Genomic DNA, 57671 nt, shown 5'->3' with positions numbered 1-57671 from the left:
GGGTCCACCTCCCGGGCCGGGGCGGTGTCCGGATCGATGACACGCTCGTCGTACGCCAGGAGGCGGACGGCGGACCCGAGCTACTCACCATCACGACCAAGGAGCTGCTCGCGCTGTAGGGCGCGTACGCCTCCCCGGTCCCACGTCAGTCCAGGAGATTCCGCAACCGTGGCTTCCACGAACGACCTCAAGAACGGCATGGTGCTCAAGCTCGAAGGCGGCCAGCTCTGGTCCGTCGTCGAGTTCCAGCACGTCAAGCCCGGCAAGGGCCCGGCCTTCGTGCGCACCAAGCTCAAGAACGTGCTGTCCGGCAAGGTCGTCGACAAGACCTTCAACGCCGGTGTGAAGGTCGAGACGGCCACCATCGACCGCCGCGACATGCAGTTCTCCTACATGGACGGCGACTACTTCGTCTTCATGGACATGGAGACCTACGACCAGCTGATGGTCGAGCGCAAGGCCGTCGGCGACGCCGCCAACTTCCTGATCGAGGGCTTCACCGCCTCCGTCGCGCAGCACGAGGGCTCGGTGCTCTACGTCGAGCTCCCCGCCGCCGTCGTGCTGACGATCGAGCACACCGACCCGGGCGTCCAGGGCGACCGCTCCACCGGCGGCACCAAGCCCGCCAAGCTGGAGACCGGTCACGAGATCCAGGTCCCGCTCTTCATCACCACCGGTGAGAAGGTCAAGGTCGACACGCGGACCAGCGACTACCTCGGCCGGGTGAACGACTAACCGTGGCCGCTCGGAGCAAGGCCCGCAAGCGCGCCTTCCAGATCCTCTTCGAGGCCGACCAGCGTGATGCCTCCGTCCAGGAGGTCCTCGCGGACCAGGTCCGGCACGCGCGGTCGGACGACCGTCAGCCGCCGGTGAGCGACTTCACCATGCAGCTGGTCGAGGGGTACGCGGCCCACGTGGCGCGGATCGACGAGCTCATCGCGACCTACGCGGTGGACTGGGACCTCGACCGGATGCCCGTCGCCGACCGGAACATCGTGCGCCTCGGCGCGTACGAGCTGATCTGGGAGGACGGGACGCCGGACGCCGTCGCGATCGACGAGGCGGTGCAGCTCGCCAAGGAGTTCTCCACGGACGAGTCCCCGACCTTCGTCAACGGTCTGCTGGCGCGCTTCAAGGACTTGAAGCCGCGTCTGCGCCGGGACGCCGACGTCTGAGTCCGTAGACGTCGGACGTCACCGGCGGCCGAAGGGGCCCGCAGCACTCGTGCTGCGGGCCCCTTCGGCTTCCTCGGCGTGACGGGTGCCGGGCTCCGGGTGGTGCCGCGAAAAGCGCCGGGCCCCTGGACGTCGGATGACGTCCAGGGGCCCGGCGGTACGTTTCTGCTGTGCCCCCGTAAGGGGTCAGTTCTCCTCGTGGGCGACCGCGCGGCGCGCGTCCGCGTCGAGGACGCCCCAGCTGATCAGCTGCTCGGTGAGGACCGAGGGGGACTGGTCGTAGATGACGGCGAGGGTGCGCAGGTCGTCCTGACGGATCGACAGCACCTTGCCGTTGTAGTCGCCGCGCTGCGACTGGATCGTCGCCGCGTAGCGCTGGAGCGGGCCCGCCTTCTCCTGCGGGACGTGCGCGAGCCGCTCCAGGTCCAGGACCAGCTTCGGCGGCGGCTCGGCGGCCCCGCCCGGGGTCGTGCCCGGCAGGAGCTCCTGCACCGGCACCCCGTAGAAGTCGGCCAGCTCGGCAAGACGCTGCACGGTCACCGCGCGGTCACCGCGCTCGTACGAGCCGACCACGACGGCCTTCCAGCGCCCCTGGGACTTCTCCTCCACCCCGTGGAGGGAGAGACCCTGCTGGGTGCGGATGGCGCGGAGTTTGGCCCCGAGCTGCTTTGCGTATTCGCTGGACATAACGCTCCCGGACGCTGTGACGACATGCGGCTGCGCCGCGCGGCTGGTAACTCACTGTGAGGTTACGCAGCGTTACACCTACCCGTCAAGCCGAAAGGTCCGTACCGCCCCCTCCCGGGGGACGGCGCGCGGAGTGGCGACCGGGGTGCGGGCGAGGCGCCCGTACGTCCCTGGTATCGTTGACGGCGCAAATCCGACGTCCTTTAAGAGCCGTCCCGTGAGGCGGAGAAGGAGGTCCGTTTCTTCATGGACACCCAGCAGCAGTACGGCGATGACGCGCGGCCCGTTCTCGAGGCCCCCGACATCGCGCGGGTCCTCACCCGCATCGCACACGAGATCGTCGAGCGCGCCAAGGGCGCCGACGACGTGGTCCTCCTCGGCATTCCCACCCGCGGTGTCTACCTCGCCCGCCGGCTCGCCGAGAAGCTCGAATCGATCACCGGCACCAAGATCCCGGTCGGGTCCCTCGACATCACCATGTACCGGGACGACCTGCGGATGAAGCCGGCGCGCGCCATCGGCCGCACCGACATCCCCGGTGACGGCATCGACGGCCGCCTGGTCGTCCTCGTCGACGACGTGCTCTTCTCCGGCCGCACCATCCGCGCCGCCCTCGACGCCCTCGGCGACATCGGCCGTCCGCGCGCCGTCCAGCTCGCCGTCCTCGTCGACCGGGGCCACCGCGAGCTTCCGATCCGAGCCGACTACGTCGGCAAGAACCTCCCCACGTCGCTGCGGGAGACGGTCAAGGTCCAGCTCGCCGAGGAGGACGGTCGCGACACCGTCCTGCTCGGTTCCAGGCCCTCCGCCTGACCGGACCGGCTTCCCCCGCGGGGCCCGGGCACCTTCCTGCGCCCCCGCACGCCCTCACACTCCCCACCACGGAGAGACACCCCGATGATGCGTCACCTCATCTCGGCCGCCGACCTCACCCGCGACGACGCCGTCCAGATCCTCGACACCGCCGAGGAGATGGCCCGGGTGGCCGACCGGCCCATCAAGAAGCTGCCGACCCTGCGCGGCCGGACCATCTGCAACCTCTTCTTCGAGGACTCCACCCGGACCCGGATCTCCTTCGAGGCCGCCGAGAAGCGCCTCTCCGCCGACGTGATCAACTTCGCGGCCAAGGGCTCCAGCGTCTCCAAGGGCGAATCCCTCAAGGACACCGCGCAGACCCTGGAGGCCATGGGCGTCGACGCGGTCGTCATCCGGCACAGCGCCTCCGGCGCCCCGTACCGCCTCGCCACCTCCGGCTGGATCGACGCCCCCGTCGTCAACGCCGGCGACGGCACCCACCAGCACCCCACCCAGGCCCTCCTGGACGCCTTCACCATGCGCCGCCGCCTGGTCGGCCGGGACACCGGACTCGGCCAGGACCTGGCGGGCAAGCGGATCACGCTCGTCGGCGACGTCCTGCACAGCCGGGTCGCCCGCTCCAACGTCGACCTGCTGCACACCCTCGGCGCCGAGGTCACCCTGGTGGCCCCGCCCACCCTGGTCCCCGTCGGCGTCGAGACCTGGCCCTGCGACGTCTCGTACGACCTCGACCGCGTGCTGCCGAAGTCCGACGCGGTCATGATGCTGCGTGTGCAGCGAGAGCGGATGAACGCCGCCTTCTTCCCGACCGAGCGCGAGTACTCGCGGCGGTACGGGCTCGACGGCGAGCGGATGGCGAAGATGCCCGAGCACGCCATCGTCATGCACCCCGGCCCCATGGTCCGCGGCATGGAGATCACCGCCGAGGTCGCCGACTCCGACCGCTGCACGGTCGTCGAGCAGGTCGCCAACGGCGTCTCCATCCGGATGGCGGTCCTCTACCTGCTTCTGGGCGGCAACGACTCCGCCGTCACCCACACCCGCACCGAGGAGAACAAGTAACCATGAGCAAGATCCTTATCCGTGGTGCGCAGGTGCTGGGCGGCGCCGTCCAGGACGTCCTGATCGACGGCGAGACCATCGCCGAGGTCGGTACGGACCTGTCCGCCGAGGGCGCCACCGTGATCGAGGCCGACGGCCAGATCCTGCTGCCCGGCCTCGTCGACCTCCACACCCACCTGCGCGAGCCGGGCCGCGAGGACTCCGAGACCGTCCTCACCGGCACCCGCGCCGCCGCCTCCGGCGGCTTCACCGCCGTCTTCGCCATGGCCAACACCCACCCGGTCGCCGACACCGCCGGAGTCGTCGAGCAGGTCTACCGGCTCGGCCAGGAGCACGGCTACTGCGACGTACAGCCCATCGGCGCCGTCACCGTCGGCCTCGAAGGCAAGAAGCTCGCCGAGCTCGGCGCCATGCACGACTCCGCCGCCGGCGTCACCGTCTTCTCCGACGACGGCAAGTGCGTCGACGACGCCGTCATCATGCGCCGCGCCCTGGAGTACGTGAAGGCCTTCGGCGGCGTCGTCGCCCAGCACGCCCAGGAGCCCCGCCTCACCGAGGGCGCCCAGATGAACGAGGGCATCGTCTCCGCGGAGCTCGGCCTCGGCGGTTGGCCGGCCGTCGCCGAGGAGTCGATCATCGCCCGCGACGTCCTCCTCGCCGAGCACGTCGGCTCCCGCGTCCACATCTGCCACCTCTCGACCGCCGGCTCCGTCGAGATCGTCCGCTGGGCCAAGTCCCGCGGCATCGACGTCACCGCCGAGGTCACCCCGCACCACCTCCTCCTCACGGACGAGCTGGTCCGCTCGTACAACCCGGTCTACAAGGTCAACCCGCCGCTGCGCACCGAGAAGGACGTCCTCGCGCTCCGCGAGGCGCTCGCCGACGGCACGATCGACATCGTCGCCACCGACCACGCCCCGCACCCGCACGAGGACAAGGACTGCGAGTGGGCCGCGGCCGCCATGGGCATGGTCGGCCTGGAGACCGCGCTCTCCGTCGTGCAGCAGACGATGGTCGAGACCGGACTCCTCGACTGGGCCGGCGTCGCCGACCGCATGTCCTTCGCGCCCGCCCGCATCGGACGGGCCAAGGGCCACGGACGACCCGTCTCGGCAGGTGAGCCCGCGAACCTGACGCTGGTCGATCCGGCTTACCGTGGAGTCGTGGACCCCGCGGACTTCGCCTCCCGCAGCCGTAACACCCCCTACGAGGGCCGTGAGCTGCCGGGACGCGTCACCCACACCATCCTGCGGGGCCGGGCAACGGTCGTGGACGGGAAGCTGGCGTGACACCACTCATCGCAATCGCCGCAGGCGCCGAACAGAAGTCGGCGGAGGTGACCGACTGGGCCGGACGGCTCGGCTGGGTCGCCGGACTGCTGCTCTTCATCGCCTTCGTGTACTGGCTGATGCGCCAGGGCTGGAAGTGGCGCGGCAGCCTCCAGTCGGACCTGCCCGAGCTTCCCACCGCGCCCCGGCCGGCCGGTCCGGCGAAACTGACTCTCAGCGGGCGCTACCACGGGTCCACCACCGCCGGGCAGTGGCTCGACCGGATCGTCGCCCACGGCCTCGGCACCCGCAGCCGCGTCGAGCTCACGCTCACCGACGCCGGACTCGCGGTCGTACGCCCCGGGGCGAACGACTTCTTCGTCCCGGCCGAGGCCCTGCGCGAGGCCCGCCTCGACAAGGGCATCGCCGGCAAGGTCCTCGCCGAGGGCGGTCTGCTGATCGTCACCTGGACGCACGGCGACAAGCTGCTCGACTCCGGCTTCCGGTCCGACCGGGCGGCCGAGCACACCGCCTGGGTCGAGACCATCAACTCCATGATCAACACGACGGAAGGCATCGCACGATGACGACCTCCACCAGGGGAGCCGTGAAGGTTCCCGCCGTACTCGTCCTGGAGGACGGCCGCACCTTCAGCGGCCGCGCCTACGGGGCCGTGGGGGAGACCTTCGGCGAGGCCGTGTTCTCCACCGGCATGTCCGGCTACCAGGAGACCCTCACCGACCCGTCGTACCACCGCCAGGTCGTGGTCATGACCGCCCCGCACGTCGGCAACACCGGCGTCAACGACGACGACCCCGAGTCCGGCCGCATCTGGGTCTCCGGCTACGTCGTCCGCGACCCCGCCCGCGTCTCCTCCAACTGGCGCGCCACCCGCACCCTCGACGAGGAGCTGGAGCGCCAGGGCGTCGTCGGCATCTCCGGCATCGACACCCGCGCCCTCACCCGCCACCTGCGCGAGCGCGGCGCCATGCGCGTCGGCATCTTCTCCGGCGACGCCTGGACGGGCGTCCGCGAGGAGGCCCTGCTCGCCAAGGTCAAGGCCCAGCCCCAGATGAAGGGCGCGAACCTCGCCGCCGAGGTCGCCACCAAGGAGCCGTACGTCGTCCCCGCGATCGGTGAGAAGAAGTTCACCGTCGCCGCCGTCGACCTCGGCATCAAGGGCATGACCCCGCGCCGGATGGCCGAGCGCGGCATCGAGGTGCACGTGCTCCCCGCCACCGCCACCGTCGAGGACATCTACGCCGTCCAGCCCGACGGAGTGTTCTTCTCCAACGGCCCCGGCGACCCCGCCACCGCCGACGGCCCCGTCGCCGTCATGCGGGCCGTCCTGGAGCGCAGGACGCCGCTCTTCGGCATCTGCTTCGGCAACCAGATCCTCGGCCGCGCCCTCGGCTTCGGCACCTACAAGCTGAAGTACGGCCACCGGGGCATCAACCAGCCCGTCCAGGACCGCACCACGGGCAAGGTCGAGGTCACCGCGCACAACCACGGCTTCGCCGTCGACGCGCCCCTCGACAAGGTCTCCGACACGCCCTACGGGCGCGCCGAGGTCTCCCACGTCTGCCTGAACGACAACGTCGTGGAAGGCCTCCAGCTGCTCGACCAGCCGGCCTTCTCCGTCCAGTACCACCCCGAGGCGGCCGCGGGCCCGCACGACGCCGCGTACCTCTTCGACCGCTTCGTAACGCTGATGGAGGCCGAGCGTGCCTAAGCGCACCGATATCCAGTCCGTCCTGGTCATCGGCTCCGGCCCGATCGTCATCGGTCAGGCCGCCGAGTTCGACTACTCCGGTACCCAGGCCTGCCGCGTCCTCAAGGCCGAGGGCCTGCGGGTGATCCTGGTCAACTCCAACCCGGCCACGATCATGACCGACCCGGAGATCGCCGACGCCACCTACGTCGAGCCGATCACCCCCGAGTTCGTCGAGAAGATCATCGCCAAGGAGCGCCCCGACGCCCTCCTGCCCACCCTCGGCGGCCAGACCGCGCTCAACACCGCGATCTCCATGCACGAGCAGGGCGTCCTGGAGAAGTACGGCGTCGAGCTCATCGGCGCCAACGTCGAGGCCATCAACAAGGGCGAGGACCGCGACCTCTTCAAGGGTGTCGTCGAGGCCGTCAAGGCCAAGATCGGGTACGGCGAGTCCGCCCGCTCGGTCATCTGCCACACGATGGACGACGTCATCAAGGGCGTCGACACCCTCGGCGGCTACCCCGTCGTCGTCCGCCCCTCCTTCACCATGGGCGGCGCCGGCTCCGGCTTCGCCCACGACGAGGACGAGCTGCGCCGCATCGCCGGCCAGGGCCTCACGCTCTCCCCGACCACCGAGGTGCTCCTGGAGGAGTCCATCCTCGGCTGGAAGGAGTACGAGCTGGAGCTGATGCGCGACAAGAACGACAACGTCGTGGTCGTCTGCTCCATCGAGAACTTCGACCCGATGGGCGTCCACACCGGTGACTCGATCACCGTCGCCCCGGCGATGACGCTCACCGACCGCGAGTACCAGCGGCTGCGCGACATCGGCATCGCGATCATCCGCGAGGTCGGCGTCGACACCGGCGGCTGCAACATCCAGTTCGCGATCGACCCGGTCGACGGCCGGATCATCGTCATCGAGATGAACCCGCGTGTCTCCCGCTCCTCGGCGCTCGCCTCCAAGGCGACCGGCTTCCCGATCGCGAAGATCGCGGCCCGTCTCGCCGTCGGCTACACGCTGGACGAGATCCCCAACGACATCACGGAGAAGACCCCGGCGTCCTTCGAGCCCACGCTCGACTACGTCGTCGTCAAGGCCCCGCGCTTCGCGTTCGAGAAGTTCCCCTCCGCCGACTCCACGCTGACCACGACCATGAAGTCGGTCGGCGAGGCCATGGCGATCGGCCGCAACTTCACCGAGGCGCTCCAGAAGGCCCTGCGCTCCCTGGAGAAGAAGGGCTCGCAGTTCACCTTCGTCGGCGAGCCCGGCGACAAGGCCGAACTCCTCCGCGAGTCGATCCGCCCGACCGACGGCCGCATCAACACCGTCATGCAGGCCATTCGCGCCGGGGCCACCCCCGAGGAGGTCTTCGACGCCACGAAGATCGACCCGTGGTTCGTCGACCAGCTCTTCCTGATCAAGGAGATCGCCGACGAGCTGGCCGCCGCCGAGAAGCTCCACCCGGAGATCCTCGCCGAGGCCAAGCGCCACGGCTTCTCCGACGCCCAGATCGCCGAGATCCGCGGCCTGCGCGAGGACGTCGTCCGCGAGGTCCGGCACGCCCTCGGTGTCCGCCCGGTCTACAAGACGGTCGACACCTGCGCCGCCGAGTTCGCCGCCAAGACCCCGTACTTCTACTCCTCGTACGACGAGGAGAGCGAGGTCGCCCCGCGCGAGAAGCCCGCGGTGATCATCCTGGGCTCCGGCCCGAACCGCATCGGCCAGGGCATCGAGTTCGACTACTCCTGCGTCCACGCCTCCTTCGCCCTGAGCGACGCCGGCTACGAGACCGTGATGGTCAACTGCAACCCGGAGACCGTCTCGACGGACTACGACACCTCCGACCGTCTGTACTTCGAGCCGCTGACGCTGGAAGACGTGCTGGAGATCGTCCACGCCGAGACCCTCGCCGGACCCGTCGCCGGTGTCGTCGTCCAGCTCGGCGGCCAGACCCCGCTGGGCCTGGCGCAGGCGCTCAAGGACAACGGCGTGCCGGTCGTCGGCACCTCCCCCGAGGCCATCCACGCCGCCGAGGACCGCGGCGCCTTCGGCCAGGTCCTCGCCGAGGCCGGGCTCCCCGCCCCCAAGCACGGCACCGCGACCACCTTCGCCGGCGCCAAGGCCATCGCCGACGAGATCGGCTACCCCGTCCTCGTACGCCCGTCGTACGTGCTCGGCGGCCGCGGCATGGAGATCGTGTACGACGAGGCCCGCCTCGAGTCGTACATCGCGGAGTCCACCGAGATCAGCCCCACCCGGCCGGTCCTGGTCGACCGCTTCCTCGACGACGCCATCGAGATCGACGTCGACGCGCTCTACGACGGCCACGAGCTCTACCTAGGCGGCGTCATGGAGCACATCGAGGAAGCCGGCATCCACTCCGGCGACTCGGCCTGCGCCCTGCCCCCGATCACCCTCGGCGGCTTCGACATCAAGCGCCTGCGCGCCTCCACCGAGGCCATCGCCAAGGGCGTCGGCGTGCGCGGTCTGATCAACATCCAGTTCGCGATGGCCGGCGACATCCTCTACGTCCTGGAGGCCAACCCGCGCGCCTCCCGGACCGTCCCCTTCACCTCGAAGGCGACCGCCGTCCCGCTCGCCAAGGCCGCCGCCCGCATCTCGCTCGGCGCCACCGTCGCCGAGCTGCGCGCCGAGGGCCTGCTGCCGAAGACCGGCGACGGCGGCACCCTGCCGCTCGACGCGCCGATCTCCGTCAAGGAGGCCGTGATGCCGTGGTCGCGCTTCCGCGACGTGCACGGCCGCGGCGTCGACACCGTCCTCGGCCCGGAGATGCGCTCCACCGGCGAGGTCATGGGCATCGACGCGGTCTTCGGCACGGCATACGCCAAGTCGCAGGCCGGCGCCTACGGCCCGCTGCCCACCAAGGGCCGCGCGTTCATCTCGGTCGCCAACCGCGACAAGCGCTCGATGATCTTCCCGGCCCGCGAGCTCGTCGCCCACGGCTTCGAGCTGCTCGCCACCTCCGGCACCGCCGAGGTCCTCAAGCGCAACGGCATCAACGCCACGATCGTGCGCAAGCTGAGCGAGGGCGAGGGCCCCGACGGCGAGAAGACGATCGTCCAGCTCATCCACGACGGCCAGGTCGACCTGATCGTCAACACCCCGTACGGCACCGGCGGCCGCCTCGACGGCTACGAGATCCGTACGGCCGCCGTGGCCCGCAGCGTCCCCTGCCTCACCACGGTCCAGGCGCTCGCCGCGGCCGTCCAGGGCATCGACGCGCTCAACCGCGGCGACGTCGGCGTCCGCTCGCTCCAGGAGCACGCGGAGCAACTGACCGCTGCCCGCGACTAGCAGCCCGTACGGAGGAGGGGGACACCGGCAGTACCGCGGTGTCCCCCTCTTCATGAGCACACCTGGACTCCCCACATGTACAAGTTCTTCTTCGACCTCGTCTTCAAGCGGATGGACCCCGAGAAGGCCCACTACCTGGCCTTCCGCTGGATCCGGCTCGCCGCCCGCGTCCCCGTGCTCCGGACCTTCGTCGCCGCCGTCCTCGCGCCCCGCCACAAGGAGCTGCGCACCGAGGCCCTGGGCCTGCGGATGCACGGCCCCTTCGGGCTCGCCGCCGGCTTCGACAAGAACGCCGTCGCCATCGACGGCATGTCGATGCTCGGCTTCGACCACGTCGAGATCGGCACGGTCACCGGCGAGGCCCAGCCCGGCAACCCCAAGAAGCGCCTCTTCCGGCTCGTCCCGGACCGCGCCCTGATCAACCGCATGGGCTTCAACAACGAGGGCTCCGCCGCCGTCGCCGAACGCCTCCACGCGCGCGTACCGGTGTTCAGGACCGTCGTCGGCGTCAACATCGGCAAGACCAAGGTCGTCCCCGAGGCCGACGCCGCCGCCGACTACGTGAAGTCGACCGAGCGCCTCGCCGCGCACGCCGACTACCTGGTCGTGAACGTCTCCTCGCCGAACACCCCCGGCCTGCGCAACCTCCAGGCCACCGAATCCCTGCGCCCGCTCCTCACGGCCGTACGGGAAGCGGCCGACCGCACGGTCACCGACCGCCGCGTCCCGCTCCTGGTCAAGATCGCCCCGGACCTGGCCGACGAGGACGTCGACGCGGTCGCCGACCTCGCCCTCGAGCTCGGTCTCGACGGCATCATCGCCACCAACACCACCATCGCGCGCGAGGGCCTCGGCCTGGCGTCCGACCCGGCCCTGATCAAGGAGACCGGCGGCCTCTCCGGCGCACCCGTCAAGGCGCGCTCCCTCGCCGTCCTGCGCCGCCTCCACGCGCGCGTGGGCGACCGCCTGGTCCTCGTGGGCGTCGGCGGCATCGAGAACGCCGAGGACGCCTGGCAGCGCATCCTGGCCGGCGCCACCCTGATCCAGGGCTACAGCGCCTTCATCTACGAGGGCCCGTTCTACGCCCGCGCGATCCACAAGGGCCTCGCCGCGCGCCTCGCCGCCTCCCCGTACGCCACCCTCGCCGAGGCCGTCGGCGCCGACAACCGAAAGGCCGCCAAGTGACCCTCTCCTTCGGTACCCGGCTGCGCTCCGCCATGGACGAGCGCGGCCCGCTCTGCGTCGGCATCGACCCGCACGGCGCCCTCCTCGACTCCTGGGGCCTGACCGACGACATCGCCGGTCTCGAACGCTTCACCTTCACCGTCGTGGAGGCGCTCGCGGACACCGTGGCCGTCTTCAAGCCGCAGTCCGCCTTCTTCGAGCGCTTCGGCTCGCGGGGCATCGCCGTCCTGGAGCGCGCCGTCGCCGATCTGCGCGCCGCGGGCGGCCTCGTCGTCATGGACGCCAAGCGCGGTGACATCGGCTCCACCATGGCCGCGTACGCCGAGACCTTCCTGCGCGAGGGCTCCCCGCTCTTCTCCGACGCGCTCACGGTCTCCCCGTACCTCGGCTACGGCTCCCTGAAGCCGGCCGTCGACCTGGCCCGCGAGTCCGGCGCCGGCCTCTTCGTCCTGGCCCTCACCTCCAACCCGGAGGGCGCGGAGGTCCAGCGGGCGGTCCGCACCGACGACCCGGCCGGCCGCACGATCGGCGCGACCATGCTGGCCCACCTCGCCGCCGAGAACGCGGGGGAGACCCCGATGGGCTCCTTCGGCGCGGTCGTCGGCGCCACCCTCGGCGACCTGTCCTCGTTCGACCTGGACATCAACGGCCCCCTCCTCGCCCCCGGCATCGGCGCCCAGGGCGCGACCCCGGCCGACCTCCCCGCCGTCTTCGGCGCCGCGGTCGGCAACGTCGTCCCGAACGTCAGCCGCGGGGTCCTGCGGCACGGTCCGGACGCGACCGCCCTGCGGGACTCGGCTCTCCGGTACGCGGACGAGATCCGCGCGGCCGTCGGCGCGTAACGGGCTCCGCGGGTAATCCGCAGGTGGGAGCCGGAGCGCCCTCGTTTCGGAGCTGTTTCGGCCCGGTGAGACGAACCGTCTCACCGGGCCGTCTCACTCCTTGACGAAAACTTGGCGCAAAACCGGGTCGTTATGCCGGAAAAGTCCCGGTCGGTCGATGCTGACCAGGACTTTTCCGCTGTTCTCGCTGACTGGAGCGGCCTCGGCCGCTAGTCTCCGGGGCAGAGCAGGCGTTCAACGCCCCCTGCGTTGTTCGTTGCTCCACTGGTGTGGGGCACTGGGTTCCTCACCGGTCCGTATCCGACAGATCGACATCCGAGGTGACGTAGGCGTGGCTCTTCCGCCCCTTACCCCTGAACAGCGCGCAGCCGCGCTCGAGAAGGCCGCCGCGGCTCGCCGGGAGCGGGCCGAGGTCAAGAATCGACTCAAGCACTCCGGCGCCTCTCTTCACGAGGTCATCAAGACCGGCCAGGAGAACGACGTCATCGGCAAGATGAAGGTCTCCGCGCTGCTCGAGTCGCTCCCCGGCGTGGGCAAGGTCCGCGCCAAGCAGATCATGGAGCGCCTCGGCATCTCCGAGAGCCGCCGGGTGCGCGGTCTCGGCTCCAACCAGATCGCCTCCCTGGAGCGCGAGTTCGGCAGCACCGGCGCCTGACTTTCCGGGACATTTCCGGCATGCGGCGTCCTCCCTGCGCAAGCGGGGGTGAACCACTGGAATAATCGCTGCATGGCAGCAGAGGTACGTCCGCGGCTGACCGTGCTCTCCGGCCCCTCAGGGGTCGGCAAGAGCACGGTCGTCGCTCATATGCGCAAGGTCCACCCCGAGGTCTGGCTCTCGGTGTCGGCGACGACACGGAAGCCCCGCCCCGGCGAGAAGCACGGCGTCCACTACTTCTTCGTGACGGACGACGAGTTCGACAAGCTGATCGCCAACGGTGAGCTCCTCGAGTGGGCCGAGTTCGCGGGCAACCGATACGGCACCCCGCGGGGCGCCGTTCACGAGCGCCTCGACGCCGGCGAGCCCGTGCTCCTGGAGATCGATCTCCAGGGCGCCCGCCAGGTCAAGGACTCGATGTCCGAGTCGCAGCTGGTCTTCCTGGCCCCGCCGAGCTGGGAGGAGCTGGTCCGCCGCCTCACCGGGCGCGGCACCGAGTCGGCCGAGGTGATCGAGCGCCGGCTGGCGGCCGCGAAGGTCGAACTGGCCGCCGAGTCGGAGTTCGACACCACCCTTGTCAACACCTCCGTCGAGGACGTCGCACGTGAGCTGCTAACGTTGATGCTGTTGACTTCTGGGGAATGATCCCTGGTTCCCATCTTCGGAAGGTAGAGCGTGTCCTCTTCCATCACCGCGCCCGAGGGCATCATCAACCCGCCGATCGACGAGCTGCTCGAGGCCACGGACTCGAAGTACAGCCTCGTGATCTACGCGGCCAAGCGCGCGCGTCAGATCAACGCGTACTACTCCCAGCTCGGCGAGGGCCTGCTGGAGTACGTGGGTCCGCTGGTCGACACCCACGTCCACGAGAAGCCGCTCTCGATCGCCCTGCGCGAGATCAACGCGGGTCTGCTGACGTCCGAGGCCATCGAGGGCCCGGCTCAGTAAGCACGTAGCACTTGTAACGCTTGTCACCACAGGCCCGGCGGAACATCCGCCGGGCCTGTGGTGTCTCATGAAGTCGTACGCATCCGATTCCCCAGGGGAGCTGTGACAGTCGTGGCCAAGCCGAAGGTCGTTCTGGGCGTCAGCGGCGGCATCGCCGCCTACAAGGCGTGCGAGCTGCTGCGGAGGCTGACCGAGTCGGGTCACGACGTGCGCGTCGTCCCCACCGACTCCGCCCTCCACTTCGTCGGCGAGGCCACCTGGTCCGCGCTCTCCGGCCACCCGGTCTCGACCGAGGTGTGGGAGACCGTCCACGAGGTGCCGCACGTGCGGATCGGCCAGGGCGCCGACCTCGTCGTCGTCGCCCCCGCCACCGCCGACATGCTCGCCAAGGCCGCCCACGGCCTCGCCGACGACCTGCTCACCAACACGCTGCTGACCGCGCGCTGTCCCGTCGTCTTCGCCCCCGCCATGCACACCGAGATGTGGGAGCACCTGGCGACCCAGGAGAACGTGGCGACCCTGCGCCGCCGCGGCGCCGTCGTCATCGAACCCGCCGTGGGCCGCCTCACCGGCGTCGACACCGGCAAGGGTCGACTGCCCGACCCGGCGGAGATCTTCGAGGTCTGCCGGAGGATCCTCAGCCGCGGCACCGTCGCCCCCGACCTCGCCGGACGTCATGTCGTGGTCAGCGCGGGCGGCACCCGCGAGCCCCTCGACCCCGTCCGCTACCTGGGCAACCGCTCCTCCGGGAAGCAGGGCTACGCCCTCGCGCGGGCCGCCGCCGCCCGCGGGGCCCGGGTCACCCTCGTCGAGGCCAACACCGGCATCCCCGACCCGGCCGGCGTCGACGTCGTCCACGTCGGCACCGCGCTCCAGCTCCGCGAGGCCGTGCTCAAGGCCGTCGCCGACGCCGACGCGGTGGTCATGGCGGCCGCCGTCGCCGACTTCCGTCCGGCCGCCTACGCCTCCGGGAAGATCAAGAAGAAGGACGACGGCGGCGCCCCCACCGTCGAGCTGGTCCGCAACCCCGACATCCTGGCCGAGCTCGCCGCCGACCGCGCCCTGCCGGGCCAGGTCGTCGTCGGCTTCGCCGCCGAGACCGACGACGTCCTCGCCAACGGACGCGAGAAGCTCCGCCGCAAGGGCTGCGACCTCCTCGTCGTCAACGAGGTGGGGGAGCGCAAGACCTTCGGCTCCGAGGAGAACGAGGCCGTCGTGCTCGCCTCGGACGGCGCCGAGACCCCCGTACCGTACGGTCCGAAGGAAGCGCTCGCCGAGACGGTCTGGGACCTGGTCGTGCCGCGACTGCGCGCCACGACCTGACGACGGAAGAGACCGGAACGAGCCGGATTCACCCGGCCAGGGCATTCGCCAGGCGAGACACCTGGTCCATCGCCCGACCACGACCGATAGACTGTCCACGGAACGTCTTGGGGCGCAGCCCCCTGCCGGTCCGTCAACGAAGAGCCAGCAGCCGCTGCAACCCCAGGGAGCGTTGTGTCCCGTCGTCTGTTCACCTCGGAGTCCGTCACCGAGGGACACCCCGACAAGATCGCTGACCAGATCAGCGACACCATTCTCGACGCGCTGCTGCGCGAGGACCCCACCTCGCGCGTCGCCGTCGAGACGCTGATCACCACCGGCCTCGTGCACGTCGCCGGTGAGGTGACCACCAAGGCGTGGGCGGACATCCCGACCCTCGTCCGGAACAAGATCCTCGAGATCGGTTACGACTCCTCGAAGAAGGGCTTCGACGGCGCCTCCTGCGGCGTGTCGGTGTCCATCGGGTCTCAGTCCCCGGACATCGCCCAGGGCGTGGACACCGCGTACGAGAAGCGGGTCGAGGGCGATGAGGACGAGCTGGACAAGCAGGGCGCGGGCGACCAGGGCCTGATGTTCGGCTACGCGTCGGACGAGACCCCCGAGCTGATGCCGCTGCCGATCCACATCGCGCACCGGCTTTCCCGCCGGCTGACCGAGGTCCGCAAGAACGGCACCATCCCGTACCTGCGCCCCGACGGCAAGACCCAGGTCACCATCGAGTACGACGGCGACAAGGCCGTCCGTCTCGACACGGTCGTCGTCTCCTCGCAGCACGCCTCCGACATCGACCTGGAGTCGCTGCTCGCGCCCGACATCCGCGAGTTCGTCGTCGAGCACGTGCTCGCGCAGCTCGTCGAGGACGGCATCAAGCTCGACACCGAGGGTTACCGCCTCCTGGTGAACCCGACCGGCCGCTTCGAGATCGGCGGCCCGATGGGCGACGCCGGCCTCACCGGCCGCAAGATCATCATCGACACCTACGGCGGCATGGCCCGCCACGGTGGCGGCGCCTTCTCCGGCAAGGACCCGTCCAAGGTCGACCGCTCGGCCGCCTACGCCATGCGCTGGGTCGCCAAGAACGTCGTCGCCGCCGGCCTCGCCGCGCGCTGCGAGGTCCAGGTCGCCTACGCGATCGGCAAGGCCGAGCCCGTCGGACTCTTCGTCGAGACCTTCGGCACCAACACCGTCGAGAACGAGAAGATCGAGAACGCCATCGCCGAGGTCTTCGACCTCCGCCCGGCCGCGATCATCCGCGACCTCGACCTGCTCCGCCCGATCTACTCCCAGACCGCCGCCTACGGCCACTTCGGCCGCGAGCTGCCGGACTTCACCTGGGAGCGCACGGACCGCGTGGACGCCCTCAAGCAGGCCGCGGGCCTGTAGGCCCCTGCTGTACGCGACCGAAGCCCGGCGCCCCCTGGGGGCGGCCGGGCTTCGCTCTGCCCGCTGTCGGTGGCGTCTGGTAGGTATGGGGCTGTGAGCAGCGAGAACGAGAGGTCCGAGGAGCCCGCCGAGCCCGAGCAGCTCGCGCTCATCCGCGAGACCGTGCGGAAGGCCAAGGTGCCGCGGGCCAAGCCGCGGACCTGGCGGGGGGCCGCCCTCGCCAAGGAACTGCCCGTGGCCCGGGTCGTGGTGGACAAGGGGTCGCTCCACCTCGACCAGTTCTTCGACTACGCGGTGCCCGAGGAGCTGGACGAGACGGCGCGGCCCGGCGTGCGGGTGCGGGTGCGCTTCGGCGCGGGCGCCCACCAGGTCAAGAACGGCCGGCGGGAGGGCGGACGGCTCATCGACGGCTTCCTCGTCGAGCGGCGGGCCACCTCCGACTACTCGGGACCCCTTGCCGCGCTCGCCGACGTCGTCTCACCGGAGCCGGTCCTCGGCCCCGAGCTGCTCGGGCTCGCCCGTGCCGTCGCCGACCGGTACGCGGGAAGCCTGGCGGACGTGCTCACCCTCGCCGTGCCGCCGCGCAGCGCCCGCGCCGAGGGCCGCCCGTCCCCCGAGCCGCTGCCGCCGCCGGCCGCGCCGGAGCCGGGGAGCTGGACGCGGTACGAGCGAGGGCCCGCCTTCCTGGACTCCCTCGCGAGCGGCGGGGCACCCCGGGCCGTGTGGAACGCGCTGCCGGGACCGTACTGGGCCGAGGAGATCGCCCGCGCCGTGGCCGCCACCCTGGCCTCCGGCCGGGGAGCGCTCGTCGTCGTACCCGACGGACGGGCGGCGGGGCGCGTCGACGCGGCGCTCACCACGGTCCTGGGGGAGGGGCGGCACGCGCTGCTCACCGCCGAGGCGGGCCCCGAGAAGCGGTACGAGCAGTGGCTCGCGGTGCGGCGCGGGGCGGTGCGGGCGGTCGTCGGCACCCGGGCGGCGATGTTCGCCCCCGTACGTGACCTCGGTCTCGTCGTCATCTGGGACGACGGCGACGGCAGCCACAGTGAGCTGCACGCCCCGCAGCCGCACGCGCGCGAGGTGCTGCTGCTCCGCGCCGCCCACGACCGGTGCGCCTTCCTCCTCGGCAGTACCGGCTGCACCGTCGAGGCCGCCCAGCTCGTCGAGTCCGGATGGGCGAAGGCGCTGAACGCCGGACGGGAGCAGGTCCGCAGGGCCGCCCCGCTGATCCGGACCGTCGGCGACGGGGAACTCGCCCGCGACGAGGCCGCGCGCGCCGCCCGGCTGCCCTCGCTGGCCTGGCAGACCGTACGGGAGGGGCTGAAGACCGGGCCGGTGCTCGTCCAGGTGCCCCGGCGCGGATACGTACCGAGGCTGGCCTGCGAGCGGTGCCGGACGCCCGCCCGCTGCCGCCACTGCGCGGGGCCCCTTGAGGCCCCCGAGCAGCGCGAGCTGCACTGCGGTTGGTGCGGCCGCGGCGCCCCCGACTGGCACTGCCCGGCGTGCGGCTCGACGCGGCTGCGGGCCCAGGTGGTCGGCGCGCGGAGGACGGCGGAGGAGCTCGGCCGGGCGTTTCCGGCGGTGCCGGTCCGGACCTCGGGGCGGGACCACGTCCTGGACAGCGTGCCGGGGCGCCCCGCGCTCGTCGTGTCCACCCCCGGCGCCGAGCCCGTCGCCGAAGGCGGCTACGCGGCCGCGCTGCTCCTCGACGGCTGGGCCATGCTCGGCCGGCCCGACCTGCGGGCGGGCGAGGAGGCGCTGCGCCGCTGGATCGACGCGGCCTCGCTCGTACGGGGCCAGGCCGAGGGCGGCACCGTGGTCGTGGTCGCCGAGCCGACGCTCCGGCCGGTCCAGGCGCTGGTCCGCTGGGACCCGGTCGGGCACGCCCAGCGGGAGCTGGCCGAGCGGGCCGAGCTGGGCTTCCCGCCGGTGTCCCGGATGGCCGCGGTGACGGGCCCCCCGGAGGCCGTCGAAAGCTTCCTGGCGGGGGCAGGGCTCCCCCCGGACGCCGAGGTGCTCGGCCCGGTGCCGCTGCCCGTGGTCAGGCCAGGCGGCCCGCGCCGCCCCGGGGACCCGCCGCCGGGCGAGCAGTGGGACCGCGCCCTGGTCCGGGTCCCACCCGGCAGCGGCGCGGCCCTGGCGGCGGCGCTCAAGCAGGCACGAGCGGGCCGGCTCGCCCGGGGCGGCGGGGACCCGGTGCGGATCCGGGTCGACCCGCCGGACATCGGCTGAGGGTCGCGGGCGGCGGGGCGGCGGGGACGGGCCGGCCGCCCGCACCAGCCAGGCGGTGGGGATGGCGGGCACGGGCCGGGGCACGCGGGAACGGCCGCCTGCCGCTGCCGGGCGACGGGGGCCGGGCACGGCCGGGCATGCGGACGGCCGCCTGCCACTACCGGGCGGTGGGGGCGCCGAGTACCGGCCGGGGCTGCGGGACGGCCGCCCGCCCCAGCCGGGCGGTGGGGGCGGGAGCACACCGCCCGGGCACGCGGGACGGCCGCCTGCCCCCGGTGGGGTGGGCGGCCGTTCGGATGGGCCTGAGTCGTCAGCCGTTGCGCGGGCCCGGGAAGGCCGGCGGGCGCGGGTCCTCGCGGAGGGCGGCGCTGCCCGAGGTGGGCTGCGGGGGCATCGAGCGGGCCGCGGGGACCGAGGGGAGCGTGCGGGTCACGCCCGGCTCGACGATCGGTTCCTGGTCGACGACCGCGCCCGGCTGGGGCGCGCGGCGGGCACCGTAGCGGCGGTGGACGGCCTGCTTGGTGACTCCGAGCGCGGAGCCCACCGCGTCCCAGGAGAAGCCGAGCGAGCGGTCGAAGTCGACCGCGGCGGTCACCAGCGTCTCGACGCTGTCCCGCAGCTCCTGGGCGAGCCGTACGGTCGGGGCGGGGGCCCGCCCGTAGACGACGAAGCCCGTGGACGGGCCGGAGCGGCGAGGGCGGTAGACATTGCCCAGCTGGGCCGTGAGCGTGCGCAGTGCGTCCACCTGCCGCCGGACCCGCTCGATGTCCCGCACCAGCAGGTGCAGACTCGCCCGAGCCTGGGCGTCGTGGGTTGCGTGGTCGGCCATGTGAAAGCCTCTCGAACCGGCATGTAAGGGGAAGGGCCGCAAGGGGAACGGCGACCCGATTCGGTCAATCTCTCTTGACCAACGCGCCACCCGGAGTTGGGTCACGCTGCGGGGGCGTACACGCATATGCGCGGGGCGCTCGTCCTCCCGTACGCCCCCTCCGTAAGACCCCCCTAGACTGGTGCGCTGCCCGTAAAGCCCCCGGACAGACAGGCAGTCGCCACCCATGAAGCTCGTCTTCGCAGGCACCCCCGAGGTCGCCGTACCCGCCCTGGACGCCCTGCTCTCCTCCGGCCGGCACGAGGTCGCCGCCGTGATCACCCGGCCGGACGCGCCGGCGGGGCGCGGCCGGCGGCTCGTCGCCAGCCCGGTGGCCCAGCGGGCGGAGGAGGCCGGGATCGAGGTCCTCAAGCCGGCCAGGCCCCGTGACGAGGAGTTCCTCGCCCGGCTGCGGGAGATCGCGCCGGACTGCTGCCCGGTCGTCGCGTACGGCGCGCTGCTGCCGAAGGTCGCCCTCGACATCCCGGCCAGGGGCTGGGTCAACCTGCACTTCTCGCTGCTGCCGGCGTGGCGGGGCGCGGCGCCCGTGCAGCACTCGCTGATGGCGGGTGACCAGGTGACGGGCGCGTCGACCTTCCTGATCGAGGAGGGGCTCGACTCGGGGCCGGTGTACGGCGTCGTCACCGAGGACGTCCGTCCGACCGACACGAGCGGCGACCTGCTCACCCGGCTCGCGTTCGCGGGCGCCGGGCTGCTCGCCGCGACCATGGACGGCATCGAGGACGGGGCGCTCCAGGCGGTCCCGCAGCCCGCCGAGGGCGTCACCCTCGCCCCGAAGATCCAGGTCGAGGACGCGCACGTCGACTTCGCCGCCCCCGCGCTCCGGGTCGACCGGGTGGTCCGCGGCTGCACCCCGGCCCCCGGCGCTTGGACCGTCTTCCGCGGAGAGCGCCTCAAGCTGATCCAGGTCACCCCGCTGCCGGACCGCACCGACCTCGCCCCGGGCGAGCTCGCGGCCGGCAAGAACAACGTGCACGCGGGCACCGGCTCGTACGCCGTCGAACTCCTCTGGGTCCAGCCCCAGGGCAAGAAGCCGATGAAGGCGGCCGACTGGGCCCGCGGGGTCCGGATCGCGCCTGGTGAGCGGCTGGGCGCGTAGCGGGGGTGCTGCCCCTGCCCGAGGGCTCCTGGTGGGACTGGGAGGTCCGCTCCTACGACGGCAGCCGACTCACCCTGGCCGCCGGCCACGACCTCTCGTACCACCACGGGCTCGAAGTCGTCTTCACGGACACCCTCTACGTCCGGTGTCCGACGCACTTCATGGACCCGGAATTCCGCGCGCCCACGCCGGGGGAGCGTGCGGAGGTCGCCCGTCTCGTCGGTGCCGAGCCGCCCGTGCTCGTCGCCTTCGAGGCGGACGGCGGCGGCACCGAGCCCGCCGTGTGCCTGATCGCGGCCGAGGACTGGGCGATCCGTCAGGGGCGTTTTCCCCGGTAGACGTCGGCGGACGTAGGCTTGGGGGGTTGGACCTCTTCTTTTCTTCACGCGGAGCACCTTTGAGCGAGCAGGCACGTCGCCGTCCCCCCAAGCCCTACCGGCGGCCCCAGAAGGACCCCGTCCGGATGCTCGCCTTCGAGGCGTTGAGGGCGGTGGACGAGCGGGACGCCTACGCGAACCTGGTGCTGCCGCCGCTGCTGAAGAAGGCTCGGGAGCAGGGCGACTTCGACACGCGGGACGCGGCGCTCGCGACCGAGCTCGTGTACGGGACGCTGCGCCGCCAGGGGACGTACGACGCGATCATCTCCGCCTGCATCGACCGCCCCCTGCGCGAGGTCGACCCGCCCGTGCTCGACGTGCTCGCGCTCGGCGCGCACCAGCTGCTCGGGACCCGGATCCCCACCCACGCCGCCGTCTCCGCCAGCGTCGAGCTGGCCCGGGTGGTGCTCGGCGACGGGCGGGCCAAGTTCGTGAACGCCGTCCTGCGGAAGATCTCGCAGCAGGACCTCGACGCCTGGGTGGCGCAGGTCGCCCCGCCGTACGACAAGGACCCCGAGGACCACCTCGCCGTCGTCCACTCGCACCCCCGCTGGGTCGTCTCGGCGCTCTGGGACTCCCTCGGCGGCGGCCGCGCCGGGATCGAGGACCTCCTGGAGGCCGACAACGAGCGCCCCGAGGTCACCCTCGTCGCCCGCCCCGGCCGCTCCACCACGGAGGAGCTCGCCGCGGCCACCGAGACCCTGCCGGGCCGCTGGTCCCCGTACGCCCTGCGGATGGCCGAGGGCGGCGAGCCCGGCGCCATCGAGGCGGTGAAGGACGGCAGCGCCGGCGTGCAGGACGAGGGCAGCCAGCTCGTCGCGATCGCCCTCGCGAACGCGCCCCTCGACGGCCCCGACTCCCGCTGGCTCGACGGCTGCGCGGGTCCCGGCGGCAAGGCCGCGCTGCTCGCCGCCCTCGCCTCCGAGCGGGGCGCCTTCCTGCTCGCCTCCGAGAAGCAGCCGCACCGCGCCCGCCTCGTCGAGCGCGCGCTCGCGGGCAACCCCGGCCCGTACCAGGTGATCGCCGCCGACGGCACCCGCCCGCCCTGGCGTCCCGGCTCCTTCGACCGGGTCCTCATGGACGTACCGTGCTCGGGCCTCGGCGCCCTGCGCCGCCGCCCCGAGGCCCGCTGGCGCCGCCGCCCCGACGACCTGGACGGCTTCGCCCCGCTCCAGCGCGCGCTCCTCACCGAGGCGCTGAGCGCCGTGCGCGTCGGCGGAGTCGTGGGGTACGCGACCTGCTCGCCGCATCTGGCGGAGACCCGGGTGGTCGTCGACGACGTCCTGAAGAAGGTCGGCGGCGCCGAACTGATCGACGCCCGCCCGCTGCTGCCGGGCGTACCGGCGCTCGGCGAAGGACCCGACCTCCAGCTCTGGCCGCATCTGCACGGCACGGACGCCATGTATCTGGCGCTGATCCGCCGGACCGCCTGACCCGCTGACCGCCGGACCGCCTGACCATTTGGGCGGCGAGGCCCACCGCCCCGCCCGCAATCTCCCGGTCTGTACGGGTCACCGGCTCGTCACTTCGTACCGAAAGTGGTCTGGACCGGTACCGAAACCGCTCGGCGGCAAAGAAGTACCCAAGAACGTGGGAGGCTTGGCACATGGCGCAGATCAACCCCAGCATCCTGTCCGCGGACTTCGCCCGGCTCGCCGAGGAGGCGAAGGCCGTCGACGGGGCGGACTGGCTGCACGTCGACGTGATGGACAACCACTTCGTGCCCAACCTCACCCTGGGCGTACCGATCGTGGAGTCGCTCGCCCGCGCGACCGACACGCCCCTCGACTGCCACCTGATGATCGAGGACCCCGACCGCTGGGCGCCCCAGTACGTGGAGGCCGGCGCCGGCTCGGTGACCTTCCACGTCGAGGCCGCGGCCGCGCCCGTCCGGCTCGCGCGCGAGATCCGGGCCAAGGGCGCGCGGGCCTCGATGGCACTCAAGCCGGCCACGCCCATCGAGCCGTACGAGGACCTGCTCCCCGAGCTCGACATGCTGCTGATCATGACGGTCGAGCCCGGCTTCGGCGGTCAGGCCTTCCTCGACATCATGCTGCCCAAGATCCGCCGTACCCGGGAGCTGATCTCCAAGCACGGTCTCGAGCTGTGGCTCCAGGTCGACGGCGGGGTCGCCGAGTCCACGATCGAGCGGTGCGCCGAGGCCGGCGCCGACGTCTTCGTCGCGGGTTCCGCGGTCTACGGCGCGGCGGACCCCGCCGCCGCCGTCGCCTCCCTCAGGGCCCGCGCGGACGCCGTGACGGCCACCGCCCCCTGGGCGTGTGGCCACTGAGCCTCCGGCGGATGAACGCGGCCCGTCGGGCTGCCGACAGGACTGATCAAGGCCCGCCGGATCTGACAGGATGGAACGGCGCGTCCAGAGTGTGAACGTAAACAGCGGTACGTGAACGGCAGTGAGGAGATCGCGGTGGCGGGTATGTCGGCGGGACGGTCAGCCCTGCGGATGGGCCCCGCGGAGCTGGTGCAGGCGGCGGCCATGGCCCGCCGCTTCTACCTCGAGGGCAAGTCGAAGATCCAGATCGCCGAGGAGTTCGGCGTGAGCCGCTTCAAGGTGGCCCGGGTCCTGGAGACCGCCCTCGAGCGCGACCTCGTGCGCATCGAGATCCGCGTACCGGCCGAGCTGGACGCCGAGCGCTCCGACGCGCTCCGCGCCCGGTACGGGCTCCGTCACGCCGTCGTCGTCGAGTCCCCGGCGGAGGGCGAGGACGAGTCGCCCGACCCGGAGAACCTCGGCGAGGTCGCGGCCGACCTGCTCGGCGAGCTGGTCGCCGAGGGAGACGTCCTGGGCCTGGCCTGGGGCCGCTCCACCATCCACATGGCGGCGGCCCTCGACCGGCTGCCGCCGTGCACGGTCGTCCAGCTCACCGGGGTGTACGACGCCGGGACCGCCGAGCGCGGCTCCGTCGAGGCGGTACGCCGCGCCGCCCAGGTCTCCGGCGGCGAGGCCCACCCGATCTACGCGCCGATGCTGCTGCCCGACCCGGCGACGGCGGCCGCCCTGCGCAGCCAGACCGGTATCGCGCGGGCCTTCGAGTACTTCGACAAGGTGACCGTCGCCTGCGTCTCCATCGGCTCCTGGGAGCCGGGCATCTCCACCGTCCACGACATGCTCTCCGACGAGGAGCGCGCCCACTACGCCTCGCTCGGCGTCGCCGCCGAGATGTCCGCGCACCTCTTCGACGCCGAGGGCCGCCGGGTCGGCCGTGACCTGGGCGAGCGCTGCATCACCGTCGAGGCGGACCGGCTGCGCCGCATCCCCGAGGTCGTGGCGATCGCGGGCGGGCAGCGCAAGGCGGCGGCGATCGGCGCGGTGCTCCGCTCCGGCCTCGTCACCAGCCTGGTGACCGACCGGGCCGCGGCGGACTTCCTGCTCACCGACTCGAGCCCGGGCACGCACCCGGCACTCGACCGGACGGACCCGGACGGCATCTGAGGCCTCGACAGAGGTCGGACCCGCCGACTGAGGCGGGCGCGTCAGCACGGCGCGCGGGCGGGGCCCGCAGCGGCAGCCGCAGCCGCAGCCGCCGCTGCCGGCGGACCCGCGCCCGCTGAGGCGGCGCGTCCGCCCCGCGCGCCACCCCGCGCGTCCGCCCCCCCGCGCGTCCGCCCCCCCCGCGGCCGGTGGCGCGGTGGCAGCATCGGGGCCATGACCCTCAGGTGCGCACGGGCCGCGCTCGCGCTGTTCGCCGGCCTCTCGCTCCTCCTCACCGGGTGCTCGGGCGGCGGCGAGACCGCCTCCGCCCCGCGCAGCGTCTCCGCATCCCCGAGCAGGGCCTCCACGCTGCCGGTGGTCCAGGCGGCGGATCTGCCACCCGAGGCACGGGAGGCGCTGGCGCTCATCGCGCGCGGTGGGCCCTTCCCGTACGCCAAGGACGGCGCCGTGTTCGGCAACTTCGAGCGGATCCTGCCGCGGCGCCCGCGCGGCCACTACCACGAGTACACGGTCAGGACGCCCGGCGAACGGGATCGCGGGGCCCGACGCATCGTCACCGGCCTGAGCGGGGAGACGTACTACACCGACGACCACTACCAGAGCTTCCGGGAGGTGGTCGGAGCATGAACGCGACCCACCGCACGGGCCACGGGGCCCCCGACCTGTCCCGCCCCGTCGTGCTCGACCTGCACGGAGTCACCGACAAGACCACCTTCATGAACCGCTGCGTGCGCGCCCTCCCGCTGCCGGTCTGGTTCGGGCACAACTGGGACGCCCTCGCCGACTGCCTCGCCGATATGGGTCGCCCCATGGCGATCGTGGTCACCGGCTGGCAGGCTTATGCCGAGGCCAGCCCCGACGAGTGGGCGACCGCCGAGGAGGTCTTCTCCGCGGCGGCCCGCGCCGGCGTCGAAGGCCTCACCGTCCTCCTCTCGCTCGGTGGCTTGGAGGATCCGACAGGCGAGCCCCCGCGAGGCTCGGACGATTAGCCCGGGGTCGGTATCCGTACCGGCGTGGGAGAATGAACTACGTGCTTTTTCCCCTGGCTGAAATGCCTAGGGGCCGATCCGAACGACTGGGATGTCAGCACGTGCGTTTCCTCAATGACGTCAAGCCGCCCTACGACCTGACGTACGACGATGTGTTCATGGTGCCGAGCCGCTCGGCCGTCGGTTCCCGCCAGGCGGTGGACCTCTCCTCGCCCGACGGAAGCGGGACGACGATCCCGCTGGTCGTCGCCAACATGACCGCCATCGCCGGCCGCCGGATGGCCGAGACCGTCGCCCGCCGTGGCGGCATCGTCGTCATCCCGCAGGACATCCCGATCGAGGTCGTCACCGACGTCATCGCCTGGGTCAAGAGCCGCCACCACGTCCTCGACACCCCGATCGTCCTCGAGCCGCACCAGACCGTCGCCGACGCGCTGTCGCTGCTGCCCAAGCGCGCCCACGACGCCGGTGTCGTCGTCGACGAGAACCGCCGCCCGGTGGGTGTCGTCACGGACGCCGACCTCTCCGGCGTGGACCGCTTCACCCAGCTCTCCGAGGTCATGTCCAGGGACCTGCTGCTCCTGGACGCCGACATCGACCCGCGCGAGGCGTTCAACACCCTCGACGCGGCCAACCGCCGCTACGCCCCGGCCGTCGACGCGGACGGCAGGCTCGTCGGCATCCTCACCCGCAAGGGCGCGCTGCGCGCGACGCTCTACAGCCCGGCCGTCGACAAGAACGGGCAGCTGCGCATCGCCGCCGCCGTCGGCATCAACGGCGACGTGGCGGGCAAGGCCAAGCAGCTCCTCGACGCCGGCGTCGACACGCTGGTCATCGACACCGCCCACGGCCACCAGGAGTCGATGATCTCCGCCATCCGGACCGTACGGGCGCTCGACCCGCACGTCCCGATCGTCGCGGGCAACATCGTCGCCGCCGAGGGCGTCAAGGACCTCATCGAGGCGGGCGCCGACATCATCAAGGTCGGCGTCGGCCCCGGCGCCATGTGCACCACCCGCATGATGACCGGCGTCGGCCGCCCGCAGTTCTCGGCCGTCCTGGAGTGCGCCGCCGAGGCGAAGAAGCACGGCAAGCACGTCTGGGCCGACGGCGGTGTCCGGCACCCGCGCGACGTCGCCATGGCGCTCGCCGCCGGTGCGTCCAACGTGATGATCGGCTCCTGGTTCGCCGGTACGTACGAGTCCCCCGGCGACCTCCAGCACGACGCCAAGGGGCGCGCGTACAAGGAGTCCTTCGGCATGGCCTCCGCGCGCGCGGTCCGGAACCGGACCTCCGAGGAGTCCTCCTACGACCGTGCCCGCAAGGCGCTGTTCGAGGAGGGCATCTCCACCTCGCGCATGTTCCTCGACCCGGCCCGCCCGGGCGTCGAGGACCTGATCGACTCGATCATCGCGGGCGTCCGCTCCTCCTGCACCTACGCCGGTGCCGGCTCGCTCGCCGAGTTCGAGGAGAAGTCCGTGGTCGGTATCCAGTCCGCCGCGGGCTACGCCGAGGGCAAGCCGCTGCACGCCAGCTGGAGCTAGTCGCTCGTCGTCGTCGTACGCCGTGGGCCCCCGGGACATCGTTCCCGGGGGCCCACGGCGTTCCCGTATCCGGTCGGCGCCCTCCCGGCTACGAGGCGGGCACGTACGGGCGTAGCGCCTCCGCCACCGCCGTCGCGATCCGCGCATGGCCCCGGTCGTCCGGGTGCAGCCCGTCCGCCAGGTGCTCCGGGCCGAGCAGCGGCCGCCCCGGCAGCACCAGGAGCCGTCCGTCGCCCTCCGCCGCCAGGTCCCGGCCCGCCCGCTCCATGGCCCTGCGCAGCTCCGTGAGGGTGGCTCCCAGGGCGTTACGGGTGTGCTCGGCCTCCGGGCGCAGGACGGGCGAGACGATGAGCAGGGGGGCGTCAGGGTGCCCCTGGCGCACGAGGCCGACGAACGCCCGGACGGTGGCGTACAGCCAGTCGGCCGTCGCGGGCACCCGGGACCAGCAGTTCGTGCCGAACGCGAGCGTGATCACCTCGCCGGGCAGCCGCGCCAACTGCTCGGCGAGCGGGAGTTCGCCCCGCGCCCCGCCCGCGTACCCGAGGTTCACCGCGTCGAGCCCGAGCAGCCGTCCCGCCGTCGCGGGCCAGGAGTGGGCGGGCCGGGTCGACCACCAGCCCTCGGTGATCGAGTCGCCGTGGACCAGCCACCGGGGCCGGACCGGGGCGGGGGAGAGGCCGCCGCCGACGGCCCGCAGGGCGAGCGGCACCGGGGCCTGCCCCTCCGGGAGGTGGAGGGTGAAGACGCCGCCGCCCGGAGGCAGCGGGAGAGTGACGGTGGCCTCGGCGGCCGGGGCGGCGCAGGTCTCGCCGACGAACCGCGTCCCGCTCCACAGGGCGAAGCAGTGGCGCAGCCCGGCGAGCGGGTCGCCCGCCTCCGGGACGGTGGCCCGGTACCGCAGCCGCACCGCGCGCGTACCGGGCTCGGCGGTGAACTCGAGCCGTACGCCGATGGGCAGCGCGGCCCGCTCGGCGATGTCCCACGGCAGCCGGTCCAGGTCGGCGGGATCCGCCCGCACGGGCCGGCCGCCGTCCAGCCAGGCCGTACCGCGCAGGAAGGGTGCCGGGTCGTGCCAGCCCTCCGGGGCCTCCGTCCGAGGGGTGGTCAGGGGCTTGCTGCGTCGGTCATCGGTCATGAGGAGTCCTTGCGCGCGCGGGGGCCGGTTCACACCCGGATGTGTCGATTCATGCGGGGGCGCGCAATGTTTCCCCGTCCGGGCCCGAAGTGCGCAATGATCATCCGGTACTGCGCAACAACCCTGCATTACGAGTGCGAACCCCGGGCGTTTAGGCTCGTGCCTCGTACCAGGAGTGGCGGCGACCGTCTGCTCGGCGGTTCCCCTTCCCCCGTGGGCCTGACTCGTCATGTCCACGCACCGCCGCGGTCCTCGCCCCGCCTACAGGCAGCGATAAGGAGCCTCCGCAGTGCTGGACCACGGCGCAGCCCCACCGGTCGTCGACACGGCCACCCCCAAGACCTCCGCCCTCGGCGCGCTCACCCGTCGCAAGCCGGTGGAACAGCTGGTCGCAGAGGGTGGACAGGGCGAGGGAGGCAACCTCCGCCGCTCGCTCTCCATGTGGCAGCTGACCATGATCAGCATCGGTGCCACGCTCGGCACCGGCATCTTCGTCGTCCTCGGCGACGCCGTCCCCGAGGCCGGTCCCGCGGTCACCCTCGCCTTCGCCATCGCGGGCCTCGCGGCCCTCTTCTCGGCCCTCTCGTACGCCGAGCTGGCCGGCTCCATACCGGTGGCGGGTTCCTCCTACTCGTACGCTTACGCAACGATGGGTGAACTCGTCGCCTGGGTCTGCGGCTGGTGCCTGGTCCTGGAGTACGGAGTCTCGGTCGCCGCCGTGGCCGTCGGCTGGGGCGAGTACCTCAACGAGCTGCTCGACGGCACCATCGGCGTCACCATCCCCGCGATGCTCTCCTCGGCTCCGGGCGAGGGCGGCGTGATCAACCTGCCCGGGCTCATCGTGGTGCTGCTCGCCATGGTGTTCCTGCTCGGCGGCGCCCGTGAGTCCGCCGTGGTCAACACGATCATGGTCTTCGTGAAGATCGCCGCGCTCGTGCTCTTCTGCGCCATCGGCTTCATGGGCTTCAAGTCCGGCAACTACGCCGACTTCATGCCGCTCGGCATGGCCGGCGTCGGTGCCGCCGGGGCCACCCTCTTCTTCTCGTACATCGGCTTCGACGCCGCCTCCACCGCCGGTGAGGAGGCGAAGAACCCCAAGCGCGACCTGCCCCGCGCGATCATGCTGTCGCTGCTCATCGTCACCGTGCTCTACGTCGCGGTCGCGGCCGTCGCCGTCGGCGCGTGGAACTGGAAGGACTTCGACGGCTCCGAGGCCACTCTCGCCGCGATCATGAACGACGTCAGCGGCCAGAAGTTCTGGGGCACCCTGCTCGCCGCCGGCGCCGTCATCTCGATCGCCAGCGTGGTGCTCACCGTCCTCTACGGCCAGACCCGCGTGCTCTTCGCGATGTCCCGTGACGGCCTCGTCCCCAAGGTCTTCGCCAAGGTCAACGCCAAGACCGGCACCCCCCGCGTCAACACCGTCATCGTGTCGCTGTTCTGTGGCGCCCTCGCCTCCGTCATCCCGCTGGGCAAGCTCGTCGACGCCACCAGCATCGGCACCCTCTTCGCCTTCGCCCTGGTCAACGTCGCGGTGATCGTGCTGCGCCGCACCCGCCCGACCATGGACCGCACCTTCCGCGTGTCGCTCGGCTGGACCTTCCCGATCCTCGGCTTCCTGGCCTGCGCGTACCTCATGTACCACCTGGACGCGGTCACCTGGGCGGTCTTCGGTTGCTGGATGGCCGCGGGCCTCGTGTTCTACTTCCTGTACGGCATGCGCCGCTCCCGACTGGCCACCGCGCCGGTCGTGGCAGGGACCTCAGCAGAGAAGTGATCCACCCGTAGTGCGACTCAACGACCTCGACGAACGCATCGTCCACGCCCTCGCGGAAGACGCCCGCCGCAGCTACGCCGACATCGGCTCGCTCGTCGGACTCTCCGCGCCCGCCGTGAAGCGGCGCGTGGACCGGCTCCGGGCCGAGGGCGCCATCACCGGCTTCACCGTACGGGTGGACCCGGCGGCGCTCGGCTGGGAGACCGAGGGCTTCGTCGAGATCTACTGCCGCCACAACACCTCGCCGAACGACATCCGGCGAGGTCTGGAGCGGTACCCCGAGGTGGTGTCCGCGTCGACCGTCACCGGCGACGCGGACGCCGTCGTCCAGGTCTTCGCCTCGGACATGCGGCACTTCGAACGGGTCCTGGAGCGGATCGCGGGCGAGCCGTTCGTGGAGCGCACCAAGTCCGTCCTGGTGCTCTCGCCGCTGCTGCGGCGCTTCTCCTCCGGCTCGCCCGCGTAGCCCTACCGGCGTAGCCCTGCCGGAGCCGTCCCCGCGGTCACTCCGTCGGGTAGTCGAACCTCCACGGCAGGACGTGGAAGTCGCCGGTGCCGGGCGTGACCCTCTCGTACGGCGCCGCGCTGTTGCACGGCGGCACCTCGTCCTTCGTCGGGTCGGAGGCGAGCCAGCTGTAGCCGAGCCGATCGTGCTTGCCGTCGTCGTGCACCGACACCCCGACCCGCTTGTCCTTGAGCCCGGGTACGTCGGTCTCGACGACGACGCCCGTCACGGTGGCCACCTTCCCGCCCGTCGCGAGGCAGTCGACCTCCACGGTGGCGGAGCCGCCCTTGCCGTCCTTGTAGTGGCTGTAGCGGAACGTGCCCGTGGCCTTCAACGGATCGTTCCGATCCTTCGCCGCCAGATGCGCGTCGAACGTGAAGGTGATGTCGTCCCCGGCCGGCCGGTACAGCTCGGCCGAGCCGGTCAGCGCCGCCGCCTCCCGGGGGGCGCCCTTCCCGTCCCCCGAGGCGACGGCGGAGCCCGCGGCCCCCGCCGTGATCAGCAGGGCGGCGGCGAGGGCGGCGATCTTCGTGCGACGGTTCATGGCGATCCGGTCCTTCTCGTTGAGGTCTTCCCGACGACCACCACTCTTCCGCGCGGCCCGCGCCGGGACGTCGCGCCCGGGAACGGTTCCCCTCTCCGCCGCGCGGCGGGGCACCCGTACGACCCCGGTCGGAGCCGTACGCAACGAATCGCCGCGTGATCCTCGGATCGCGCAACGGTTCGACGGTCGGTCCGCAACGCTCCCGGCTTGTCCCGGCAGAGCGCGGAACCGTACCGTTTTTGACGTCTTCCCCTTGTACTTTCGACCCCCGAGGATCACTCATGCCCGCGCTGCGCGTCGCCCTGCTCCAGAGCTCCGGCGAGCTCGGTGACGTGGCCGCCAACCTCAAGATCCTCGACGAGGCCGCCGCCCGCGCGGCCGCCGCGGGCGCGGGCGTGCTGCTCGCCCCCGAGCTCTTCCTCACCGGGTACGCCATCGGCGCCGACATGGCACGCCTGGCCGAACCGGCCGACGGCCCCTCCGCCCGCGCCGTCGCGGCCATCGCCGTGCGCCACGGCCTGGCCGTCGGCTACGGCTACCCGGAGCGGAACACCGAGCGGCACGGGGTGCTCCACAACTCCGCCCAGCTCATCGGCGCCGACGGCGAGGTGCTCGCGCGGTACCGGAAGACCCACCTCTACGGCGGCTTCGAGACCCAGTGGTTCACGCCGGGCGAGGAGAGCGTCGTGCAGGCGGAGCTCGGCGGGCTCACCGTCGGCCTGATGATCTGCTACGACGTCGAGTTCCCCGAGAACGTCCGGGCGCAGGCGCTGGCCGGTACGGACCTCCTCCTCGTACCGACCGCCCTCATGCACCCCGCCGAGATCGTCGCCGAGTCCGTCGTGCCCGTACGCGCCTTCGAGAACCAGCTCTACATCGCGTACGCCAACCGGACCGGTCCCGAGGGCGACTTCGAGTTCGTCGGCCTCTCCACCCTCGCCGGCCCCGACGGCACCGCCCGCGCCCGCGCCGGCCGCGGCGAGGACCTCGTGGTCGGCGACGTCGACCCCGCCTTCCTGGCGGCCTCGCGGGCGGGCAACCCGTACCTCGCCGACCGCCGCCCCGGGCTCTACGGCTCCCTCGTCTGAGCCGCCCCTCCCGCCTTCCCGACCTGCCTCACCTTTTCCGTGCAAGGAGTCCGTACCCCATGACGTCCACGGTGCCCACGACCGCCGTCCCCCACAGCGACGGCCAGCCGCCGATCACCATGTTCGGTCCGGACTTCCCGTACGCCTACGACGACTTCCTGGCCCACCCGGCCGGGCTCGGCCAGATACCGGCCACCGAGCACGGCACCGAGGTCGCCGTCATCGGCGGCGGGCTCTCCGGGATCATCGCCGCGTACGAGCTGATGAAGATGGGCCTCAAGCCCGTCGTCTACGAGGCCGACCAGATCGGCGGCCGACTGCGCACCGTCGGCTTCGAGGGCACCGCCACCGAAGGCCTCACCGCCGAGATGGGCGCGATGCGCTTCCCGCCCTCCTCGACCGCGCTCCAGCACTACATCGACCTGGTCGGCCTGGAGACCACGCCCTTCCCGAACCCGCTGGCCGAGTCGACCCCGTCGACCGTCGTCGACCTCAAGGGCGAGTCCCACTACGCCACCACCGTCGACGACCTCCCGCAGGTCTACCGCGACGTGATGAACGCGTGGAACGCCTGCCTGGACGAGGGCGCCGACTTCTCCGACATGAACCAGGCCATGCGCGAGCGTGACGTCCCGCGCATCCGCGAGATCTGGTCGAAGCTCGTCGAGAAGCTCGACAACCAGACCTTCTACGGCTTCCTCTGCGAGTCGGAGTCCTTCAAGTCCTTCCGGCACCGGGAGATCTTCGGCCAGGTCGGCTTCGGCACCGGCGGCTGGGACACCGACTTCCCCAACTCCATCCTGGAGATCCTCCGCGTCGTCTACACCGAGGCCGACGACCACCACCGCGGCATCGTGGGCGGCTCGCAGCAGCTGCCGCTGCGCCTGTGGGAGCGCGAGCCGGAGAAGATCGTCCACTGGGCGCAGGGCACCTCGCTCAGCTCCCTGCACGAGGGCGCCCCGAAGCCGGCCGTGACCCGGCTGAACCGGACCGCGGGCAACCGGATCACCGTCACCGACGCCTCCGGCGACATCCGCACGTACCAGGCGGCGATCTTCACCGCCCAGTCCTGGATGCTGCTCTCCAAGATCGCCTGTGACGACTCGCTCTTCCCGATCGACCACTGGACCGCCATCGAGCGCACCCACTACATGGAGAGCTCCAAGCTCTTCGTGCCCGTGGACCGGCCGTTCTGGCTGGACAAGGACGAGGAGACCGGACGGGACGTCATGTCGATGACGCTGACCGACCGGATGACCCGTGGCACGTACCTCCTGGACGACGGCCCGGACAAGCCGGCCACGATCTGTCTCTCGTACACCTGGTGCGACGACAGCCTGAAGTGGCTGCCTCTCTCCGCGAACGAGCGGATGGAGGTCATGCTGAAGTCGCTCGGCGAGATCTACCCGAAGGTCGACATCCGGAAGCACATCATCGGCAACCCGGTGACCGTCTCCTGGGAGAACGAGCCCTACTTCATGGGCGCGTTCAAGGCGAACCTGCCGGGTCACTACCGCTACCAGCGGCGCCTGTTCACCCACTTCATGCAGGACCGGCTGCCCGAGGACAAGCGGGGCATCTTCCTCGCCGGTGACGACATCTCCTGGACGGCCGGCTGGGCCGAGGGCGCGGTGCAGACGGCGCTCAACGCCGTCTGGGGCGTGATGCACCACTTCGGCGGCACCACCGACGGCACCAACCCGGGCCCGGGTGACGTGTACGAGGAGATCGCCCCGGTCGAGCTGCCGGAGGACTGATCCCCGTACGGATCACGGCCTGGTGAGCGGCGTGAGCAGCATTCGCCCCACCAGGCCCACCGACCGGTCGAGGCGTTCCCTGAACTCCTCGGCCAGGTCGGGCAGTTCGCGCAGCTGCCAGAGCGAGCGGGCCGCCAGCCAGGCCCCGTCACGGGCCCGGTCCAGGCTCCAGCAGCCCAGCAGGTGCGTCAGCGGGTCCGTGATCTCCAGCACGTCCGGGCCCGGCATCACCTCCTCGCGGATCCGCTCCTCCAGGAGCACGAGGATGTCGCCGACGCGGTCGAACTCGTCCTCCAGCTCCTCCGGCGCGCACTCGAGCGTCCGGCAGGTGTCGACGACGGCGAGCGCGAGGTCGTGCCCGATGTGCGCGTTGATCCCGGCCAGCGCGAACTGGAGCGGCCGTACGCCGGGATGTCGCCGGTAGTGGAAGAGCGGCCGCCAGCAGGCCGGGGCGGGGCTGCCGGTGGCGACGGAGTCGACGACCGAGAGGTAGCGCTCGGCGAAGCGCACCTCGAGGGTCGCGGCCGCCCGGCGGTCGGTGAAGGTTCCGGACTCGATGGCGTGCCCGATCTCCTCCGTGACCGTCAGATAGACCCGGTTGAAGACGGCGACACCGTCCGTCGGGTGCCAGGCCGAACGGATGGTGCGCATCCGCTCGACCACCGGGTCGACGGCGGTGAACTGCCCGATCTGCGTGGTCTGCGCCATGGGGGCAGCGTCCCAGGAGCCGGGCCCGGGAGGGAACTCTCCGGGCCCGGCTTCCCCAGAACGGGCGAATCACTCAGCTCTTCGACACCGGTCCGCCGCCGGACGTGCTCTCGGACCCGGGGGAGCCCTCGGGGTCGGCGGTGTCCTCGGAGCCGGCGGGGCTCTCGTACGAGCTGGTCCCGGAGTCGAGCAGCGGCTCCTGCTCCTTGAGGTGGGCCGGGGCGAAGGCGCGCAGCACGTGGTAGCCGGTGATGACGACGATCGTGCCGAGCGCGATGCCGCCCAGCTCGAAGGTGTCGGAGAAGGTCAGCTTCACGCCGCCGACGCCGATGATGATGCCGGCGGCGGCCGGGACCAGGTTGAGCGGGTTGCGCAGATCCACCTTGGCGTTGATCCAGATCTGGGCGCCGAGCAGGCCGATCATGCCGTACAGGATCACGGTGATGCCGCCGAGGACACCGCCGGGGATGGCGGCGACGACCGCGCCGAACTTCGGGCAGAGGCCGAAGAGCAGGGCGAAGCCGGCCGCGGCCCAATAGGCGGCGGTCGAGTAGACGCGGGTGGCGGCCATGACACCGATGTTCTCGGAGTACGTGGTGTTCGGCGGACCGCCCACCGCCGTCGACAGCATCGAGGCGGCGCCGTCGGCGGCGATCGCGGTGCCGAGCTGGTCGTCGAGGGACTTGCCGGTCATCTCGCCGACGGCCTTGACGTGTCCGGCGTTCTCGGCGATCAGGGCGATGACGACGGGCAGCGCGACCAGGATCGCGGACCACTCGAAGCTCGGCCCGTGGAACGAGGGCAGACCGATCCAGTCGGCCCCGGAGACGGCGGAGAGGTCGAGTCGCCAGTGGTCGGTGACCTGTCCGGCCGGGGACATCGAGTGGATCCTGCCGAAGACCAGGTCGAAGACCCAGGAGATGCCGTAGCCGAAGATCAGGCCGAGGAAGATCGCGATCCGCGACCAGAAGCCCCGCAGACAGACCACGGCGAGACCGGTGAACAGCATCACGAGGAGCGCCGTCCACTGGTCCTGCGGCCAGTACGTCGCCGCGGTGACCGGGGCCAGGTTGAAGCCGATCAGCATGACGACGGCGCCGGTCACCACCGGCGGCATCGCCGCGTGGATGATCCGCGCCCCGAACTTCCGCACCGCGAGACCGGCGAGGAAGAGGACCGCGCCCACGACCAGGACCGCGCCCGTCACGGTGGCGCTGCTGCCGCCGGAGGCCCGGATGGCGGCGGCGACGCCGACGAAGGACAGCGAGCAGCCCAGGTAGGAGGGGACGGTGCCGCGGGTCGCGAGGAGGAAGATCGCGGTCGCGACACCGGACATCATGATCGCCAGGTTCGGGTCGAGGCCCATGAGCACCGGCGCCACGAACGACGCCCCGAACATCGCCACCACGTGCTGCGCGCCGAGGCCGACCGTACGGGGCCAGGAGAGCCGTTCGTCCGGGCGGACGACGGCTCCGGGAGCGGGTGTTCGCCCGTCGCCGTGCAGACTCCAGCGCACGCCGAGGTTCATGAGGTCGCTCCCGTTCTCCGGTTCCGGCGGCCGTGTCGCGACCGCGAAAGATCAGCCACATGGTATGCGCCACCCATGGCCGGAGCCGTGCGCCGGAGACCGGGCACAGCCCAGGAGACGGTCCTAGCCGCCCACCGGGCCGGAGGCCTTCGCCGGGGATCCCTCCGCCGTCGGCGTCGACGCCGCGTTCCGGCCGGTCGTCCTGAGGACGCCCGCACCGACCACCAGCCCCAGGGTGAGCAGGGTGACCAGGCCGAAGGAGACGACCAGGGAGGTCGCGTCCGCGATGCCCCCGATCGCCGAGGGGGCGATCAGACCCGAGGTGTACGTGATGGTGGCGACGCCCGCGATGGCCTGGCTGGGGTTGGGTCCGCTGCGCCCGGCCGCCGCGAAGGCGAGCGGGACGACGACGGCGATCCCGAGCCCGATGAGTCCGAATCCGGCCATCGCGACGGCGGCGTGCGGGGCGAAGACGACCATGAGCCCGCCGACGGTGGCGGCGGCGCCCCCGACGCGTACGGTACGGACCGCCCCGAAGCGGTCCACGACCCGGTCGCCGACGAGCCGCGCCACGGCCATCGTCAGCGCGAAGGCGGTGGTCGAGGCGGCCGCGAGCCCGGCCGAGCTGCCCAGCTCGTCCCGGAGGTAGATGGCCGACCAGTCGAGGCTGGCGCCCTCCGCGAAGACCGCGCAGAAGCCGATGGCGCCGATGACCAGGGCGGACTTGGGCGGCAGCGTGAACCGCGGCGGTGCCTCCTCGTCCGGGGTGCTGCGCACGTCGAGCACGCCCTGGCAGATGACCAGGCCGAGCGCGGTGAGGACCAGAGCGGCGATGAGGTGGTGGAGCCGGGCGTCGCCGCCGAGGTGGGCGGCGACCGTGCCGGCGGCGGAGCCGATGAGGGCACCGACGCTCCACATGCCGTGCAGACTCGACATGATCGACCTGCCGAGCCGGTTCTCGGTCTCGACGCCGAGCGCGTTCATCACGACGTCGGACATGCCCGCCGTGGCGCCGAACACGAAGAGCGCGCCGCACAGTCCCCAGATGTTCGGGGCGAGCGAGGGCAGCGTCAGCGAGAGCGTCCACAGGGCGAGCAGGCCGCGCAGTGCCGTGCGGGCGCCGAAGCGGTGGGAGACGGCCCCGGCGAGCGGCATCGCGAGCGAGGCGCCGAGCGCGGGGAAGGCGAGCGCGAGCCCGAGCTGGCCGGCGCTGACGCCCGCGTGCTCCTGGATCCAGGGGATCCGGGTCGCGAAGCTGCCGGTGACGGCGCCGTGGACGCAGAAGACGGCGGCGACGGCGAAGCGCGCCCGCCGCAGGCGATCGGTGCTGGTGACGGTCTCCGCCGCCATGGGCCCTCCCGGTGGTCGTGGTGTGGCGCGTAAACTATCAGGAACCCTGCCTGATAAATAGACCGCAGGGACGGTCCCCCTCCCCACGAGTCTGAGAGGATCGCCGCATGGCCGCATCCCCGAGCACCGCACGAGCCATCAACGACCGGCTCGCCCTGCGACTGCTCCAGGACGAGGGCCCGTTGACGGCCACTCAGCTCAAGACCCTCACCGGACTCTCCCGGCCCACCGTCGCCGACCTCGTCGAACGGCTCCGGGGCTCCGGGCTCGTCCATGTCGTCGGGGAGTCCGGGGCCGAGCGCCGAGGCCCCAACGCCAAGCTGTACGGGCTCGTCGCCGACCGCGCGCACCTCGCCGCGCTCGACGTCCGGATGCGCTCGGTCTCCGTCACCGTCACCGACCTGCTCGGCGCCGCCCTCGCCGAGGCGTCCGTACCCGTCGGCGACGACAGCGGTACGGGACCGGCCGTCGAGAAGGCCGTCACGCTCCTGGAGCGGACCGCCGAGGAGGCGGGCGCCGACCGGCTGCACACCGTCGCCGTCGGCGCCCCCGGGCTCATCGATCCGGGCACCGGCGAACTGCGCGACTCCACGGGGCTGCCCGCCTGGCACCGGCGCCTGGTCGCCGTCCTCCAGGAGCGGCTGCCGGCCCATGTCCTCGTCGAGAACGAGACCAACCTCGCCGCCGTCGCCGAACTGCGCGAGGGCGCGGCCCGCGACCGGGAGGACTTCGTCCTGCTCTGGCTCGGCCAGGGCGTCGGCGCCGCCGTCGTCCTCGACGGGCGGCTGCGCCGCGGGGCCTCGGGCGGCGCGGGCGAGGTCGGCTTCCTGCCCGTGCCCGGCACCTCGGGGCTGCCCTCGGCCACCGGCTGCGACGGCGGATTCCACGAGCTGGCCTGCGCGGCCGCCGTCGAGGCCCTCGCCGTCGCGCACGGGCTCGACCCGGCCGGCGCGCTCGCCTCGGGCCACGAGCCCTTCCTCGACGCGCTCGCCCGCCGTCTCGCCGTGGGAGCGGCCGCGGTCGTCTCCGTACTCGACCCGGGCTGCGTGGTCCTGGGCGGGGAGACCGGCCACCAGGGCGCCGACGTCCTCGCCGCGCGCGTGGAGGCCGAACTCGCGGCCCTCTCACCCCTCCGCACGGAGGTCCGCCCCACCAGCCTCGGCGACACGGCCGTCCTCCGCGGCGCCCTCCTGCGCGCCCGCGACGCGGCGCAGGACGAGCTGTTTCCGTAGACCTGACCTGACCTCCGCGCAGTGGGGGGCTTCCGCATCAGCTTCAAGCGCGACGGCGACAAGATGTGGTTCCGCCCCGGCCTCCTGGACGACACCTGGGAAGAACGCACCATGCTCCCCGCCAACCCCCAGTCCGACTACCTCATCTACGAAGTCGTAGACCTGCCCTGACTCCAGAACAGACTCGGCCGAACTGCCCCATGCGCGGAAACGCGCCCGCGCCGCGCCCCGGACAGGGGGGCGCGGCGCGGCGGGGGAGCCCGGCGGCGGCAAGGGCCGTGATTCCGCCGCCGGGGGTTTCGGAGGGGGTGGTTCAGAGGGGGTACGTCAGCACGGGTTCAGCAGTGCCTCAGCGGGTGCGTCAGCAGTGCCTCAGCAGGCGCCGAGGTCCTTCCAGACGCCCCACTCGCCGGTCTTGCCCGGCTCCTCGTTCTGCGTCCACCACTGGGCCTTCCACTTGCGGCCGTTGTGGGAGACCTCGTTGCCCGCGTTGTAGATCGTGCCGGCCACGTACGCCGGGACGGTGCAGCCCGTGGTGGGCGGGGTCGTCGGCGGGGTCGTCGGAGGCGTGGTCGGGGGAGTCGTCGGCGGGGTGGTGGGCGGCGTGGTCGGCGGGGTGGTCGGCGGGGTCGTGGAGCCCGGCTCCACCACCGTCGTACCGCGCGCCAGGTCACCGGCGAGGGCGTACGTCGTGCCGTTGATGTTCACCGTCCAGTTGGAGGGGGTGGACACCGGCAGGTAGTAGTTGAACGCCAGGTCGACCGTGGCGCCCGGGGCGAGCGACTGCCAGGCCGGGAGCTTCAGGGAGACGCGGTGGAAGTCGCCCTTCAGGCCGCCCACGTTGGAGCCCGTGTGGTCGCTGCTGATCACCTTCGTGCCGAAGCCCGACTGGTCGGAGGCGTTGGCCGGGGCCGAGGTCCCGTAGTCGAACTGGAACTCCGTGCCGCCCGGCAGGGTCGCCGCCGTGTTGTTGGTGATCTTGATCTTCGGGGTGATCGGGTAGTTCGAGTCGCCCAGCTTGAACTCGGTGAACTGGGCGTCGATCTTCACGGCCTGGGTCGGCAGCGCCTTGTTCGACGTCTTCGCGCCGTACGGGGTGGCCGCCTTGAACTTGTCGTACATCAGCGAGGTGAGCGTGGAGCCCATCTCGTACTGGCCCTTGGCGGCGTTCCAGGCGTAGTCACCGGCCATCTCCCAGACCATGGTGCCGCCGATGCCCTTGGCGACCACGTAGTCGGCCTTCGCGGCCACCGACTGCTCGTCCTCGGTGGAGAGGAAGACCTTCTTCTGCGCGTTCCACAGCCACGGCGCGACCAGGGTCGAGTCGTACTTGCGGGCGTAGGTGCCGGTCAGCGTGGTGTTCGCCGGGAAGCCGTACTGCGTGACGTAGTCGCCGACGATCCCCTTCTCCAGGTTCTTGGCGTGCCACATCGGGTTGGAGCCCGCGGGCGACTCGGCGCCGTTGGTGTCCTTGTCGTGCCACAGGTTGTCGATGCCGACGGCGCCGTCACCGCACTTGGTCAGACCGGCTCCGGCCGGGCAGGTGCTCGCGGAGGCCTTGCCCCACAGCCCGTCGGTGCCGCCCTGCACGTTCTTGTGGCCGCGGGTGTAGTAGGGCAGGCCGATGTTGATCCGGCCGGCCGGCATCGAGCCGCGGAAGTAGTGGTACGCCCAGTCGGTGTTGAGGTAGCCGATGTTGCCGTACTGCGCCGAGCCGTAGACGTTGGCCGCGGCGAGCTCGCCGTCCTTGCCGTCGTCGAAGAGGGAGGCGTTGGGCCCGACGTGCTCGTTCCAGGCACCGTGCAGGTCGTAGGACATGATGTTGACGTAGTCCAGGTACTTCTGCATCTGGAACGTCTCCATGCCCCGCAGCAGGTAGCCGGAGGAGGGGGCGGCGACGGTCAGCAGGTAGTGCTTGCCGTCGGCGGCGCCGGCCTTGTCCAGCTTCTCGCGCAGGGACTTCATGAGGGCCGCGTAACCCTGCACGAGCCCGGCGCGGCGCGCGTTGGCGAGCTGCCAGTCGAGCGGGTTGCCGGCGTCCTTCATGGTCGTCGGGTACTCGTAGTCGATGTCGACGCCGTTGAACCCGTACTTCCGGATGAACTCGACGGACGAGGTCGCGAAGGTGTCGATCCCGGCCTGGTTGACCGAACCGTCGGCGTTGGTGGCCATCGAGTAGAAGCCGCCGGAGTTCACCCGGTCGCCGTTGTCGGCGAAGTACCCGCCCGTCTCGGCCCAGCCGCCGACCGAGATCAGCGTCTTCACGTTCGGGTGCTGCTTCTTGAACTTGTTGAGCAGGTTGAAGTGGCCCTTGTAGGCGTACGCGGGGTCCATCTCGGCTCCGGCGACACCGGGCCAGGTCATCCCGGTGGCCGCGTTGTTCGGACCGTCCGCGCCGACGGAGAGCTTGTTGTCCCCGTTGACGTGCCCGAAGGCGTAGTTGATGTGGGTGATCTTCTCCCACGGGATGTCCTTGGCCAGGTACGCGGACTGGCCGTTCTTGCCGGTGCGCCAGCCCGTGAAGTAGCCGATGACCCGGCGCTGGTGGTCCGCGCCCATCTTCTCGCGGCCCTCGGTGTCGTAGACCGAGCAGTACGGGACGTCGACGCCTGGCGTCTTGTAGAGCCCGTCGGGGCGACAGGACTCGTTGTCGGCCGCGTACGAGACGCCGCCGGCGAGCGAGCTGAGCAGCAGCCCGGCGACGGCCGCGCCGGAAGCGAGCAGCGAGGCTCTCTTCGTGGTGGGGGACAACACGATCGGTTCCTCCTGGGGAGGTCGACGAACACAACGAACAAGGGGGTGGGTCGTGTTGGGCCCGTGGAGTGCGCACGCCGTCGGACCGTTACCTCGGAGGTGACACGGAGATTAAGAGGACTAGACCAGTGCGTCAATAGGTCTGGACCAAAGAGGCCGCAATGGGGAGTGTGTGAGCCAGCCCACAGGATCTCGGCCGTATCGCCTCACGCCGGTCGTGGCACACTGGCCCTGTATCAGCAGCAGCGCACTCCGGGGTCGGTGTAATTCCGAACCGGCGGTATAGTCCGCGACCCGTCCGCAGCCAGCGGCCGGTTGACCAGGTGAGATTCCTGGACCGACGGTGAAAGTCCGGATGGGAGGCAGTGCGCGGCGGGTGACCCCTCTCAGGGGTGTGCCGGCCGTACGTCCGCTGGTCGCCGTGTCGTCACCGATTCGGCGTACCCGGAGGACGCGGCCTCGGCGCACCCTGCGTCAGGTGTCGTTTCCGCTCTCTGTCGTCATCGACAGGCCCCGGAGTCCGTGCCCGAAGAGGCAGGAGGACCCGGTGGCCCAGCAGGCCGACACCACCGCCATGCGACGCGCCGTCGAGCTCGCCGCCCGCGGCCTCGGCGCCACGAGCCCCAACCCCGTCGTCGGCTGCGTCATCACCGACGCCTCGGGACACCGGGTCGGCGAGGGCTGGCACCAGCGCGCCGGAGGCCCCCACGCCGAGGTCCACGCCCTGCGCGAGGCCGGCGTCCTCGCCCGCGGCGGCACCGCCTACGTCACCCTCGAACCCTGCAACCACACCGGCCGCACCGGACCCTGCGCCCAGGCCCTGATCGAGGCCGGGATCAGCCGGGTCGTGTACGCGGTCGGCGACCCGAACCCGCAGGCCACAGGCGGCGCCGACACCCTGCGCGCCGCAGGGATCGAGGTCTCCGGCGGCCTCCTCGCCGACGAGGCCGAGGCGGTCAACATCGCCTGGCTCACCTCCGTACGCCACGGCCGCCCCTTCGTCCGCTGGAAGTACGCCGCCACCCTCGACGGCCGGATCGCCGCCGCCGACGGCACCTCCCGCTGGATCACCTCCGCCGAGTCCCGCGCCGACGTCCACCGGCTGCGCGCCGAGGCCGACGCCGTCCTGGTCGGCTCCGGCACCGCCCGCGCCGACGACCCGCACCTCGCCGTCCGCGGCATCGAGGGCGCCGTCCAGCCGCTCCGGGTCGTCGTCGACACCGAGGCGACCGCCGTGAAGCCCGGCGCCCGCGTCCTGGACGACGCGGCGCCCACCCTGATCGCCGTCGCCGAGGACGCCGAGACGGCCCTCCCCGACGTCGTACGCCTCCCCAGGGCCGAGCGCGGCCTGTCCGTACCCGCCCTCCTGGATGCCCTCCACGCGCGCGGTGTCCGCTCCGTCCTCCTCGAAGGCGGCCCCACCCTCGCGGGTGCCTTCGTCGCCGCGGGCGCCGTCGACCAGGTCGTCGGCTACCTCGCCCCCGTCCTCCTCGGCGCCGGCCCGGCGGCCCTCGCCGAGGCAGGAATCAGCACCATCACCGACGCGTTGCGGCTCGACATCACCGAAATCTCGGATATCGGATCCGATATCCGCATCACCGCCACCCTCAAGGGAGCCTGACCGTGTTCACCGGAATCGTCGAAGAACTGGGCGAGGTCGTCGCCGTCGAGCAGCTGGAGGACGCCTCCCGCTTCCGACTGCGCGGACCCCTGGTCACGGAAGGCGCCCAGCACGGCGACTCCATCGCCGTCAACGGTGTCTGTCTCACGGTCGTCGAGTTCGGCGGCGGCGAGTTCACCGCCGACGTCATGGCCGAGACCCTCAAGCGGTCCAGCCTCGGCGCCCTGGAGGTCGGCACCCGCGTCAACCTGGAGCGGCCCATGGCCGTCGGCGGCCGCCTCGGCGGCCACATCGTCCAGGGCCACGTGGACGGCACCGGCACGATCCTGGACCGGACCCCGTCCGAGCACTGGGAACTCGTCAAGGTCGGCCTGCCCGCCCACCTCTCCCGGTACGTCGTCGAGAAGGGCTCGATCACGGTCGACGGCGTCAGCCTCACCGTCGTCGAGGTCACCGACGACTGGTTCACCATCAGCCTCATCCCCACCACCCTCGACCTGACCACGCTCGGCATCAAGAAAAGTGGCGACCCGGTCAACCTCGAAGTGGACGTCATCGCCAAGTACGTCGAGCGGCTGCTCGGCGCCGGCGCGGGACCCGACGCCAAGGAGAACGTCAAGTGAACTGGCTCAACTCCGAGGCGTTCACCGTCCTCGACCAGCGCATCATGTGGTCCGACATGATCGGCAACACGATCGGACTCATAGCCCTCGCGCTCGGCTGGCGCCGCTCCATCCTCACCTGGCCCGCCCAGCTGCTCTCCGGAGTCGTCCTCGTCGGCGCCTACGCCTCCGCCCACCTCTCCGGCGGCGTCGGCAAGCAGCTCCTCGTCATCGGCGTCGCCGCCTGGGGCTGGTGGCAGTGGAACCGGGGCAGGCAGCAGGCCCAGGACGGCTCCATCGCCGTCCGCTTCGCCACCTGGAAGGAGCGCGGGCTGCTCCTCGCGGGCGCGGTCGTCGGCACCCTCGCCGTCGGCGGGCTCTTCACCCTCTACCCGTCGCTCTCCTGGAGCCCGTGGGCCGACGCGTACATCTTCGTCGGCACCCTCGTCGCGATGATCGCGCAGGCCCGCGGCCTGGTCGAGTTCTGGTTCGCCTGGCTCCTCGTCGACCTCGTCGGCGTCCCCCTCGCCTTCAACAGCGGCCTCGCCTTCTCCGGCCTGGTGTACGTCATCTACTTCGCCCTCGTCATCTGGGGCATGCGCGACTGGTGGCTCCGGACGCGTACCGCCCCCGCTCTGGAAGGAGCAACCGCATGAGCGCGCTCTGGGATGCCACCGACCTCGCCCTCGACCCCGTCGAGCAGGCCATCCGCGACATCGCCGCGGGCCGCCCCGTCGTCGTCGTCGACGACGAGGACCGCGAGAACGAGGGCGACCTCGTCATCGCCGCCGAGAAGGCCACGCCCGAGATCGTCGCCTTCATGATGAGCGAGTGCCGCGGCCTGATCTGCGCCCCCATGGAGGACGACGAACTGGAGCGCCTCCAGCTCCCGCAGATGGTCGAGCACAACACCGAGTCGATGCGGACCGCCTTCACCGTCTCCGTGGACGCGAGCCCCGCGCACGGCGTCACCACGGGCATCTCCGCCGCCGACCGCGCCACCACCCTGCGGATGCTCGCGAGCGGCGCCCACGAGCCCTCCGACTTCGTCCGCCCCGGCCACGTCTTCCCGCTGCGCGCCAAGGCCGGCGGCGTCCTCGTCCGCAACGGCCACACCGAGGCCGCTGTCGACCTCGCCCGCCTCGCGGGCCTCCGCCCGGCCGGCGCGATCGTCGAGATCGCCGGCGAGGACGGCGTCATGCTGCGCCTGCCCGAGCTGGTCCCCTTCGCCCGCAAGCACGGCCTGACGATCATCTCCATCGAGGACCTGATCGCCTACCGGCGCTCCGCCGAGCCGACCGTCCGCCGCGAGGCCGAGGTCCAGCTCCCCACCGCGCACGGCGACTTCACCGCGTACGGCTACCGCTCCACGGTCGACGGCGTCGAGCACGTCGCCCTCGTCCACGGCGACATCGAGAACACGGCCGACGGCGAGAGCGTCCTGGTCCGGGTCCACTCCGAGTGCCTGACCGGCGACATCTTCCACTCGCTGCGCTGCGACTGCGGCCCCCAGCTCCAGGCCTCGATGGACCGGATCCAGGAGGCCGGCCGCGGAGTCGTCGTCTACCTCAGGGGCCACGAGGGCCGCGGCATCGGCCTGCTGTCCAAGCTGCGCGCGTACGAGCTCCAGGAGCGCGGCCGCGACACCCTCGACGCCAACCTGGAACTCGGGCTGCCCGCCGACGCCCGCGACTACGCGGCCGGCGCGCAGATCCTCGCCGACCTCGGCGTCCGCAGCCTGCGCCTGATGACCAACAACCCCGAGAAGATCGACGCTCTCACCCGGCACGGCCTGACGGTCGAGGCCCGCGAGCCCATGCCGGTCACGGCCGGCGAGCACAACCTCCGCTACCTGCGCACCAAGCGGGACCGGATGGGCCACGACCTGCCCTGGCTGGACGGCTCCCCGGCCTCCACCTGCGGCAACCAGTAAAACCCTCACTTCGTACGGTTCAAGGTTCAAGGAGAGACATGAGCGGCAAGGGCGCACCCGTCCTCAGCGTGAAGAACTGCGGCGACCTGCGGGTCGCGGTCATCGCGGCCCAGTGGCACGAGAAGATCATGGACGGCCTCGTCGACGGCGCCCTGCGCGCCCTGAGCGAGCTCGGCATCGACGAGCCGACCCTGCTCCGCGTCCCCGGCAGCTTCGAGCTCCCGGTCGTGGCGAAGGTCCTCGCCGGCCGCGGCTACGATGCCATCGTGGCGCTCGGCGTCGTCATCCGCGGCGGAACGCCGCACTTCGAGTACGTGTGCCAGGGCGTCACCCACGGCCTCACCCAGGTCTCGATCGACACCGGCGTACCCGTCGGATTCGGCGTCCTCACCGTCGACAACGAAGAGCAGGCCCTCGACCGGGCCGGCCTCGAAGGCTCCAGCGAGGACAAGGGCCACGAAGCCGTCACCGCCGCCGTCGCGACCGCGACGACGCTGCGCACGGTCAGCGAACCCTGGCGCTAGTGACGCGACCCTTACCCCGTACTCTTAGGACCATCATGGCGAACGAAACCCGGAAGACCTTCGAAGAGCTCTTCGCCGAGCTCAAGCTCAAGGCAGAGACCGGCGACCCGGCCACCTCCCGCACCGCGGAGCTGGTGGACAAGGGCGTCCATGCCATCGGCAAGAAGGTCGTCGAAGAGGCCGCCGAGGTCTGGATGGCCGCCGAGTACGAGGGCAAGGAAGCCGCCGCCGAGGAGATCTCGCAGCTGCTGTACCACGTCCAGGTGATGATGGTCGCCCGCGGGATCTCGCTCGACGACGTCTACGCGCACCTCTGAGCACGTCGCACCTCTGAGCACGTAACCCTGAGTACGTCGTACCCCTGAGCACGTCAGACCCCCACCTCCCAGAACTCCCAGGCAACTCCCAGGCAAAGGAAGCTCACCCCATGCTGCGCATCGCCGTTCCCAACAAGGGTTCCCTCTCCGGACCTGCGTCGGCAATGCTCCATGAGGCCGGCTACCGCCAGCGCAAGGAGTCCAAGGAGCTCGTGGTCATCGACCCCGACAACGAGGTCGAGTTCTTCTACCTGCGCCCGAAGGACATCGCGATCTACGTCGCCTCCGGGAAGCTGGACATCGGCATCACCGGCCGGGACCTGCTCCTGGACTCCGGCGCCAGCGCCGAGGAGATCCTCCCGCTGAACTTCGGCCGCTCCACCTTCCGGTACGCGACCCGCCCGGGCACCGCGAGCGGCCCCGAGGACTTCGGCGGCATGACGATCGCCACCTCCTACGAGGGCATCGTCGCCAAGCACCTCGCCGACCAGGGGATCGACGCCTCCGTCGTCCACCTCGACGGCGCCGTCGAGACCGCGATCCAGCTGGGCGTCGCCCAGATCATCGCGGACGTCGTGGAGACCGGCACCAGCCTGCGCAACGCCGGCCTCGAGGTCATCGGCGAGCCGATCCTGACCTCCGAGGCCGTCGTCGTCCGCCGTCACGGCGCCGAGGACGACAACCCGCAGGTCCAGCAGTTCCTCCGCCGCCTCCAGGGCGTCCTCGTCGCCCGCTCGTACGTGATGATGGACTACGACTGCCGCGCCGAGCACCTGGAGCAGGCCGTCGCCCTCACCCCGGGCCTGGAGTCGCCGACCGTCTCCCCGCTGCACAACGAGGGCTGGGTCGCGGTCCGCGCGATGGTCCCCGCCAAGGAGGCGCAGCGGATCATGGACGACCTGTACGAGATCGGCGCCCGCGCCATCCTCACCACCGCCATCCACGCCTGCCGCCTCTGACGGCACGGTCCGTCCGCCCGAAGGCCCCGAGGAACCCCCGATGTCCCAGCCCTCCGTCCCCGCCCTCCCGGTCACCTTCCGTCCCGGGCGCACCCGGGCCGTCCTGCTGACCGCGGGGCTCGTGATGTTCGTCGTCGTCACCACCGTGGCGCTGATGCTGGAACGGCTGGGACCGGGGGAGCGCGTCAGCTTCGTCTTCGTCGCCGCGCTGCTCGCGGGGGTGCTCGTCCTGCTGAGCCGCCCCAAGGTCGTCGCGGACGACGAGGGCGTCACCGTCGTCAACATCACCCGGACCCGGCGGCTCGCCTGGGCGGAGATCCTCAAGGTCAACCTGCGCCCCGGTGACGCCTGGGTCTTCCTGGACCTGAGCGACGGCACCAGCCTGCCGGCGCTGGGCATCCAGCCCGGTATCGCCAAGGAAGCGGCCATCCGGGACGCCCGCACCCTGCGGGCCCTCGCCGAGACCCACGGGACGGGCGCGGAGCGGGCGGCCTGATCCGGTCGCCCGGGACCACGGGGTACGCCGGGGGGATCCCCTCCGGTGGAACCCGGGTCCGTCCCCCATCCGGGGCCGGCCCTCTGCCCCTCGGGGCGTCCGCGTGACTACTCTGGAGGCGGTGGTGCCGAGCGGCACCACCGCCTCGCATGTGCAGGGCCGCCGACGCGGCCCGCGAGGCCACACCCTTCGACCCGAGGAGTGACTCCCTCCAGCAATGGACGGATCGTCCGGTAATACCCGCGCCGCCCTCTCCCCGGAGGCGGCGCCGTGATCGTCTCCCTTCTGCTGCTCGTCGCGGCCTTCGCCCTCATCCTCGCCAACGGCTTCTTCGTGGCCGCCGAGTTCGGACTCGTGACCGTCGAACGCGCCGAGGCCGAGCGGGCCGCGGCCGCCGGCGACCGGCGCGCCCGCACCGTCGTCACCGCCCTGCGCGAGCTCTCCTTCCAGCTCTCCGGCACCCAGCTGGGCATCACGCTCACCTCCCTCGTCGTCGGCATGCTCGCCGAGCCCGCGCTCGCCGGACTGCTGCACGGCCCGCTCACCGCGACCGGACTGCCCGAAGGGGCCGTCTCCGGGATCTCGGTGGTGATCGGGATGCTGCTGGCCTCCGCCGTCCAGATGGTGGTCGGCGAGCTCGTCCCGAAGAACTGGGCGGTCTCCCGCCCGCTCCAGGTGGCCCGCTTCGTGGCCACCCCGCAGCGCCACTTCTCCGCCGTCTTCCGGCCGGTGATCTCCCTCCTGAACCGGGTCGCCAACCGCTTGGTACGGCTCCTCGGCGTCGAGCCCACCGAGGAGCTGGACTCGGTCCGCACCCCCGGTGAGCTGGTCTCCCTGGCCCGGCACTCCGCCCTGGCAGGCGCCCTCGAACAGGACACCGCGGACCTCTTCGTACGGACCCTGTCGCTCGGCGGGCTCACCGCCGAACAGGTCATGACCCCGCGGGTGAAGGTGAGCGCCCTCCAGTGGGACGCCACCGCGGCCGACGTCCTCAACCTCACCCGGGCCACCGGGCTCTCGCGCTTCCCCGTCTACCGCGACCGCATCGACGAGATCGTCGGCATGGTCCACCTCAAGGACGCGCTCGCCGTCGCCCCGCACGCCCGGCTGCGTACCCCCGCCGGCCGGATCGCGGTCCCGCCGCTCCTCGTGCCCGAGTCGCTGCCCGCCCAGACCCTCCTGGAGCGGCTGCGCCGCGAGCAGCCGATCGCGGTGGTCGTCGACGAGTACGGGGGTACGGCCGGGGTCGTCACCCTGGAGGACATCGTCGAGGAACTCGTCGGCGAGGTCCGCGACGAGCACGACACCGTGGGCGACGGGCGGCCGGAGCTGGCCGCCGCCCCCGCCGAGGACGGCCGGCCCGCCTGGGAGGCCGACGGCTCCTGCCGGGTCCACACCCTGCGCCGGATAGGCCTCGACGTGCCCGACGGCCCGTACGAGACCGTCGCCGGCCTCGTCGCCGACCTCCTCGGGCGCATCCCCGCCCCGGGCGACCGCGCCGAACTCCCCGGCTGGCACCTCTCGGTACGCCAGGTCGACCGCTACCGCGCCGAACGCGTACGCCTCGTACGTACGGACCCGGCGCCACCCCCGGATCCGAGAAGGAGCACGGCCCCGGTGGCGACCTCTGGTACGACCGCGGTCCCGGCCATGGCCCCGGGCCCGGCCACGACCCCCACGGGCCCCGTCGCCGTTCCCTCGCCCGCCCCGCTGGTCTCGGAGGGCGTCCGATGAGCGTGCTTCCCCTCCTCTTCGCCGTTCTCCTGGTCCTCGCCAACGGCTTCTTCGTCGGTGCCGAGTTCGCGCTCGTCTCCGTCCGCCGCAGCCAGATCGAACCGCTCGGCGGCGCCCGCGCCAAGCAGGTGCTGCACGGGCTCGAGAACCTGCCGCAGATGATGGCGGCCGCCCAGTTCGGCATCACCGTCTGCTCGCTGACGCTCGGCGCCGTCGCCGAGCCGACCGTCGCCCGTCTCCTCGAACCCGTCTTCCACACGGCGGGCGTCCCCGAGGGGCTCATCCACCCGCTCGGTTACGTCATCGCCCTCGCCGCGGTCGTCTTCCTCCACCTCGTCATCGGCGAGATGGTCCCGAAGAACCTGGCGATGGCCGCGCCCGAGCGGACCGCGCTCTGGCTCGCCCCGACCCTCGTCGGCTTCGCCCGGCTCTGCCGCCCCGTGACGGCCGCGCTCGGCGCCTGCGCCCGGCTCGTCCTGCGGGCGTTCAAGGTCGAGCCGAAGGACGAGGTGGAGGCCGTCTTCACCCGCGCCCAGCTGGGCCGGCTCGTCGAGGACGCGGGGCTGGCCGGACTGCTCGACCCGGCCGAACAGGAGCGCCTGGAGGACGCGCTCGAACTGGGCACTCGCCCGGTGACGGACGTCCTCATCGCCCCGGCGTCCCTGGTCACCGTCCCACCGACGGTCACCCCGCGCGAGATCGAGGAGCTGACCGTACGCACCGGGTACTCGCGCTTCCCGGTCCGCGCCGAGGCGGACGCCACCTTCCTGGGCTTCGTGCACGTGAAGGACGTCCTCGACCTGGAGGATCGGGAGCGGGCGGTACCGCCACGGCTCTGGCGGCCGATGGCGACCCTCCGCGCCGAACTGCCCCTGGACGACGCCCTCACCGTGATGCGCCGCGCCGCCACCCATCTGGCGCAGGTGGCGGACGGCTCGGGCCGGGTGCTCGGCCTCGTCGCCCTGGAGGACGTCCTGGAGATGCTGGTGGGCGAGGTCCGCGACCCCGCCCACCGGAACCGTCCGGTGCCCGCCCTCCCGTAACCGGCCCAGGGGGTCCGGCGGACCTCCTAGTACCCCGGTGGCTCCTGCTGCGGGCCGCGGTCGACCGGGCCGCGGCCCGACAGGACCTCCCCGTACGCCTGCATGAGGTCGGCGAGCCGGAGGGTGGCGAGGTCCTCCCGGGTCGGGGTGCTGGGGTATCCGGAGAGCCGTAGGTCCCGGTAGGCGCAGGACTTCTCGTACAGGGTGCGCAGGAATCTTCCGTTTCCCAGCTCGTCGATCCAGCCCTGCTCGACGACGTGTCCGCTGATCGAGCGCAGCTCCTCGCGGGCCTCGTCGTCCCAGCCGTCGCCGTTGGCCGCCGCGAGCACCTCGCCGATGGCGGTCAGTTCGAGCGGCCGGTACGAGGGGAAGTCGACCCGGGTGGTGAACCGGGAGGACAGGCCGGGGTTGGTGCTGAGCAGCCGGTCCATGCCCTCGGGGTAGCCGGCCAGGATGACCACGAGGTGGTCGCGGTTGTCCTCGGCCCGTTTGAGGAGGACCTGGAGGGCCTCGTCCCCGTAGGCGTCGCCCTTGCTGTAGCCGGTGTTGGAGAGCGCGTACGCCTCGTCGACGAAGAGCACCCCGCCGACCGCCGAGTCGATCAGCTCGTTGGCCTTGACCGCGGTCTGTCCGAGGAACTCGCCCACCAGATCGGCCCGCTGGGCCTCCACCAGATGGTCCCCGCCGAGCAGCCCGAGTGCGTAGAAGACCCGGCCGAGGATGCGGGCGACCGTGGTCTTCCCGGTGCCCGAGGGCCCGGAGAAGACGAAGTGCCGCTTGGGCGGCTGGACCGGCAGGCCCTGCCCGGCGCGCAGCCGCGCCATCTCCAACTGCGCGGACAGCGCCTTGACCTGGCGCTTCACCGGCTCCATGCCGACCATGCCCTCCAGCTCGCCGAGCGCCTCCGCGAGCAGCACCGGATCGGTGGGGCCCTCGGGGAAACGCGGTGGCCTCGGCTGGGACGGCAGGGGCGCCTTCTGCCGTACGGTCTCCGGCGGCGTGACCGGCGCCACCGGTGGTACGGGCTCGGGCGCGAGCAGCAGTCCGTCGCCCAGGGGCCCCGGATCGGGTTCGGCGCCCGGCGGGGTGTCCACCGCGTCCTGCCCGAGGCCCCCGCCGGCGGTGCCCAGGGCGACCGTCGCGAGCCCGGCCGGGTCGTCCACGCCGTCGTACCCCTCGAAGCCGTCGTACTCGGCGATCGCGGCGAGGCGCGCGGCCGTGTCCATGAACGTCGGGTCGATCCGGTGCACGGCCCGGTAGAGCGGCAGGGCGGCGGCGCTGCGCCCGGTGCCCTCGTGGGCGCGGGCGAGCCAGTAGCGCAGCTCCTTGCGCTGGGGCTGCTCGCTGCGGCACCGCATCAGCGAGGCCGAGAGCAGCGGTTCGGCCTGGCCGTACATCTCAAGGCGCACCCGGGCCATGCCGCCGAAGAGACCGGCCTCGATGCCGAGGAGCGGGTCGTCGACGAGGGTCTCGGTGTGCCGGACGAGCTGGTCCCAGTCCTTGACGAGATAGGCACGGCAGGCGTGCAGGAAGCGCACCTGGGGATCCGTGTCGACCGGGGGGAGCCCCGCGAGGGCCCGGTCGAGCTCCGGTACGTGGCGTCCGTCGAGCCAGTGGGAGGCGTGCGCGAGCAGCAGGTCGCGCGAGCTCTCCAGGACGGGCTGCACCCACCAGCCGAGCCAGTACCAGGAGTTGAGGGTGCGCCGGTACCGGGCCCGCTGCTCGCCGAAGCGGTCGCGGTTGCGGTACATGCGCAGCAGCGCGGTCGTGGTGTCGACCCGGAGCGCGTGCAGCCCGAGCCAGGCGTCCGCCATCCCGGGGTCGATCCGTACCGCCGTCCGGAACTCGTCCTCCGCCTGCGGATAGGCGCCCATCGTGTAGGCGTCGACTCCGCGCAGCCAGGCGAGCTCGGCCGGGGCCTGCGCGCCCTGCGTGCCGATGTCCATCGGGTCCCCCACAACCGTCTTCGCATGGACGGGATTTGACCGCACCTGGGGGCATCGTACCTGCGCAGGGGGTGCGCGCTTAAGGAGAAGCACATGATCCGGAAGTGGTGACCCTGGGTGATCGGCAGGGGTCGTGGAGGGCCTCGGAGAGGGCCGTGAGGGGCAGAACGAAGCCCCCGATCACGGGGGAACAACCGGGGGCTTCGTGTCTGCGGCGGCTCCGAAAAGCCGCACATTCAGAACGTAAGACCTTTACGCCCCTTGGGTCAAGCGGAGTTGAGGCACTTGCGAAAGCGGACTTTCGGCCCCTCAGTTCACGGACATGAAGCCGTCACGGTACGTGATGATCTGGTCCGCGCCCGCTGTCACACCGGGACCGGGAAGCCAGTCGTACCCCGTCCGGCACTCCCGTACCAAGGTGTCGGCGTGGGGCCGGGAGGGGTCCTCGGCGAAATGGCGAGTCTCCGCCACGGTCCAGTCGTCCCAGAAGGCGGCCTGCTCCGGACCGTCCCGGTGCCGGCCCCGCGCCCAGGACTCCTCGGGGCCGCGCTCCATCCACAGCAGCCACGCCAGGAGCGGCCGCACCACCTGCCGACCGACGCCGACGCCCTCGACGAGCACGACGGGGGCCGGGGCGAGCGCGCGGGCCTCCCCGAAGCGCCTCAGCCGCCAGTCGTACGGGTGGTAGGACGCCGTCTCGCCTCGCGAGAGGGGATCGAGGACCTGCTCCCGCAGCCGGCCGTCCCAGGCGAACAGCTCCTCGTGGGTGGCGAGGTCGTCGAGGTGGAGGACGGGGGCGTCCCCCAGGGCGGCGGAGAGGCGGGCCGCGAGGGTCGACTTGCCGGAGCCCGCGTGGCCGTCGACCCCGATCAGCCGGACCGGCCCACAGGAGGGCGGCAGCCGGAGCAGCGCGTGCGCCGCGCGGTCGAGGTCGTTCATGGGCCCAGGGTAGGGGAGGGGGACCGCCGCAGGTCAGGAAGGTACCGTCGTCACCGGTCGAGACCAATATTGGTAGGGCGACGCGGGGGCGAAGTGCTGGCGGAGCCCCGCCGGGAGCCGCGATAGTGGGCCCGCGCAGCAGGTCCGTACGCCCACCGTTCTCGACTGGGGGTCACCGCCCATGACCAGCTCCACCCCGCGCAGAACCGTCCTCGCCGCGGCCCTCGCGGCGGCCGGAACGGCCGCCACCGCGACGTCGGCCGTGGCCGCCACCGCCGACTGCGACCCGTCCGCCGCACTGGCCTCCGCGCCAGGCCTCGCCCCCGCCCCCGTGCCCGGCCTCGTCGACAACCGCTTCTGGTCCACGTACACGGACTGGAGATGCGGCAGCGCCGCCGGCACCAGGGCGGTCGCCGGCCGCCGCCCCGGCCTCGTCCTCGACGCCCCCGCCGGTCGCACCGACTACACCGACCCGCACACCGGCCGGACCTCCCCCTGGGAGTACGCGACCTGGACCTCGCCGGTCCACACCCCGACCGTGCCCGCCACCGAGGTCATCGCCTCCTGGAACGCCCACACCCCGCCCGGCACCTGGCTCCAGGTCGAGCTGTCCGGCACCTACTCCGACGCCACCGCCACCCCCTGGTACGTCCTGGGCCGCTGGGCCTCCGGCGACGGCGACATCCGGCGCACCTCCGTCGACGACCAGACCGACGGCCGGAGCACCGTGTGGACCGACACCTTCGCGATCGACGACGCGGCGAGCGGGCTGCGCCTTGTCTCGTACCGGCTGCGCCTGACGCTGTACCGAACCCCGGGGAGCGCCCTCACCCCCACGGTCTGGCGGCTGGGCGCGATGGCCTCGGACGTCCCGGACCGCTTCACGGTCCCGGCCTCGGCGCCGGGCCCCGCCCGCGAGCTGATCGTGCCGCGCTACTCGCAGAACACCCACGTCGGGCAGTACCCCGAGTACGACAACGGCGGCGAGGCCTGGTGCAGCCCCACCTCCTCCCAGATGATCATCGAGTACTGGGGGCGCCGCCCGTCGGCCGAGCAGCTGGCCTGGGTGAACCCGGCCTTCGACGACCCCCAGGTCTGCCACGCGGCCCGCTACACCTACGACCACCAGTACCAGGGCTGCGGCAACTGGCCCTTCAACGCCGCCTACGCGGCCACCTACCCCGACATGAACGCCGTGGTCACCAGGCTGCGCTCGCTCACCGAGCTGGAGAGCCTGGTCCTGGCCGGCATCCCGGCCATAACGTCCCAGTCGTTCCGCACAGAGGAACTGACGGGCGCCGGCTACGGCACGGCGGGCCACCTCATGACCGTCATCGGCTTCACGGCGGACGGCGACATCATCGCCAACGACCCGGCCTCACCCAGCAACGAGGCCGTCCGCCGGATCTACCGCCGACGCGAGTGGGAGAACATCTGGCTCCGCACGAAGCGCTACGACGCGAACGGAAAGGTGAGAAGCGGTACGGGTGGTGTCTGCTACCTCTACTGGCCGTCCAGGCCGACACCGACCCAGCATCGCGCACTAGAGGCGCTCGGCCTGGCGTGAGTAGGAGCGAGCCCCCGGTCGTCTCGACGACCTGACGGCACCGCTCCCGGCATACGGTGGTGCGGTGCTGCCAGGTTTGCTCCGCAGGTCCGAGACGTGGGAGCCGCTTGATCGGGGGAAACCTCGCGAACCGCGTGCGGACGATGATCACGGATGGCACAGTCACACCATGCGCAGTGACGAGGCCAGCGTGCAGGGATCGGTCACCGACCTGGCGCAGGAGCGGTGGGGGATCACGCTGGGCGGAGAGTTCCCGGCGCGGTTCGCGGAGCCGGGATGGACCTATGAGGAGACCGTCGACCGTCGCTGCCCCGCGTGCGGCGGTGAACTGCACGCCCTCCGCAGACCGTACGAGTCCCAGGGGCGCACCTACCAGTACACGGCGCTTGTCTGCCCTGCCTGTCCCCTCGCCTTCACCCTCGCGGACCTCGGGGTGAAGCGGTACGACGAGCTGACCGTCGCCGTGCCCCGCCAGGCCGGGCAGGCACCCCGACGCCGGCCGGGGCCCGTGCCCCTTGGGGCGCGTGCGGACGGGCCGGGGGTCCTCGTGACCGCGATCGTCAAGGGTCCGGCGCAGCCGCGTCCGGGGGTGCGCGCGGACCGTGGCCCGGCGTGGCCGGAGGACCTGGTCGTGCCCGACGCGGCCGAGCAGCGGGCCTTGTCGTGGTGGAAGGTCGCGGATCCCGCGTGGCGCCCGCCCGACGCGGCGCTCACGGCGGCCGAGGACGTGCGGGTGATCCTCCCCGAAGGTCCGGAGTACGAGGCGCTGCGGGTGTGGCTGAAGGAGCGGGACGTTCCGTACCGGGTCAGTCGGTACTGGGAGGAGGCCGGTCAGGTCGGCACGGTCACCGACACCGGCGGCCGTACGGAGCTGGTCGCGGTCGGTCTGGACGGCGCGGCCCCCGCCCCAGGGCCCTGGGCGGTGGCGGCTCGGGACGCCTTCGCCGCCCAGTGGGACGCGCTGGAGGAGCTGCCGGACGGTGACGGCGACGCGTATGTGCCCGTCGGTGAACTGGTGCCGTCCGAGTGGGCCGGGCTGCTGCCGCACCCGTCGTTCAACCCGGTGCAGGCCGCCGCCGTCCCGGTGGTGCTCGAGGGCACCGGCCATCTGGTCGTGGTCGCGCCGACGGGCGCGGGGAAGACCCCGATCGGGATGGTCGCGGCGCTGGAGGCCCACGCCCGCGGACGCAAGGCGGCCTGGCTGGTGCCGCAGCGCTCGCTCACCGACGAACTCGACCGCGAGCTCCAGCTGTGGCGGAGCCGCGGACTGCGGGTGGTGCGCCTGACCGGTGAGGCCGCGGTGGACACGGAGTTGATCCGGTCGGCCGACGTATGGGTGGCCACCACCGAGAAGTTCGAGGCGATCTGCCGTGCGGGCTCGCTGCGGGACGCGCTCGCGGAGGTCGGCTGCCTGGTGGTCGACGAGATCCACCTGCTCGGCGATCCGACCCGCGGAGCCGTACTGGAGGCGTTGCTCGCCCGCGTACGGGAGGACAGCACGGCCACCCGGATCGTCGGCCTCTCCGCGACGGTCGCCAACGCGGACGAGGTCGCCCAGTGGCTGGGCGCCCGCCTGGTCCGTACGACGTGGCGGCCCACGCGGCTCACCTGGCAACTGCCCCTCCTGCCCCCGGTCGACGAGACGGATTGGGCGAAGCGGGCCGCCGTCCGCACCGAGGCCGCCGTACGCATCGCCCGGCAGGTCACCGCGGACAGCGGCAGCGTCCTCGTCTTCTGCGGCAGCAAGCGCCGGGTACGGTCCACCGCGCTCGCGCTGGCCGCCGACCGGGGCGTGCCCACCGCTGGTGTGGACGCCGACGACGCCGAAGCGGTGGAGCGGTTGTGCACCAAGGCCGGGGTACGGCTTCACTATCGGGACTGGCCGTACAAGCGGGAGGCCGAGCAGGCGTTCCGTGCCCGTGAGGCGGAGATCCTGGTCGCTACCTCCACGGTCGCGGCCGGCGTCAACCTCCCCGCCCGCGCGGTGATCGTCTGCGACACCACCCTCGGCCTGGACCGCGTCGAGGTGTCGATGGTCCAGCAGATGTTCGGGCGTGCCGGGCGCATCGGCGCCGGAGAGCGCGAGGGCTGGGCGTTCCTGCTCACCGACCCGGCCGAACGGGCGCACTGGCAGGCCCGGCTGGCCGCCGGATACACCGTACGGTCGCGACTGGACGAGCACCTGGCCGACCACCTGCTCGCCGAGGCCGTGCAGGAGCGTCTTTCGACCCTCGAAGAGGCGGAACGCTGGTGGGCCGGGACGTTCGCCGCCCATCAGGGGCACGACAGCGTGGAGCCTCTGCACGAGGCGGCACAGTTCCTCGCCTCGGTGGGCTGCCTGCGGCCCGCCGTCGACGAGGACCGCCTGGAGCCCAGCGCGCTGGGCCGGCTGACCAGTCGCTTCATGGTCGATGCCACGATCGCCGAGGGCCTGTCGACGGCATTGCGGCAGGCCCCGGTACCCGAAGACCCGCTCACCGCCGAGCAGTTGCTCGGGGCCCTGCTCAGCACCTGCCTGCCCGTGCTCGAACAGGCGCCGTTCACCGAGAGGGCGAAGGCTGCCCTGCGCCGAGTTCTGCGTGAGACCGAGCACGCGGACGACGAGACGGACGACCCCTGGGGGTTGGGCCCGGCGGAGGAACCGGCCCCGGCCG

At 72.0% G+C, this 57671-nt stretch carries 53 protein-coding genes and 1 riboswitch (2 of these 54 cut by a window edge); of the genes, 43 read left to right on the top strand and 10 right to left on the bottom strand.

Translation table 11 applies throughout. The annotated features are described in order from the left end of the window. The 3 genes in view from ACIRB7_RS20130 to nusB are tightly spaced (at most 49 nt apart) and all read left to right on the top strand, a layout consistent with a single transcriptional unit that may run on beyond the window. A protein-coding gene (locus ACIRB7_RS20130; RefSeq protein WP_403600223.1) for an aminopeptidase P family protein crosses the window boundary here: on the top strand, positions 1–119 show its 3' end. 994 nt of this gene lie to the left of the window's left edge; only the last 119 of its 1113 coding nucleotides appear in the window; its start codon lies beyond the left edge, outside the window; its stop codon occupies positions 117–119. A gap of 49 nt (positions 120–168) precedes the next feature. Further along, positions 169–735: an elongation factor P gene (gene efp / locus ACIRB7_RS20125; protein WP_073818654.1), complete on the top strand. Its 567-nt coding sequence runs from the start codon at positions 169–171 to the stop codon at positions 733–735. Between the two features lie 2 nt (positions 736–737). Continuing rightward, on the top strand, positions 738–1175 hold the full coding sequence (nusB, locus tag ACIRB7_RS20120) for a transcription antitermination factor NusB (protein ID WP_403600220.1): 438 nt from the start codon (positions 738–740) through the stop codon (positions 1173–1175). A gap of 186 nt (positions 1176–1361) precedes the next feature. On the opposite strand, the gene bldD is transcribed toward nusB, so the two are convergent. Continuing rightward, entirely contained in the window at positions 1362–1862 is a 501-nt protein-coding gene (gene bldD, locus ACIRB7_RS20115) for a transcriptional regulator BldD (RefSeq protein WP_015032294.1), read from the bottom strand. Positions 1863–2108: 246 nt separating this feature from the next. Here bldD and pyrR point away from each other — a divergent pair, with 246 nt between their 5' ends. The 14 genes from pyrR (at position 2109) to ACIRB7_RS20045 (ending at position 18609) form a co-directional block, all read left to right on the top strand. After that, on the top strand, positions 2109–2675 hold the full coding sequence (gene pyrR / locus ACIRB7_RS20110; protein WP_403600217.1) for a bifunctional pyr operon transcriptional regulator/uracil phosphoribosyltransferase PyrR: 567 nt from the start codon (positions 2109–2111) through the stop codon (positions 2673–2675). An 84-nt stretch (positions 2676–2759) separates the two neighbouring features. Next, positions 2760–3740, top strand: a complete 981-nt coding sequence (locus ACIRB7_RS20105; protein WP_351216173.1) for an aspartate carbamoyltransferase catalytic subunit — start codon at positions 2760–2762, stop codon at positions 3738–3740. A 2-nt stretch (positions 3741–3742) separates the two neighbouring features. Continuing rightward, complete coding sequence (locus ACIRB7_RS20100) at positions 3743–5029, top strand: dihydroorotase (protein WP_403600214.1); 1287 nt, start codon at positions 3743–3745, stop codon at positions 5027–5029. Beyond that, a complete protein-coding gene (locus ACIRB7_RS20095) occupies positions 5026–5595 on the top strand; it encodes a hypothetical protein (protein WP_403600212.1) in 570 nt (189 codons plus the stop codon). Before ACIRB7_RS20100 ends, ACIRB7_RS20095 begins: the two co-directional genes overlap by 4 nt. Continuing rightward, entirely contained in the window at positions 5592–6740 is a 1149-nt protein-coding gene (carA, locus tag ACIRB7_RS20090) for a glutamine-hydrolyzing carbamoyl-phosphate synthase small subunit (RefSeq protein WP_403600209.1), read from the top strand. The genes ACIRB7_RS20095 and carA overlap by 4 nt, the downstream gene beginning before the upstream one ends. Further along, positions 6733–10041, top strand: a complete 3309-nt coding sequence (carB, locus tag ACIRB7_RS20085; protein ID WP_403600206.1) for a carbamoyl-phosphate synthase large subunit — start codon at positions 6733–6735, stop codon at positions 10039–10041. Before carA ends, carB begins: the two co-directional genes overlap by 8 nt. Before the next feature lie 75 nt (positions 10042–10116). After that, positions 10117–11226, top strand: a complete 1110-nt coding sequence (locus ACIRB7_RS20080) for a quinone-dependent dihydroorotate dehydrogenase (RefSeq protein ID WP_403600203.1) — start codon at positions 10117–10119, stop codon at positions 11224–11226. After that, the gene (gene pyrF / locus ACIRB7_RS20075) at positions 11223–12068 is read left to right on the top strand and encodes an orotidine-5'-phosphate decarboxylase (protein ID WP_403600201.1); all 846 of its coding nucleotides are present in this window, start codon (positions 11223–11225) and stop codon (positions 12066–12068) included. The genes ACIRB7_RS20080 and pyrF overlap by 4 nt, the downstream gene beginning before the upstream one ends. Positions 12069–12399: 331 nt before the next feature. Next, on the top strand, positions 12400–12723 hold the full coding sequence (locus tag ACIRB7_RS20070; RefSeq protein ID WP_030204477.1) for an integration host factor: 324 nt from the start codon (positions 12400–12402) through the stop codon (positions 12721–12723). A gap of 72 nt (positions 12724–12795) precedes the next feature. Further along, complete coding sequence (gmk, locus tag ACIRB7_RS20065; RefSeq protein ID WP_403600198.1) at positions 12796–13368, top strand: guanylate kinase; 573 nt, start codon at positions 12796–12798, stop codon at positions 13366–13368. A gap of 30 nt (positions 13369–13398) precedes the next feature. Continuing rightward, positions 13399–13671 (top strand): DNA-directed RNA polymerase subunit omega, encoded by a 273-nt coding sequence (rpoZ, locus tag ACIRB7_RS20060; RefSeq protein ID WP_005319902.1) that lies wholly within the window; start codon positions 13399–13401, stop codon positions 13669–13671. Between the two features lie 111 nt (positions 13672–13782). Next, on the top strand, positions 13783–14994 hold the full coding sequence (coaBC, locus tag ACIRB7_RS20055) for a bifunctional phosphopantothenoylcysteine decarboxylase/phosphopantothenate--cysteine ligase CoaBC (RefSeq protein ID WP_403600195.1): 1212 nt from the start codon (positions 13783–13785) through the stop codon (positions 14992–14994). Between the two features lie 174 nt (positions 14995–15168). Continuing rightward, complete coding sequence (gene metK / locus ACIRB7_RS20050) at positions 15169–16377, top strand: methionine adenosyltransferase (RefSeq protein WP_351216155.1); 1209 nt, start codon at positions 15169–15171, stop codon at positions 16375–16377. A gap of 93 nt (positions 16378–16470) precedes the next feature. After that, positions 16471–18609: a primosomal protein N' gene (locus ACIRB7_RS20045; RefSeq protein ID WP_403600192.1), complete on the top strand. Its 2139-nt coding sequence runs from the start codon at positions 16471–16473 to the stop codon at positions 18607–18609. A 310-nt stretch (positions 18610–18919) separates the two neighbouring features. On the opposite strand, the gene ACIRB7_RS20040 is transcribed toward ACIRB7_RS20045, so the two are convergent. Beyond that, positions 18920–19438, bottom strand: coding sequence for a hypothetical protein (locus ACIRB7_RS20040; protein WP_403600189.1), 519 nt, complete (start codon positions 19436–19438; stop codon positions 18920–18922). A 226-nt stretch (positions 19439–19664) separates the two neighbouring features. Between ACIRB7_RS20040 and fmt the strand changes: the two genes are divergently transcribed. The 8 genes from fmt to ACIRB7_RS20000 all read left to right on the top strand — a co-directional run bounded on the left by fmt (position 19665) and on the right by ACIRB7_RS20000 (position 26958). Beyond that, positions 19665–20597 (top strand): methionyl-tRNA formyltransferase, encoded by a 933-nt coding sequence (gene fmt, locus ACIRB7_RS20035; protein ID WP_403600186.1) that lies wholly within the window; start codon positions 19665–19667, stop codon positions 20595–20597. Between the two features lie 5 nt (positions 20598–20602). Next, positions 20603–20935, top strand: coding sequence for a hypothetical protein (locus tag ACIRB7_RS20030; protein ID WP_403600184.1), 333 nt, complete (start codon positions 20603–20605; stop codon positions 20933–20935). Between the two features lie 59 nt (positions 20936–20994). Beyond that, positions 20995–22407: an RsmB/NOP family class I SAM-dependent RNA methyltransferase gene (locus ACIRB7_RS20025; protein ID WP_403600182.1), complete on the top strand. Its 1413-nt coding sequence runs from the start codon at positions 20995–20997 to the stop codon at positions 22405–22407. A gap of 173 nt (positions 22408–22580) precedes the next feature. After that, positions 22581–23264 (top strand): ribulose-phosphate 3-epimerase, encoded by a 684-nt coding sequence (gene rpe, locus ACIRB7_RS20020; RefSeq protein ID WP_362224393.1) that lies wholly within the window; start codon positions 22581–22583, stop codon positions 23262–23264. 111 nt (positions 23265–23375) lie between these two features. After that, entirely contained in the window at positions 23376–24425 is a 1050-nt protein-coding gene (locus ACIRB7_RS20015) for a sugar-binding transcriptional regulator (RefSeq protein WP_403600179.1), read from the top strand. 213 nt (positions 24426–24638) lie between these two features. Beyond that, complete coding sequence (locus tag ACIRB7_RS20010) at positions 24639–25052, top strand: ribonuclease domain-containing protein (RefSeq protein WP_403600178.1); 414 nt, start codon at positions 24639–24641, stop codon at positions 25050–25052. Continuing rightward, positions 25049–25414, top strand: a complete 366-nt coding sequence (locus ACIRB7_RS20005) for a barstar family protein (RefSeq protein WP_403600175.1) — start codon at positions 25049–25051, stop codon at positions 25412–25414. The genes ACIRB7_RS20010 and ACIRB7_RS20005 overlap by 4 nt, the downstream gene beginning before the upstream one ends. 101 nt (positions 25415–25515) lie before the next feature. Continuing rightward, positions 25516–26958, top strand: a complete 1443-nt coding sequence (locus ACIRB7_RS20000; protein WP_403600172.1) for a GuaB1 family IMP dehydrogenase-related protein — start codon at positions 25516–25518, stop codon at positions 26956–26958. A gap of 88 nt (positions 26959–27046) precedes the next feature. On the opposite strand, the gene ACIRB7_RS19995 is transcribed toward ACIRB7_RS20000, so the two are convergent. Next, positions 27047–28093: a GDSL-type esterase/lipase family protein gene (locus ACIRB7_RS19995; RefSeq protein WP_403600169.1), complete on the bottom strand. Its 1047-nt coding sequence runs from the start codon at positions 28091–28093 to the stop codon at positions 27047–27049. A gap of 289 nt (positions 28094–28382) precedes the next feature. Here ACIRB7_RS19995 and ACIRB7_RS19990 point away from each other — a divergent pair, with 289 nt between their 5' ends. Both ACIRB7_RS19990 and ACIRB7_RS19985 read left to right on the top strand, forming a co-directional pair. Next, a complete protein-coding gene (locus ACIRB7_RS19990; RefSeq protein WP_403600166.1) occupies positions 28383–29870 on the top strand; it encodes an amino acid permease in 1488 nt (495 codons plus the stop codon). Between the two features lie 10 nt (positions 29871–29880). Next, complete coding sequence (locus ACIRB7_RS19985) at positions 29881–30336, top strand: Lrp/AsnC family transcriptional regulator (RefSeq protein WP_030204433.1); 456 nt, start codon at positions 29881–29883, stop codon at positions 30334–30336. Positions 30337–30373: 37 nt separating this feature from the next. On the opposite strand, the gene ACIRB7_RS19980 is transcribed toward ACIRB7_RS19985, so the two are convergent. Next, positions 30374–30919: a Repetin gene (locus ACIRB7_RS19980; RefSeq protein ID WP_403600162.1), complete on the bottom strand. Its 546-nt coding sequence runs from the start codon at positions 30917–30919 to the stop codon at positions 30374–30376. A gap of 281 nt (positions 30920–31200) precedes the next feature. Between ACIRB7_RS19980 and ACIRB7_RS19975 the strand changes: the two genes are divergently transcribed. After that, positions 31201–32007 (top strand): carbon-nitrogen hydrolase family protein, encoded by an 807-nt coding sequence (locus ACIRB7_RS19975; protein ID WP_403600159.1) that lies wholly within the window; start codon positions 31201–31203, stop codon positions 32005–32007. Positions 32008–32066: 59 nt separating this feature from the next. After that, positions 32067–33764: a flavin monoamine oxidase family protein gene (locus ACIRB7_RS19970; protein WP_403600156.1), complete on the top strand. Its 1698-nt coding sequence runs from the start codon at positions 32067–32069 to the stop codon at positions 33762–33764. Positions 33765–33776: 12 nt separating this feature from the next. Here the strand turns inward: ACIRB7_RS19970 and ACIRB7_RS19965 are convergent, their stop codons facing one another. The 3 genes from ACIRB7_RS19965 to ACIRB7_RS19955 form a co-directional block, all read right to left on the bottom strand. After that, a complete protein-coding gene (locus ACIRB7_RS19965) occupies positions 33777–34472 on the bottom strand; it encodes a DUF5995 family protein (RefSeq protein ID WP_403600153.1) in 696 nt (231 codons plus the stop codon). A gap of 73 nt (positions 34473–34545) precedes the next feature. Next, on the bottom strand, positions 34546–36000 hold the full coding sequence (locus ACIRB7_RS19960) for a uracil-xanthine permease family protein (RefSeq protein ID WP_403600150.1): 1455 nt from the start codon (positions 35998–36000) through the stop codon (positions 34546–34548). A gap of 123 nt (positions 36001–36123) precedes the next feature. Further along, positions 36124–37350 carry an MFS transporter gene (locus ACIRB7_RS19955; RefSeq protein WP_403600147.1) on the bottom strand — a complete coding sequence of 409 codons (1227 nt, stop codon included), beginning with the start codon at positions 37348–37350 and terminating at the stop codon, positions 36124–36126. Between the two features lie 107 nt (positions 37351–37457). Between ACIRB7_RS19955 and ACIRB7_RS19950 the strand changes: the two genes are divergently transcribed. Both ACIRB7_RS19950 and ACIRB7_RS19945 read left to right on the top strand, forming a co-directional pair. Continuing rightward, positions 37458–38582 carry an ROK family transcriptional regulator gene (locus ACIRB7_RS19950; RefSeq protein ID WP_403600144.1) on the top strand — a complete coding sequence of 375 codons (1125 nt, stop codon included), beginning with the start codon at positions 37458–37460 and terminating at the stop codon, positions 38580–38582. 21 nt (positions 38583–38603) lie between these two features. Then, positions 38604–38753, top strand: coding sequence for a hypothetical protein (locus ACIRB7_RS19945; protein WP_403600141.1), 150 nt, complete (start codon positions 38604–38606; stop codon positions 38751–38753). A 201-nt stretch (positions 38754–38954) separates the two neighbouring features. On the opposite strand, the gene ACIRB7_RS19940 is transcribed toward ACIRB7_RS19945, so the two are convergent. Continuing rightward, entirely contained in the window at positions 38955–41336 is a 2382-nt protein-coding gene (locus ACIRB7_RS19940; RefSeq protein WP_403600139.1) for a chitinase C-terminal domain-containing protein, read from the bottom strand. A 243-nt stretch (positions 41337–41579) separates the two neighbouring features. After that, a riboswitch (FMN riboswitch) is annotated at positions 41580–41709 on the top strand. Between the two features lie 174 nt (positions 41710–41883). Here ACIRB7_RS19940 and ribD point away from each other — a divergent pair. The 10 genes from ribD to ACIRB7_RS19890 all read left to right on the top strand — a co-directional run bounded on the left by ribD (position 41884) and on the right by ACIRB7_RS19890 (position 50565). Next, positions 41884–42957 (top strand): bifunctional diaminohydroxyphosphoribosylaminopyrimidine deaminase/5-amino-6-(5-phosphoribosylamino)uracil reductase RibD, encoded by a 1074-nt coding sequence (gene ribD, locus ACIRB7_RS19935; protein WP_403600137.1) that lies wholly within the window; start codon positions 41884–41886, stop codon positions 42955–42957. Between the two features lie 2 nt (positions 42958–42959). Then, positions 42960–43580, top strand: a complete 621-nt coding sequence (locus ACIRB7_RS19930) for a riboflavin synthase (RefSeq protein WP_403600134.1) — start codon at positions 42960–42962, stop codon at positions 43578–43580. 44 nt (positions 43581–43624) lie between these two features. Next, positions 43625–44215 (top strand): nicotinamide riboside transporter PnuC, encoded by a 591-nt coding sequence (locus ACIRB7_RS19925; RefSeq protein ID WP_403601022.1) that lies wholly within the window; start codon positions 43625–43627, stop codon positions 44213–44215. Beyond that, on the top strand, positions 44212–45492 hold the full coding sequence (locus tag ACIRB7_RS19920) for a bifunctional 3,4-dihydroxy-2-butanone-4-phosphate synthase/GTP cyclohydrolase II (RefSeq protein WP_403600132.1): 1281 nt from the start codon (positions 44212–44214) through the stop codon (positions 45490–45492). Before ACIRB7_RS19925 ends, ACIRB7_RS19920 begins: the two co-directional genes overlap by 4 nt. Positions 45493–45530: 38 nt before the next feature. Then, positions 45531–46016, top strand: a complete 486-nt coding sequence (ribH, locus tag ACIRB7_RS19915; RefSeq protein ID WP_024760819.1) for a 6,7-dimethyl-8-ribityllumazine synthase — start codon at positions 45531–45533, stop codon at positions 46014–46016. A 35-nt stretch (positions 46017–46051) separates the two neighbouring features. Next, entirely contained in the window at positions 46052–46333 is a 282-nt protein-coding gene (locus ACIRB7_RS19910; protein WP_403600129.1) for a phosphoribosyl-ATP diphosphatase, read from the top strand. Positions 46334–46443: 110 nt separating this feature from the next. After that, positions 46444–47292: an ATP phosphoribosyltransferase gene (gene hisG / locus ACIRB7_RS19905; RefSeq protein WP_351216083.1), complete on the top strand. Its 849-nt coding sequence runs from the start codon at positions 46444–46446 to the stop codon at positions 47290–47292. Positions 47293–47332: 40 nt separating this feature from the next. Further along, positions 47333–47788, top strand: a complete 456-nt coding sequence (locus tag ACIRB7_RS19900; RefSeq protein WP_403600125.1) for a PH domain-containing protein — start codon at positions 47333–47335, stop codon at positions 47786–47788. Between the two features lie 270 nt (positions 47789–48058). Continuing rightward, positions 48059–49522, top strand: coding sequence for a hemolysin family protein (locus ACIRB7_RS19895; protein ID WP_403600122.1), 1464 nt, complete (start codon positions 48059–48061; stop codon positions 49520–49522). Beyond that, on the top strand, positions 49519–50565 hold the full coding sequence (locus tag ACIRB7_RS19890; RefSeq protein ID WP_403600119.1) for a hemolysin family protein: 1047 nt from the start codon (positions 49519–49521) through the stop codon (positions 50563–50565). Before ACIRB7_RS19895 ends, ACIRB7_RS19890 begins: the two co-directional genes overlap by 4 nt. A 26-nt stretch (positions 50566–50591) precedes the next feature. On the opposite strand, the gene ACIRB7_RS19885 is transcribed toward ACIRB7_RS19890, so the two are convergent. Together ACIRB7_RS19885 and ACIRB7_RS19880 are read right to left on the bottom strand one after the other, a co-directional pair. Then, the gene (locus ACIRB7_RS19885) at positions 50592–52511 is read right to left on the bottom strand and encodes an AAA family ATPase (RefSeq protein ID WP_403600117.1); all 1920 of its coding nucleotides are present in this window, start codon (positions 52509–52511) and stop codon (positions 50592–50594) included. 309 nt (positions 52512–52820) lie between these two features. Next, complete coding sequence (locus ACIRB7_RS19880; RefSeq protein WP_403600115.1) at positions 52821–53450, bottom strand: uridine kinase; 630 nt, start codon at positions 53448–53450, stop codon at positions 52821–52823. Positions 53451–53631: 181 nt separating this feature from the next. On the opposite strand from ACIRB7_RS19880, the gene ACIRB7_RS19875 reads away from it, so the two are divergent. Together ACIRB7_RS19875 and ACIRB7_RS19870 are read left to right on the top strand one after the other, a co-directional pair. Continuing rightward, positions 53632–55017, top strand: a complete 1386-nt coding sequence (locus ACIRB7_RS19875; RefSeq protein WP_403600113.1) for a peptidase C39 family protein — start codon at positions 53632–53634, stop codon at positions 55015–55017. A gap of 169 nt (positions 55018–55186) precedes the next feature. Further along, positions 55187–57671 carry the 5' portion of a DEAD/DEAH box helicase gene (locus ACIRB7_RS19870; RefSeq protein ID WP_403600110.1) on the top strand. The gene runs 698 nt beyond the window's last position, so 2485 of the gene's 3183 nt are visible here — the first part of the coding sequence; the start codon lies at positions 55187–55189; the stop codon falls past the right edge of the window.

Source organism: Streptomyces sp. NPDC093795 (assembly GCF_044764665.1).
Lineage (GTDB): Bacteria > Actinomycetota > Actinomycetes > Streptomycetales > Streptomycetaceae > Streptomyces.
Note: the sequence above shows the minus strand (reverse complement) of the source record. Positions and strands in the feature narration are given on the sequence as shown.

Bases quoted from the DNA above. Each gene is read 5' to 3' on its own strand.
- bldD (WP_015032294.1), bottom strand. From the start codon at position 1,862: ATGTCCAGCGAATACGCAAAGCAGCTCGGGGCCAAACTCCGCGCCATC.
- pyrR (WP_403600217.1), top strand. From the start codon at position 2,109: ATGGACACCCAGCAGCAGTACGGCGATGACGCGCGGCCCGTTCTCGAG.
- ACIRB7_RS20105 (WP_351216173.1), top strand. From the start codon at position 2,760: ATGATGCGTCACCTCATCTCGGCCGCCGACCTCACCCGCGACGACGCC.
- ACIRB7_RS20100 (WP_403600214.1), top strand. From the start codon at position 3,743: ATGAGCAAGATCCTTATCCGTGGTGCGCAGGTGCTGGGCGGCGCCGTC.
- carA (WP_403600209.1), top strand. From the start codon at position 5,592: ATGACGACCTCCACCAGGGGAGCCGTGAAGGTTCCCGCCGTACTCGTC.
- ACIRB7_RS20080 (WP_403600203.1), top strand. From the start codon at position 10,117: ATGTACAAGTTCTTCTTCGACCTCGTCTTCAAGCGGATGGACCCCGAG.
- gmk (WP_403600198.1), top strand. From the start codon at position 12,796: ATGGCAGCAGAGGTACGTCCGCGGCTGACCGTGCTCTCCGGCCCCTCA.
- ACIRB7_RS20040 (WP_403600189.1), bottom strand. From the start codon at position 19,438: ATGGCCGACCACGCAACCCACGACGCCCAGGCTCGGGCGAGTCTGCAC.
- fmt (WP_403600186.1), top strand. From the start codon at position 19,665: ATGAAGCTCGTCTTCGCAGGCACCCCCGAGGTCGCCGTACCCGCCCTG.
- rpe (WP_362224393.1), top strand. From the start codon at position 22,581: ATGGCGCAGATCAACCCCAGCATCCTGTCCGCGGACTTCGCCCGGCTC.
- ACIRB7_RS20010 (WP_403600178.1), top strand. From the start codon at position 24,639: ATGACCCTCAGGTGCGCACGGGCCGCGCTCGCGCTGTTCGCCGGCCTC.
- ACIRB7_RS20005 (WP_403600175.1), top strand. From the start codon at position 25,049: ATGAACGCGACCCACCGCACGGGCCACGGGGCCCCCGACCTGTCCCGC.
- ACIRB7_RS19995 (WP_403600169.1), bottom strand. From the start codon at position 28,093: ATGACCGATGACCGACGCAGCAAGCCCCTGACCACCCCTCGGACGGAG.
- ACIRB7_RS19980 (WP_403600162.1), bottom strand. From the start codon at position 30,919: ATGAACCGTCGCACGAAGATCGCCGCCCTCGCCGCCGCCCTGCTGATC.
- ACIRB7_RS19975 (WP_403600159.1), top strand. From the start codon at position 31,201: ATGCCCGCGCTGCGCGTCGCCCTGCTCCAGAGCTCCGGCGAGCTCGGT.
- ACIRB7_RS19970 (WP_403600156.1), top strand. From the start codon at position 32,067: ATGACGTCCACGGTGCCCACGACCGCCGTCCCCCACAGCGACGGCCAG.
- ACIRB7_RS19965 (WP_403600153.1), bottom strand. From the start codon at position 34,472: ATGGCGCAGACCACGCAGATCGGGCAGTTCACCGCCGTCGACCCGGTG.
- ACIRB7_RS19960 (WP_403600150.1), bottom strand. From the start codon at position 36,000: ATGAACCTCGGCGTGCGCTGGAGTCTGCACGGCGACGGGCGAACACCC.
- ACIRB7_RS19955 (WP_403600147.1), bottom strand. From the start codon at position 37,350: ATGGCGGCGGAGACCGTCACCAGCACCGATCGCCTGCGGCGGGCGCGC.
- ACIRB7_RS19950 (WP_403600144.1), top strand. From the start codon at position 37,458: ATGGCCGCATCCCCGAGCACCGCACGAGCCATCAACGACCGGCTCGCC.
- ACIRB7_RS19925 (WP_403601022.1), top strand. From the start codon at position 43,625: ATGTGGTCCGACATGATCGGCAACACGATCGGACTCATAGCCCTCGCG.
- ACIRB7_RS19920 (WP_403600132.1), top strand. From the start codon at position 44,212: ATGAGCGCGCTCTGGGATGCCACCGACCTCGCCCTCGACCCCGTCGAG.
- ribH (WP_024760819.1), top strand. From the start codon at position 45,531: ATGAGCGGCAAGGGCGCACCCGTCCTCAGCGTGAAGAACTGCGGCGAC.
- ACIRB7_RS19910 (WP_403600129.1), top strand. From the start codon at position 46,052: ATGGCGAACGAAACCCGGAAGACCTTCGAAGAGCTCTTCGCCGAGCTC.
- hisG (WP_351216083.1), top strand. From the start codon at position 46,444: ATGCTGCGCATCGCCGTTCCCAACAAGGGTTCCCTCTCCGGACCTGCG.
- ACIRB7_RS19900 (WP_403600125.1), top strand. From the start codon at position 47,333: ATGTCCCAGCCCTCCGTCCCCGCCCTCCCGGTCACCTTCCGTCCCGGG.
- ACIRB7_RS19890 (WP_403600119.1), top strand. From the start codon at position 49,519: ATGAGCGTGCTTCCCCTCCTCTTCGCCGTTCTCCTGGTCCTCGCCAAC.
- ACIRB7_RS19885 (WP_403600117.1), bottom strand. From the start codon at position 52,511: ATGGACATCGGCACGCAGGGCGCGCAGGCCCCGGCCGAGCTCGCCTGG.
- ACIRB7_RS19880 (WP_403600115.1), bottom strand. From the start codon at position 53,450: ATGAACGACCTCGACCGCGCGGCGCACGCGCTGCTCCGGCTGCCGCCC.
- ACIRB7_RS19875 (WP_403600113.1), top strand. From the start codon at position 53,632: ATGACCAGCTCCACCCCGCGCAGAACCGTCCTCGCCGCGGCCCTCGCG.